Origin of the sequence: Actinospica acidithermotolerans, assembly GCF_018139625.1 — a bacterium.
GTDB classification, from domain to species: Bacteria; Actinomycetota; Actinomycetes; order Streptomycetales; family Catenulisporaceae; genus Actinospica; species Actinospica acidithermotolerans.
Genome location: NZ_JAGSOH010000028.1, coordinates 1 through 57,671 on the forward strand (window position 1 = coordinate 1; position 57,671 = coordinate 57,671).

The following is a 57,671-nucleotide window of genomic DNA, read 5'->3' on the forward strand; positions in this document are numbered from 1 at the left end:
TGAGGCGACCAGGAACCTGCCGGGGGTGCAAGCGGCGGCGGCTAGGGGTGGCGGGTGCTTTTTCGCTGCGCCGCGTGCACCCCCGGCAGAACCCTGGTAGGGCTGCGCCTGCCAGGCGAGGAGAGCACCAAGACCTCGGCGGAGCCGTGCGCCGCGCTTCGCCCGCCCCGGCTTACTTCGCGCTGCGTTCGTCCTGCCGCGCTGCGGCCGCATTGCTTGCTGCGTCCGTCTTACCCGTGCCGCGCCTGCTCGGTGCGGCGTCGTGTCCCTCGTGCTGCCCGGAGCCGTTGCCGCTGCCGTACCCGTGTTCGTTTGCCGTTGCCGGCGGGTTTCCCTGTCAGCTTTCCGATAGCTTCTGGTGTTTATGTTGTTGATGGGTGAGAGCGTGGTGTTCGGCGCAGAGCAGAGTCAGGTTGCGGGTGGTGGTGGGTCCGCCGTTGCTGAAGGGGATCTTGTGGTGGGCGTGTAGTGCGTAGGTGGTCGGCCTTGAGCAGCCGGGGTGGCTGCAGTGCCGGTCGCGGTAGGCGAGTGCTGTGCGTTGGGGCGGTGTGGCGAGTCGGGTGTGCGGGTTGGTGTCGATTCTGACTCCGTCCAGGGCGATGGGGATTCCATCGTCGTCGAGTTCGAGCAGGTGAACCTCGGGACTCTCGACCGCGTCTTGCGGCACGACTGTGCCGTAGACGGTCTCGCTCAGGCCGGCCGGGTCCTTCTTGCGCGGGGAGTAGTACAGCATTGGCGGGGTGAAGCGGGCCTGGCGTAGTTTGGCGGGAGCGTTGTGGAAGATCTCGGCGAGGTGCACGAGTGCCTGGACGTTGATTTGCTCGGTGGTGCGCACGTCGTCGGGCAGGGGGTGGGCCTGGTCGTACTGGGCCTGGCGGAGCCAGTCTGCGGTTTGCAGGTCGATGGCGGATCGCAGGGTGGTGGCGCGGACGGCGTCGAGCAGGATCTCGATGCGGCACATGCCGTTTTCGAGTTCGGCCGTGCGGAGGAAAGAACGGGCGCGTTGGCGGGGGATCATTTCTCGCCCTGTGTCCGGGTGGAGCGTGTGTTCCAGGGCGCGGACCTGCTGCCGGGCGGCGGTCACGCCATGGGTTTCGGCGGTGGTCAGGGCTTGGGTGACGGCGGTCACGGTGTCGATGCCAGTGCCGGTAGCGGCTTTGGCGGTGCGGGTGAGCACGCGTGCGGTGTCAGTGCCTATGCGGCCGGAGGCGAGCGGTTCGGCGAGTTCGGGTATCGCGCCGATGCGGCGGGCCGATTCGGCGATCGCGCGGGCGCGCCCGTCGGTGGCGTCGAGGTGGGTGGCGACCCACGCGGACAGGCCGCCGCGGCTGGCCTTGACCCGGTCGATCTGGGCGAGGGCGAGGATGAGCTGGCCGTGATCGGCCTGCTCGCGGGTGCCGATCACCTCGGCGAGTTTCAGCAGCTGGGCCGCGCCCTCGAGGTCGGCCGCCTCCAGTTCCCGCGCGATCCGCAAGCACGCGCTGATGATCTCGTCCCGGCGCGCGTCCACCTCGGCCAATAGTTCGAGCTGATTCCGCAAGACCTCCGCGACCCCGCCCATTTCTCCCGCCCCATTCCTACGTCATGTGTTCGATCGGATACTTATAGTCTAGATAGGCATGCCGATAAAAGGTGTGTTTCTTGATTAACTCATACAAAAAGACTGATTGGGGGCGGATGGGGCGCGTAATTTTGCGGTGTGGAGGCGATTACGCGGGGAGGGGTGGACTTGATGCATGGGTATCGGCGCAGGGTGCCGTGTTGGATGAGAGTGGACGTAGAGTCCGGACGGAGGTGGCCCGCGTATCTCATACGTCCTGGACGCGCCGACTTCGGGGGATTGGGTGTGTTCTCGGGGTGCGGCGAGTATCAAGGATGTATGACCACCTTCGAGGCCTCGCGCCGATCCCCACTGCCGCATGCCGAGATTCTGGGGCCCGCAGACCCCACTGAGACCGCGCTCGTCACGTTGTTCCTGCGGCGGCGATCGCCGCTGCCGCAGGCGGGGAGCGTAGTGCTCACCCGCGAGGAACTGCGCGAGCGGCACGGGGCGGATCCCGCTGATGTGGCGGCGGTACGGACCGAGGTGGAGCGACTTGGGCTGGACGTCGTCTTCGCTGACGCAGGGTCACGCCGCGTTCAGGTCAGGGGAACCGTCGGGCAACTATCGGACGCCTTCGGGGTTTCGCTGCATCGGGCGCGGCACGAGGCGGGCTCGGTGCACGCGGATGCGGGGGAGTTCCGTTACAGGACCGGGGAAATTTCGCTTCCGGACTCGTTGCGTGACGTGACGGTGGCCGTGCTCGGGCTCGACACCAGGCCTCAGGCGACGGCGCATTTCCGCCGGCACAAGAAGCAGTCTGCCTCGGGCACGTTCACGCCTTTGCAGGTAGGCGCGGCTTACCAGTTCCCTGCTGCGTACGACGGCACCGGCCAAGGGATCGCACTGATCGAGCTCGGTGGCGGGTACGACGCGGCGAACCTCACGCAGTACTTCCAGTCGATCGGAGTCACGCCGCCTCAGGTCACGGCAGTGCCAGTCGATGGTGGGTCGAACGCTCCGACAGGGTCGGCTGACGGACCGGACGGCGAGGTCCAGTTGGACATCGAGGTGGCGGGGGCGCTCGCGCCCGGGTCGCCGATCACGGTGTATTTCTCACCCAACACGGACCAGGGCTTTGCGGACGCGGTGACGGATGCCGCCCACGCCACGCCGACGCCGACCGCCATCTCGATTAGCTGGGGTGGGCCGGAGAACTCGTGGTCGGCACAGTCGCTGCAAGCGCTGGATGCGGCGTGTGCGGATGCAGTGGCGCTCGGGATCACAGTGCTGGCTGCAGCCGGCGACAATGGCTCCACGGACGGAGGGACGGACGGGAAGCAGCACTGCGATTTCCCGGCCTCCAGCCCACACGTCCTGGCCTGTGGCGGCACGACGCTCGCGCTCGACGGCAAGGGCGCCATTGCATCGGAGACGGTGTGGAACGACCAAAACGGTGCGGCGACCGGTGGCGGGGTGAGCGCCGTGTATCCGGTCCCGAGTTGGCAATCGGGCGCGGGAGTGCCGAACAACGTCGACACCGGTGCCGCAGGCCGTGGCGTGCCGGACGTCGCGGGCAATGCAGATCCGGCTAGTGGGTACCAGGTTCTGATCGACGGCACGTCCACGGTCATCGGAGGCACGAGCGCGGTAGCGCCGCTCTGGGCCGCGCTTGTGGCCCGGCTGGCCCAGCAGTCCGGGAAGAAGCTGGGACTGCTGCAGACGGTGCTCTACGCGGGTGTGAAGCCCGGTGTGGCGCAGCCCGGCTTTCAGGATGTGACGTCAGGAAGCAACGGCGCGTATTCGGCGGGGGCGGGCTGGGACGCGTGCACCGGACTGGGAACGCCGGACGGTGCGACGCTGCCGGCGCTGTTCGGCTCGGCTGGGGCCGGGACTGCTGGAACCACCGCTTCCGCCGAGGGCGTCGGGAGCGGCGCGGGCAACTGACGTAGTGGTAGCGCCGGGGTCGACGGCGCCCATGGCGGCGCTGGGAGCGAAGTGAATGCCGACGTTGAGCGTGCTGAATGCACGGCAAGCGTCAGTCGCGCGTCGAGACCCTGGCGCTGCCAACGGCGCTCCGACGACTGAGTTGATTAGGGAGTGCTGCTGTGGCCCTCGGGGAGCACGCCCAATGATCCCTCGCTACTTGGCGGTTTTCGCGTCGCCGTCTCCTGCGACGCGTAGCGCCGTCCGTCTCATTTGCTGGATGGAGGTGGGTGCGCGCCGTGCGTCCTGGCACGCGTAGACCGCGCCGCGGACTGATGCGCAACTTACGGAGCCGCCCGCCACGTCCCCGCTTCCCCGACACACAGAGAACCCGCCCGGCCGCTTCGATGCGGGGCCGGGCGGGGGGTCTGCGGGTCGGTTGCGGTGGCCGGCCACGGCGACGGCAGGTTCACCGCGGCGCAGGTTCGACCGCAGCGCTGCCTCGATCAGTGCGTGACCACGGCCGGCCGCGTCGCGTGTCGGCGGCCGGCGTGCTCGACCAGGGTGATCAGCACCTCCTTGACCGACGCGCGCTCGCGGGCGTCGCAGGAGATGACCGGGGTGCCGGGGTCGAGGTCCAGGGCGGCGGCGACGGAGCCCGGGTCGAAGCGGCGGGCTTCGTCGAAGTTGTTCAGCGCGACGAGGAAGGGCACGCCGCGCCGCTCGAAGTAGTCGACTGCCGGGAAGCAGTCGGCGAGGCGGCGGGTGTCGGCGAGGACGATGGCGCCGAGGGCTCCCTGCGCCAGTTCGTCCCAGAGGAACCAGAAGCGGTCCTGCCCGGGAGTGCCGAACAGGTACAGCGCCAGGTCCTCGCGTAGCGAGATGCGGCCGAAGTCCATTGCGACGGTCGTGGTCGATTTCCCTTCGACCCCCTCGGTGCTGTCCACGCCGACGCCGGCGGTGGTCATCGCCTCCTCCGTGCGCAGCGGCCGGATCTCGCTCACCGCGCCGACCAAAGTCGTCTTGCCGACGCCGAACCCTCCGGCCACCAGGATCTTCAGCGCCACAAAGCTAGAGCGCGCGGAGTCCATCGATCACCTCCTGCAGCAGTCGCTCATCAGGGATGTCCACGGGGCGCACGGGTCTGGTCACCCGGATGTGCCCGTAGTCGAGCAGGTCGGTCAGGATCACCCGAGTCACCCCGAGCGGGAGGTCGAGGTCGGCCGCCAGGTCGGCGACCGAGCGCGGGCGGATCCGGCACAGTGTGAGCACCGCGGCCTGCTCGGGGCTGAGCATCGGGTCGCGCGCCGGGTCGTTCTCGGCGGTGACCAGCGACAGCAGGTCCAGCAGCACCGGCGAGGGCCGGGCCCGGCCGCGGGTGAGCGCGTAGAGCCGCACCAGCGGCCCCGCCTGCTCGTCGTACCAGGAAGGACGGTCGTTCATCCGCATCACGGCGCCTGCGGTTGGCCGTCGCGCGCGGGCACGAACAGGTGCTCGCCCACCTGCTTGACCAGCCGGGCCATCTCGTAGGCGACCAGGCCGATATCGCACTCGGCCTCGGCGAACACCGCGAGGCAGGCGCCCGATCCAGCCGCGACCACGAACAGGAATCCGTCGTCGAACTCGACCATGCTCTGCCGTACCGCGCCCGCGCCGAACTGCCGGGTCGCGCCCTTCGCCAGGCTGTTGAATCCGCTGGAGACGGCCGCCAGGTGCTCGCGGTCCTCCCGGCTCAGATTGCGCGTGGCCGCCATCGCCAGGCCGTCCGTCGACAGGAGCACGGCGTGCCGTATCGCGGGCGTGCGCGTGGTCAGTTCGTCGAGCAGCCAGTTGACCTCGCCGGCCGTGGTTCCGCTCACCGGGTGTCTTCCCCTCTCGCATCTCGCTCGTCCGCCGCCGCGTCGGGCGCGGAGGGCTGGTCGTCGGCGGGGCCCTCGGCCCGGCCGCGGGTGAATCCGCGCTGGAACGCGGACATCGTGGCCCGGTACTGCTCTGGGCTACGCGGCGGCCGCGGGTCGCCGGAGTCCTCGCCGGCCGCGGGTTCGGCCATCGGGTCGTCGGGCTTCGGCGGCGTCGGGGCCGCGCGCAGCTGCGGCGCCAGGTTCGCCTGGCGCACGCGGCGCGGCAGTCCGTCCGGGCCGAGCTCGATGCCGCTGTCCGCGGGCGGCGCGATGCTGTCGCCGAGCCCGTCGAAATTCCGCGGCTTGACCGTCCCCGAGACCCGCGAGTGCCCGTTGGTGTGCGGGACCCGCGCCGATTCGGCAGTCGGCTGCGGCGGAACCAGCGCCGGGGCGGTGGCCGCGGTGATGACCGAGGCCGCGAGGCCGCCGGCCGGGGCGACGCCGCGCGGGCCGCCGATCCGCTGCCCGCCGCCGGGCTCGTCCAGCGCGGTCGGCTGTTCGTCGGACTCACCAGGGCTCTGCATCACACTGCTCGGGATGAGCACCACGGCCGTGATCCCCCCGTACGCCGAGGCGCACAGGCTGACGCGGACCTCGTGCCGACGGGCCAGCCGGGATACCACGAACAGGCCGAGCCGGTCACTGTCGAAGAGATCATCGCCGCTGGACTCGCCGATCCGTCGGTTCGCCTCGCGCAGCGCCTCCGGGCTCATGCCCAGGCCGCGGTCCTCGATCTCGATCGCGAATCCGGAGCCGACCGGCTCGCCGCCGACCACGACGCGGGTGTGCGGAGGCGAGAACGAGGTGGCGTTCTCGATCAGCTCCGCGAGCAGGTGAGTCAGGTCGGCCACGACCGGGCCGAGCACACGCGCCCTCGGCATCCGGCGTACCTCGACGCGCGGGTAGTCCTCGGCCTCGGCCGCTGCGGCGCGCACCACGTCGGTCAGGTCGACCGGGTGCCGCCACGCCCGGCCCGGCGTCGCGCCGGACAGGATGATCAGGCCTTCCGCGTGACGGCGCATGCGCGTCGCCAGGTGGTCGAGGCGGAAAAGATCCTCGAGGTGATCCGGTTCCTCGATCCGACGCTCCATGGCGTCCAGCAGCCCGAGCTGACGGTGCACGAGCACCTGGCTCCGTCGAGCGAGGTTGAGGAAGACCCCGGACACGCCCGAGACGAGCTCCGCGCGTTCCACGGCGGCCTGCATGGCGGCCTGGGACGCGACGGCGAGCGCCTCGGCGACCTCGCCGAGCTCACCGGCCCGCGGATCAAGCGGCGGAGCCTGCTGCTGCGGTACGACGTTCTGCCCGGCGCGCAGCTTCGCCATCGTCTCGGGCAGACGCCGCCCGGCGAGGTCGAGGGCGTAATCGCGCAGCCCGACCAGATCGGTGACCAGCCGTCGTCCGATGCCCACCGAGATCACCAGGCTGACGATGAGGGCGAAAAGGCCGAGCAGGACGCCGAACCCTGAGCCGGTCGTCAGCAGCCTGCTGTAGGGATTCTCGGATGCCGGCGTGGCCGCGGTCCGCGAGGCGGAGTCGAGGTCGGCGAGCACGGTCGGCGCGAGCGAGTCCCAAGCGCGGGCCGGCGCGGCGTTGTCCGCATTCTGGCCCGGACCGGCGACGATCACGGCGTTCTGCAGCGCCGTGAGAGACTGACCGGTGATGGTGGCCGTCGGGTCGGCCACGCTCATCGCGGCCTGACGCAGATACGAGCGCTCCGCGTAGACTGCGCCGACGAACGCCGGGTACGCGGCTCCGCTCAGTGCGCCTGAGTTATGCATGCCGCCGAGCAGTGCATCCTGAAGGGCCAGTTGCTCGCGTGCCTCGGAAAGATTCAGCGCCGCCTGCGCTGTCGATGACGCTCCCGAGATCGTGGCGAGCGTGGCCTGTACGTTGAGCGCGTCGGCGATGGCCGTGGCGTACGCGTTGTCCGCGCTGGATACGGACAGCGAGTGCCCGATGATTCCAGTGCGGATCGCGCTGAGCGCGTCCATGGCCTTCATCGTGGTCGTCAGTCGAATCGGAAGCTGCGGGTCCAGGTCGGCCGCAGCCGCCGCCGATTGGTTCACGCCGAGGCGCAACATCGCCTCCTCGTCGCGGGACGCCGAAATACGCGCGTTGAGCGTCGTCGGGGCGGCGCCGGTCACGGCGAGGTAGGAAACCGCCTCCGAGCGTTCCTCCTGCAACGCTGTGACCGTATTGTCGAGTGGCGCGGCGACTGAGGAGTCCAGCGTCTTCAGCTGCGACTGGTTGTACGCGGCACTGATCGTGTTGACTGCGGCAATTCCCCACAGCGCTGTCAAAGAGACCACGGGAAGCGCGAGCAGGCTGACGATTCGGGCGCGGACGGTTCGCGGGGCAAAGCGGAACCTGCGACGGGGCCGGGACTGGCGGACCGGCGCCTGCGGCGGCTCGACGGGACGGCGGTGCGCGGCGCGGCGCGACCGGCGCTGCTCGACGGGGAAATCCGACGTGGACGGGGTCGTCTGAGTTGTCATCAGCGGCCGGGTCCGTCCATCAGCGGGCGGCGCGAGACCGGACCGGGCGCGGCGGCGGACGGAGCCTGGGCGGCGGCCGCCGGGGCCGGTACCTGGATCGGCGCCGTCGAGCCGGTGTCGGAAAGTCCCACGTAAGCGGCCGTCAGGAACAGGTAGGAACCGAGCCCGACCGTCAGCGGGAAGATGAAGTCCATCGCGGTCGCGCCCGAAGGAGGCGGCCCGCCGGCATCGACGAACACACGCACTGCGGCCATCCCCGTGTAGTGCATCGCGCTCACCGCGATGCCCATCACGAGGCTGGCGCCGAGCGTGGCGAGCGGGTTGTGGATGGTCAGCGATGCCCACAGCGCGGCGGTGGCGGCGACGGTTGCGATGGCGACCGAGGCACCGACCTCCCAGTCCGCGTAGTGGATGACGCCGTCGATGTGGACCGCCGACATGCCGATGTAGTGCATCGCCGCGACACCGAATCCGGTGGCGAGCCCGCCGCCGGCCAGCGAGCGGGGCCGTCCGCCGCCGTGCGCCACGACGAAGACGCCGACGCCGACGACGACGATCGCCACAACGAGGCTCAGCAGCGTGAGCGGCACGTTGTAGCGGACCTGCGAGCCGGTCACGGTGAATCCGAGCATGGCGATGAAGTGCATGGTCCAGATGCCGGTGCCGATCGCGATCGCGGCTGATATCAGCCAGTTGCGGCGGCTTCGGCGGTCCGCCGCGTGCACCGCCCGCAGCGTGGCGCGCAGCCCGAGAGCGCCGCCGACGCAGGCCATCAGGTACGACAGCACCGGGGTCAGCCAGCCGAAGCCCGTCTCGCTGATCATCCCCATCGAGCCCATGGCGCCCCTTCGTGGTCATTTCGTTATTCGTGGCAGACCCCGACGATGGCACGGGTGGTGGGCGGCCCGTGGTTTTTTCCCCGAACTTTTCCCGATCTTGAGCGGAGGGGGAGTGGCCGCAGGGGAGGCTATGGGACAGCCCTGAGTGCCCGGAGCATGACGTTCGGTGAGATTTCGTGACGCTGCCGGGCGGTTTCGAACATTGATACACCGGCCACGTACGGTAGTCGACGCCGGGTAGAGAACCGACAGAGTGTCGGTAAACTTAACGGAGGCCCTGCGCCAGCGGCAGCGTACGGCCGATCGCCACGTGGTGCCGGCGGTCGCAGAACTCCAGCACCGCGCCGCCGCTCTCGGCCGCCGCATGGGCACCCACACGGGCGAGTTCGAGCTCGTTCGCGTCCCGTGCCGAGACGGTGACGAATCCCGCGGCGGAGATCTCCCCTTCGCGGCCGGCCGGGCCGACCACGATCGAGGCCGCGCCCGTCACGCCCGAGGGCAGGAAGGCGGCCGGCGCCGCCAGGTCGATCGCGCCGCCGAGCGTGCGCGGCCACTGCTTGACCCAGCCCGTCGCGTGCCACCAGGTCGCCGCGCGCGGGCCGGAGCCGCCGGTCACTGCGCAGCCGCGCGGGGCCCGGGCGTCCACCTCTTCGGGCTGCCAGGGGGTTTCCGCATGCCGGGGGCCGGGGAGCGGGCCGCGGCCGGGCAGCAGCAGCGAGCCGAGCAGGCCGGTCACCGCCGCGCGGTCCAGCGGCACCAGCGGGCCAAGCCGTCCGCCGGTCGCGTCGTCCCTGCTCAGCTGGGCGAAGACGTTCTGCGCCGCCTTCGTCGCGACGAGCGCCAGGCCACGTTCGCCCTGGCAAAGTTTTGCAGCGCGGCCGATCAGCGCCGGGTGATAGGCGAGGGACAGCACCGCGTACGCGCGAGTACGGCCGGCGGGGCCCGGGACCTGGTAAAGCAGCTGGATACGCCGTACGGTCCCGGCTGCCGGGGGCGTGTTCAGGCATTCGCCGAGCCGGGCCGCGAGGTCGCGCGTGTCGGCGCCCCGCAGCACGCTGGTCGCGATCTCGGCGACGGCCAGCAGCTCAGGCGGCCCGCCGTGCCCGGCGTGCAGGACCAGCGCGGGCTCGAGCGCCCCGGACAGCTGCGGCAGCCAGTGCATGCCGCCCAGGTCGAAAGGCTGCCGGTCACGCGCCGCCGACGCCGGCAATTTTCGCAGCCGCCGCCGCGTGCCCCGCACCCGCAGCCGGCCGAACAGGCCGCCGGCCGGATCGACGTTGCGCGCCGTAGGCTTCGGCCCCGCGGGCTCGGACCCCGGCTGCCGCTGCTGCGGACCCTTCGCCGCAGGCACGGGGACGGGCCCCCGCGGCTTGCGCTGGGGCGCGGGCGGCGGCGGGGACTGGCGGGCCGCCTGTCCCCGGGTCTGCTGCTGGTGCGTGGCCACGTTCGCAGTGTGACACAGCTCTGCCTCCCGCCGGTTCTCCGGCACCGGACCCGACCGCATGTCCACCTCCACAAGCCCGGCGAGCGCTCGAACGCGCCGGATCCGCATCGAGTGATCCCCTCTTCCGACCAGTGGGAACCCTCCGGACCTGACAGTCTCTACCCCCGTGGCGCAACCGTGGCGGGCTCCGATGAGTCAGCAATCTTGTCCGGCAGACGCACCGGATACATCGGACCACGCCTGTTACGCCGTTTTACATATTCCTCACAAATGCGGCATCGTGGACCGGTACCTTTTCGTGCGCGCCTTGAGAGGATCGATGGAATGACGGTGACCGGCCACGCCGAGGGCGCGACCAGGACGCAGTCGCCAAGCAAGCCCGCCACGGTGCCCGCCCCGGCCGCCGCCTTCCACGCGCAGGCGACTCCGTGGTGGCGAGATGCGGTGATCTACCAGGTCTACATCCGATCCTTCGCCGACGGTAACGGCGACGGGATCGGCGACCTGCTGGGCATCCGCACCCGGCTGCCGTACCTCAGGGCGCTCGGCGTGGACGCCGTCTGGATCACCCCGTTCTACGCCTCCCCGATGGCCGACGGCGGCTACGACGTGGCCGAACACCGCGAGGTCGACCCGCTGTTCGGCACCCTCGGAGACGCCGAGGCGCTGATCGACGAGGCCCACCGGCACGGCATCCGGGTCATCCTGGACATCGTGCCGAACCACACCTCGGCCGCGCACCGCTGGTTCCGCGAGGCCCTCGACGCCGCCCCCGGCGACGCCGCGCGCGACCGCTACATCTTCCGCGCCGGCCGCGGCGAGGACGGCGAACTGCCGCCGAACGACTGGGAGTCCGTCTTCGGCGGGCCCGCCTGGACCCGGATCGCCGAGCGGACCGGTGAGCCCGGCGAGTGGTACCTGCACCTTTTCGACCCGGCGCAGCCCGACCTCAACTGGTCGCACCCCGAGGTGCGTGACGAGCACGAGCAGATCCTGCGCTTCTGGCTCGACCGCGGCGTGGACGGCTTCCGGATCGACGTGGCACACGGGATGATCAAGCAGGAGGGCCTGCCGGACGTCGGCTACACCGACCAGATCGAGATGCTCGGCAGCGCCGTGCTGCCGTATTTCGACCAGGACGAGGTACACGACATCCACCGCTCGTGGCGGCGCATCCTCGACGAATACCCAGGTCAGCGCATCGCGGTCGCCGAGGCCTGGGCGCCCTCGCTCGAGCGGCTGGCCGCATACGTCCGCCCGGACGAGCTGCACCAGGCGTTCAACTTCCACTTCCTCGGCACCCCGTGGCAGCGCGACGAGCTGCGCTCGGTGATCGAGGACTCGCTGCGCACGTCGTCGCTGGTCGGAGCCCCGACCACGTGGGTGCTCTCCAACCACGACATCCGCCGCCACGTAACCCGCTACGGCGGTGGCGAGAGCGGTCTGCGCCGCGCACGCGCCGCGGCGCTCATGATGCTGGCGCTGCCCGGCTCCGCGTACCTGTACCAGGGCGAGGAGCTCGGGCTGGAAGAGGTGCTCGACCTGCCGGAGGAACTGCTCCAGGATCCGCAGCGCCTGCGCAGCGAGGACGGCTCCTCGGGCCGCGACGGCTGCCGCGTCCCCCTGCCCTGGGGCGGCAGCGAGTCCCCGTACAACTTCACGCCGCTGAACATCGCCGCAGGATGGCTCCCCGCCCCCGCGCGCTGGCGCGAGAAGACGGTCGAAGCCCAGTGGGACGACGCCGCCTCCACCCTCGGCCTCTACCGCCGCGCACTCAAGCTCCGCCGCGACCTCCCCGCCCTCGGCGACGGCCACCTCGACTGGCCCGAGGACCCCGAGGTCATCGCGGGCGACCCGAACGACCTCCTCGTGTTCCGCCGCGCCCCCGGCTTCGTCTGCACGGTGAACGTCGGCACGACCCCGATAACAATCCGCCGGCCGGGCGTTCTCGAGCTTGCGAGTGTGGACATGGACGAGGCAGCGGCCCAGGTCGCTGACGCCGGGCTTAGCGGTTCGGTCGCCACGGTCGGCCTGCCGCCGGACTCCACGGCATGGTGGACCGACGGCGACCGCAGCAGCCGCTGAGCGGGTTCGACGATCCGCTGAATGCAAATCGCGGCAGCCGTCGCGCGAATTACTTCGCCGCGCCCTTGGCTGATAGTCAGGGGCGCGTAGTCGAGGGCGCGTAGTCAGGGGCGCGTAGTCAGGGGCGCGGCGCTCTCGTCACGGCGGTGGGAGTTTTCGCAGCCGAGATGGTTGTCGGCGGCTGAGCTGTTCGAGTGCGGTACGGCGGAGCGCGGTGTGGCGTGGTGCCGGTGCGGTGCGGCGCGGTGCGGTGCGGTGCGGTGCGGCGTGGCGTGGCGTGGCGTGGTGCGAGGCGTCGCTTCGCTTCGCGGTACTCGTGGGTCAGCGGCGCGGGGATTTTAAGCTGCGCCCCAACCGAGTGCTCAGACGTGGCCGGCCGAGGCGATATCTCGCAGCGCCCTGGCCGAGCGTTGATTGCACGGCGCATTCCCGGAGGCGGCATCGTGGAGGGCTGTTGCTACCGCTGGGCAGTAATTTGCGGTGCCGCTGAGTGCATCCGAGCCCGTCTGATCTGACCGAATGTCAGGAGCGCGACTCCGGGTACCCGACGAAAGACTAGGGACGCGGCCAGTTCACGAGTGCCACGTGTAGGGCGTCAATGACGCGCGCCCAGGAGCCCTCCACGTCGCCGGAATGCACGAACGCGCCCGACATCTCTAGGTTCGCGAAGCCGTGGAACGTGCTGCCGAGAAGGCGCACCGCATGTACGTCCTCGCCTTCCGGCAGCTTGTACTCGCGCAGAATCGACCGCGTGAGTGCGCTGTGCCGCATGGCCGGTGCGGCTGCGAGCGACGACGCGTCAATTCGAAGCCCGGCCGCCGCGTATCGGCCGGGATGCTCCTTGGCGTAATCCCGATACGCGGCCGCGAACGCAACAAGCGCGTCCTTCCCCGCGCGCCCGGCCAGCGCGTCTGCCGCCCGATCCGCGAGTTCGGTCAACGCCAACGCCGCAACGCGCACGCGCAGCTCATCCGCGCTCTTGATGTGCGAGTAGAGGCTCGCGACCGTCACGCCGAAGCGCCGCGCCAACGCCGAGACGGTGACCTGCTCGAACCCGACCTCATCGGCCAGCTCCGCTGCGGCCTGGGCCAAGCCCTCGACACTCACACCTGCGCGCGCCACGTGCGACCTCCATCGAACCTAAAAGCCTTAGGAAGTTGCATAATACCTCTAGGCATGCTTGGCTGCCGACCATGAGACCCGTCACTGAGAGCGAAATCCGCACCTGCTTCGTCAACTGCTCGAAGGGGGAGGCGCTGCGGATGAACCTGCCACGCGACTTCGCCGACGTGCCGTGGGAGGATCTGGACTTCCTCGGCTGGCGCGACCCTGGCGCGCCCGACCGCGGATACCTCGTGGCGGAGCGAGGAGAAAAGGGGTTGGTCGGCGTATCGCTGCGCAGCGCCTCGGGCGGCGGACGTGGATTCACCGCGCGCAGCATCTGCAGCATCTGCAAGACCACCCGCACCGGCGGGGGCGTAGCGCTGCTCAGCGCGCGCAGGGCGGGGGAGTCCGGCCGCAACGGGAACACGGTCGGCCAGTACATCTGCTCCGACCTGGCCTGCTCGCTCTATGTTCGCGGCAAGAAGGTTTCCGCAGGCACGCTGCTCGACGAAACGCTGGAGACGCAGGCGCGCATCGCGCGGGTCGAAAAGGGCCTGGACGCCTTCCTGAACAAGATCACCGCAGGATGATGCAGAATTTCCCCGCCGACGTCCCCGTGGCCGTCTTAGTGTCGAAGGACCTCGGCGTCGTCGTCGGGATCGCCCAACCGCGGTGAGTGCTGTTTATCGTGGGCGACTGATTATGGTGGGCGATGGCCGGAGTGCGACTGCTCGTCCTGACTGGGCCGGTCCGGCCTCGCGCCTACCTGCGCCAGCCCGAATGGCGCGGAAAAATAGCCGCGCGCAAGTGAGATTGGCAAGCACGTGCTCACGAGCACCAGCTGAGGCCATCGTGGCCGGCCCGGATGCAGCAACCTTCGATGGCGCTGCTGCTCGATCACCCGTGCACTGCGAACTTCTTCGATTCAGGGCGCATCAGAGCCCAGGTCGCGAACGTGATGCGCGCGCTGGCTGGGTCCAGGCCGCCGCGAGCTGCCCCCACCGTGCCCTCGCTCCGCGCCCACCCCTTACCCCGAGCGCTACGAGCTGTTTCGCGATTGGGTTGGGGGCGCATCGGGCCCCGGCGCCAGAACGTGAGCGTCTCTATTTCTGGCCCGACTTTAAGCTGGTTCCACCCGTGACCCCGCTCCGTTCCCGTTCCTCATCAGAGCGCACCCTCGTGTGCCGCCTGCTTCCGGAGCTACCACGCCCCGGCACCCGCCGAACCCGACGGTTTCCACGGACCACCACGGCGCGGCCACCATGTGCGCCGCGCAGCCGCGTCTCAGGGCACAGCGATAGATTCGGCCCGGGCTCGTTCAGGACCCGGCGATGAACGGCTCGGCACCTGCCGTTCATCGCCTCGTCTTGCCGCGTTATCCGATGCCTGCGGCGTTTTTGGTTTTTGAGGATGCTTTACTTCGCAGAACCTTTCCAGTTTCTCAACGCAGCGCGGCCACCGCGCGCGGGCGCGGGATGCGGCGGCCGAAGGACGAACCTGTCGCCAGCTCCCGATCGGCCTCGCTCAGCCCGCCCCAGACGCCGAACAGCTCAGGGGTGCCGAGCGCGTGCGCACGGCACTCGCGCAGCACCGGGCACGAGGCGCAGATCTGCTTCGCCTCGCCCTCGCGGGCCTCGCGGTCCCGCGTGCGCTCCTTCTCCGGCCCGAAGAAAAGCCGCGCGTCCGCCCCCTGGCACCGCGCCTGCTCCTGCCAGCCCAGACGCAGATCCGCGATCGCCGGGATCCGCGCCGCGTTGCGCGCCGACCGGCGCTCCGGCAGCAGCGCGAGCCCGCCGCTCACGGAGGCGCCCGCCATGGAAGCAGCGGCCGTTTCCGTTCGAGTCATGTCGTCTTCCCCTCCACTCGACTCGTCTTTCAAGGCGTCAAACGGACGACGCCGAACGGGTGTTCCCGCCGTTCGGCTAAATCTCGATCCGGTCTCGGCCTACTGAATACGACGACTGCGGCGCTCGAACCGTTCCCGATTCGCGCCCCCGATTCGCTCTTTTCCGCCCCCGGCGGCGCGCCACCCCTCTCACCAGGGGGCGCGCGCGTCCTCGCGCACGGCGCACTTTGCGCCCGTGCACTCCCTCGCGGGGGTGGTTTCATGCAATTGCAGCCCGCATATGCGAGCGGATGGCTACCTTCTGTCATATGACAGCACCGCAGCCGGAGGATCGGCGGCACACCCCGGACGGGCAGACCGACGTGGTGACGCTGCGCGAACTGCGCCGACGCCGCTACTGGACCCAGGCCGACCTGGCGCTCGCCTTCGAGGAGCGCTCCCGCCAGGTCGGGCGGGCCCTGTCGCTCTCGGTGCGGCAGGTGCGCCGCTGGGAGGGCGCCGATCCGCCACTGCCGCTGCCCGCGTACCAAGAGGTCCTCGAGTCCCTCTTCGGCTTGCCGATCGAGCGCATGGGCTTCCCGGCCCCGTGGCCGGGCGCTCCGCGGCACGAGCTGGACGAGGAGACAGGACCGCCTCCAGGGGGAGCGAACATCGCCCGGTCGTACCACGACGACCGAGAGAGAGCAGAACCAGTGAAAAGGCGTCAGTTCGTCGCCGGGGCCGTGGCCCTCGGTTCAACCGCGAGCGTATGGGCCGAACAGGACCGGCCGGCCGCGGCGGCGACGCGGACCGAGCGGGCGGGGACCACCGCCCTCGGCACGGCGGCCCGGCGTTCCGCCCTGGACCCGCAGGCCGTTGCGGGGTACGCGGCGATCACCGCGCAGCAGCGCGCGCTGTACTGGACGGTGCCCGCAGAGACAATGATCGATCCGGTCCGCGCGCACGCCGAACTCGGCACCGAGTTGCTGCACGCGACCGGTTCCGGGATGCTGCGCGCCCGGCTGGCCGCGCCGGTGGCCGAGACCGCCCTGCTGGCGGCACGGCTGTCGTTCTTCGACGTGAAACGGGCCGACTGGGCCGCTTCGTTCTTCGACACTGCCCGGCAGGCGGCGCGCGAGGCGGGCGATCCGGCGCTGCTGAGCGCTGTGCTGGCCACGGCGGCGTTCCCGCCCGCCTTCGCCGGCGTGGCCGGGCAGGCGAGGTCGCTGATCCGGCAGGCGCTCGAGGTCGGCCTCCGCGGCGCCGGAGCCGAGCAGCGTTCCTGGCTGTACGCGGTGCAGTCCGAGGTCGAGGCCAGGCTGGGCGACGGCCGTGCCGCCACCGAGGCGATCGCCCGCGCCGAGGCCGAGCTGGGCCGCGGTGGACCGTCCCGTCCGGAGTGGCTGGACTACTACGACGCGTCCCGGCTGACCGGGTTCTCCGGCTTCTGCCAGCTGGCAGCGGGTCGGCCGGGCCGGGCCGCCGAGGCGCTGGAGCACAACCTGCGCGGGTTGACCCCGGCGGCGGGCAAGCAGCGCTCGATCACCCTGGCCGACCTGGCCGGCGCACGGGCCAGGCAGGGCGAGTACGAGGAGGCGGCACGGCTGCTCGAAGCGGCCGTCGACCAGCTCGGTCGCCACTGGTACGCCACAGGCCTAGACCGGGTCGACGCCGTGCACCGGCGGCTCGAGCAGGGCGGCGCGCCGAGCCGCATCCTGGACTCGCTGACCGATGCGAGGCAGGCCCTGGTCGCCGCCTGACCGCGGATCCGCAGACTGCCGCCCTCGGGCGCCGAACCCACGGCGCCCGGGGGCGGTTTCCACTCGCGACGGTAGGCACCTGGGGACGCCCGCAGCCAAGGCGCGCTCGCCGACCGGAACCTCGGCCCGAACCGCTCGACATCCACCAGGCTGTTCGAGACGATGCACCACGCGTCACGGCGTGGCTAAATTCAGCATCAAGTCGGAAGAAAATTCGCAGACCTGCAGCTTTTGCGTGCTGCGGGGCCGGCGTAGTGCGCCGAATCGCTGCGGAAAACTGCACTTGAGCAGCGGTACACCGGCCTGGGCACAGGCACGGCGGCGCAGTCCACCGGCGCCACCTGCCGATGTGGGTGGGAAGATCGAGCTGTGAGTCAACGCGGGAAGCTACGGGTCTACCTGGGCGCCGCCCCTGGCGTCGGGAAAACCTACAAGATGCTCGAGGAGGCGCAGCGTCGCGCCGGGCGCGGCGCCGACGTCGTGATCGGGTTCGTCGAGACGTACGGCCGCGAGCAGACCGCCCGCATGACCGAAGGTCTCGAGGTCGTGCCGCGGCTGACCCGCGTCTATCGAGGCGGCACGTTTGAGGAGATGGACCTCGACGCCGTCCTCGCCCGGCACCCGCAGGTCGCGCTGGTCGACGAACTCGCGCACTCGAACGTGCCCGGCGGCCGGCACGAAAAGCGCTGGCAGGACGTACAGGAGTTGCTCGACGCGGGCATCGAGGTCATCACGACGGTTAATGTCCAGCACCTGGAGACGCTCAACGACGTCGTGCAGCGCATCACCGGCGTCGCCCAGCTCGAGACCGTGCCCGACGAGGTCGTACGCGCCGCGGACCAGATTGAGCTCGTCGACATGTCACCCGAGGCGCTACGCCGTCGCCTCGCGCACGGAAATGTCTACGCCGCTGAAAAAATCGACGCCGCCCTCGGCAACTACTTCCGCCTCGGCAACCTGACCGCGCTACGCGAACTTGCGCTGCTGTGGGTGGCCGACCGCGTCGACGAGGTGCTCCAGCAGTACCGCGAAAAGCATGGCATCGGCCGTGTCTGGGAGGCGCGCGAGCGCGTGGTTGTCGCACTGCCCGGTGGGGCGTCGGGCGACGCGCTGATCCGCCGCGCTGCCAGAATCGCGGCGCGCGCGTCTGGGGGCGAACTCATCGCCGTGCACATCGCCCGCTCGGATGGGCTGTCCGGCGACACGAGCCCGACCGCCCTCGCCGCGCAACGGCACCTGGTCGAGACGCTGGGCGGTACGTATCACACGATCATCGGTGACGACGTGCCCCGCGCGCTGATCGAATTCGCGCAGGCAAAAAACGCAACGCAGCTCGTCCTCGGCACCTCCCGGCGCAGCCGGTTCAACCGCTTCCTGACAGGGCGGGGGATCGGCGAGACCACGACGATGCTCTCTGGGGACATCGACGTACACATGGTCACGCACGCGAATCCCGCGCGGCGGCGGCGCGACTGGGTTCCGCCCAACCCGCTGCGGCAGGCCGCATGGGGTTCCGGCGGACGCTGGCGCGGCATCGCGATCGCGGTCATCGCGCCGCCGATCCTCGCCGCGATCCTGTCGGCGGCCGGTCACTCGCTGAGCCTCGACGTCGCCAGCGATATTTTGCTCTTTCTCACGCTCACGGTCGCGATCGCCCGGCTCGGCGGCATGGTCTCCGCGTTCGTCGCGGCACTGTGGAGCTCGCTGCTGCTCAACTACTACTTCATCCCGCCGACGCATTCGATCACCATCGCGGAGGCGAACAACGCGATCGCGTTGGTCGTGTTCGTCATCGTCGGCCTGACGGTTGCGTCGGTTGTCGACCTGGCGATCAGACAGACGCGCAGTGCGGCCCACGCCTCGGCCGAGGCGGAGACGCTGAACGCCTTCGCCGTGGCCGTGCTCCGTGGCGACGAGGCGATCTCGGCACTGCTGGAGCGATTCCGCGAAACGTTCTCGGTGTCGTCGGTCAGCCTGCTGCAGCGCGCAGAGTCCGACGCACCGCGTCTTCCCGACGAGATCGACGACCCGAGCCGCTGGACGCTCGTGGCCGCGACCGGCGCCGACCCCGCCCTCAGCCCCGGCGGCGCCGACACCGTCATCGACGCCGGCCCGAACGCCGTACTTGCCCTTCGCGGCCGCACCCTACCTGCCGCCGACCAGCGCGTTCTCGCAGCGTTCGCCGCTCAGGCCACCGCGGCTCTGGAGCGCCGTCGACTGGCCCGGGAGGCGGCCTCCGCACAAACTCTCGCCGCCGCTGACAAAATGCGCACGGCACTGCTCGCAGCCGTCTCGCATGACCTGCGCACCCCGCTCGCCGCGGCCAAGGCGTCGATCAGCACGCTGCGCGACCCCGAACTCGAGGTCCCGGCCGAAGACCGCGCTGAACTGCTGGAGGCTGCGGAGGAATCGCTCGACCGCCTCACGCGTCTCGTCGAGAACCTGCTCGACATGTCCCGCCTGCAGGCAGGCGCGCTCAAGCCGAGGCTGGAACCGGTCGCGATCGAGGACATCGTGCCCAGGGCGATCGACGATGTTCCCGACGCGGCCGGCCGCGTGCGCTTCGAACCGCCCGAGCCGGATCTCCCTGCCTCCCTCGTCGACGCCCCACTGGCGGAACGCGTCGTCGCCAACCTGATCGGCAACGCCGTCACTCACACCGCCTCGACAGTCAGCGTCACGGTCTCGGCGCTGGGTGACCAGGTCGAGGTGCGGGTCATCGACCGCGGGCCGGGGATTCCGGAGGCAGACTGGGACCGGGTCTTCCGCCCGTTCCAGCGGCTCGGCGACCGCGACAACACGAGCGGCGTCGGCCTCGGCCTCGCACTCTCACGGGGACTCGCGGAGGCGATGGGCGGCACCCTCGTGCCCGAAGACACCCCCGGTGGCGGCGTGACGATGGTGCTTTCAGTCCCCGCCGCACCCCCACACCAGCCGCATCCTGCCGCAAGGGACGGCGAAGCGGGAGAGGGTGCCGGTAGCAGGGCGAATATCGCGTCACTCAGCGGCGTTACTGGCGCTACCAGCGGTACTAGCAGTGCCAGTGATGAAACGGGCGGTGGTGCCGACGGCAGCGGCGTTTCCCCCACCAGCACCGGAACGAGCGCGAATACCGGCACAAGTGCCACGTCGAACACGAATGACGTACGGGAGGCAACCCGATGATGCGGGTTCTGGTGGTGGACGACGAGCCGCAGTTGCTCCGCGCCCTGCGGATCAACCTGTCGGCACGCCGCTACGAGGTCGTCGTCGCCGTCGACGGCGCGTCCGCACTGGAAGCCGCCGCCCGCCACCTGCCCGACCTCGTCGTCCTCGACCTCGGCCTGCCCGACATGGACGGCGCCGACGTCATCGCCGGCCTACGCGGCTGGACCAAGGTCCCGATCCTCGTGCTCTCCGGCCGAGCCGACGCCTCCGACAAGGTCGACGCCCTCGACGCCGGCGCGGACGACTACGTCACTAAGCCCTTCTCGATGGAAGAGCTGATGGCCCGCCTTCGCGCCCTTCAACGCCGCGTCGAATCCGAAGCCGGCGCCGACGAGCCGGTCGTACAAATCGGCCACTTCAGCGTCGACCTGAGTGCGAAGACCGTCACCAAAAGCGCCGCTGCCCCGGCCGGTACTCCGGACGCCGTTCACCTCACGAAGACCGAGTGGGCTGTCCTGGAGGTCCTGGTTCGCAACCCCGGCAGGCTCGTATCCGGCAAGCAGTTACTCCAGCAGGTCTGGGGCCCCGCGTACGAGTCGGAGACCAACTACCTGCGCTTCTACCTCGCCAAGCTGCGCCAGAAGCTCGAACCCGAGCCGTCGCACCCGCGTCAGTTGCTGACCGAACCCGGGATGGGCTACCGCTTCCAGCCATAGGGCAGACGACACGATGGGCTGTACCCCGTGGTGTGGACACCTGAATACTTGGGCCTTGCATGGCCTGTAGGAAGGGGTCCCGATGGGACAGCGAGGGCGTCCATCCCTGCGTACCGAGGAGTTCCGGCGTGACGCGGTCGAGCTGGTGCGCTCGTCCGGTAGGCCGATCGCGCAGATCGCCGACGAGTTGGGGGTCAACCGGGAGACGCTGCGTTCTTGGGTGCGCCGGGCCGAGAAGGACCAGGCGCTTGCGCAGGCCGGGGTCGGCCGCGATGAGCTCGAGGAGCTCGCCCGGCTGCGGCGGGAGAACGCCGAGTTGAAGATCGAGCGCGAGATCCTGCGCAAGGCGGCGCAGTATTTCGCGCGGGAGATGGGTCGATGACCTGCCGCTACCGGTTCATCTCCGAACATGCGAAGCCGTACACGGTCAAGCGGCTGTGTCGTGTGCTGGGCGTGCACCGCTCCGGCTACACCCGGTGGGCTGCCGGCGCCCAGGCGCGTGCGGCGAAGGCCGCCGCGGACGCCGAGTTGGCCGAGGAGATCCGGCAGGTGCACGCGGATTCGCGCGGTACCTACGGGGTGCGGCGGATCGATGCCGAGATCACCGCGCGGCGCGAGGCGGCCGGGTGCGGCCCGGTCAACCGCAAGCGGATCGAGCGGGTGATGCGCGAGAGGCGGATCCAGGGCCGGCGTCGGCGGCGACGGGTGGCGACAACGGTCCAGGACCCTGCCGCCGCAGGCCTGCCCGACCTGGTCGGCAGGGAGTTCACCGCCGTGGGCCCGGATGAGAAGTGGTGTGGCGACATCACCTACGTCCCGGTCGGCACGTCGGGTTTCGTCTACTTCGCCACGGTGATCGACTTGTTCTCCGGGCGCCTGCTCGGGTGGTCGATCGCCACCCACATGCGCGCCGAACTCGTGCGCGACGCGCTGGCGGCCGCGGTCGCCGCGCGCGGAGGCGATGTATCAGGGGTCATATTCCACAGCGACCGCGGGTCGCAGTACACGTCGTTCCTGGTCGCCGAGTACTGCCGCGACCAGGGCATACGCAGGTCCATGGGACGGCGCGGGGTGTGCTGGGACAACGCCGCAGCCGAAAGCTTCTTCAGCAACTTCAAGCTCGAGACCTTATACGAGCTGGAGACCCGGCGGTTCGACGACGAGGGCCACGCCCGCCGAGAGATCTTCCGCTGGATCGCCTGGTACAACCACCGCAGACGCCACTCCCGCGCCGACTACCTCTCACCCGCCGACTACGAAAGCCGATACCGGCAGCAGTTCGACCACGCCAACCATAGTGCTACACTGATAACCATAGCCGCATGAAACCCGGTGACCACATCCCGGGGGACGGCCCACGACCCTGGAGCGTTACGTGCGGTAGTCTTGTATCTGACGTTCAGTCACCAAGGTGGGGTGTGGGCACAGACCTGTGCGCATGAACGTCAGCGGACCGGCACCAGCGTGCGACGCGGCGGGATTTTTTGCATCGGACTGCCAGGCCGCGATGCGCGGGGCAAAATTTCACATCGAGGCAGTGGTCCAGCGCAGCGGAAGCAAGGAACTGCATCAACAGGGGCAGGGGCGGCAGGGGCAGGGAAGCACCGTGGGACAGTGGACGCGTGACGGTGCCGTACGTCGCCGCATTGGCGAGGCGGTGGCGTAGGGCCGTATCAACGGCGTCATGTTGCCGGTCGACGGCGGGCGCGCCGTGTCTGGCCGCGACCCTGGAGAGAGCGGCGGTTGATCCAGGTCGCGATCCAGGTTTGAAGGCGGCGGCTTCGGTAGCGTGCGCTCCATGGAGAACATCGAGACGCACCGGCTCGTCTTGCGTCGTCCCGTGCTTGAGGACGCGCGTCCGCTGGCGGATATCAATGCCGATCCCGAGGTCATGAAGTACATCGGCAACGGCAAGGTGCGCACCGCCGAGGAGACGGCCGCGGGACTCGAAAACGCGATCGCCGCATGGAACGTGCACAGCTACGGTCAGTTTTCGATGATTCTGCGGGACACGGGGGAGTACCTCGGATGGGTGACCCTGGCCGAGCCGGCGTTCCTGCCCGAGGTGTTGCCTGCCGTGGAAATCGGCTGGCGTCTCGGCCGCAGCTACTGGGGACACGGCTACGCGACCGAGGGTGCGGAGGAAGTCCTGAGGTTCGGCTTCGAGTCGTGCGGACTCGATGAGATCGTCAGCATCCGGCATATGGAAAACGACGCGTCACGCCGCGTGATGGAGAAGCTGGGTCTGCACTTCGACTTCGAGACCACGGTCCCGGCGTACCGCCAGCCGGTCGCCGTGCACTCGATCTCCCGCGCGCAGTACGGCAGATTGCGGCGCGCGTAGGGCGGGCGCCGCACGTGGGGCGCCTTGCGCGGCGTCCCGGACGGCGCCGGAAGTACGTCAGGGGCCTGCTATGTACTGACGTACGTTGGGCGGGTGAAAAGACGCATACCTTCCGCGACCGTGGAGACGATCACCGTCACGGACGTTCGAGTAGTGCTGCCGTCGATCCTGGCCCGGCTCAAGCTGGGAGGACGGGATGCGACGCCGGTCCTGATCGGCCGGCACCGCGAGCCGATGGCCGTGCTCATTTCGATCGAGCAGTTCTACGAGTATTGCTCGCTGGTCGTCGCGGCGCTGAATGTCGCCGAGGCCGGGCGGCCCGGGAACGATACTGGACCCGGGGCCGACCCTAGGCCTCGGTCTGGTCCTAAGCCGGCGCCCGGTCCTGGATCTGGTCCCGGCTCTCGGCCAGGCCCTGGCCCTGGCGCTAGACCTGGGTCTGGTCCTAAACCGGCGCCCGGTCCTCCGCCTGGTCCCGGCGCTCGGCCCGGCCCTGGCCCTGGCGCTAGGCTTGGCCCCGGTCCTAAACCGGCGCCTGGTCCTAGACCTGGCCCCGGTCCTCGGCCTGGCCCCAGCCCTAAACCTAGCCCTGGGCCCGGTTCTCGGCCTGGCCCGGGTCCTAGACCTGGCCTCGGTCCCCGGCCTGGCCCTGGACCTCGGCCTGGCCCAGGGCCTGGGCCTGCCTGAGACTGGAATGGGACGCGGCCCGGGGAAAAGGGGCGCGGGCGTTGAGGCGCTGCTGGCTCGCATGGCGGTGTGGGCAACCCAACGTGGCGCTCGCACGGCGGTGTGGGCAACCCAACGTGGCGCTCGGGCGGCGGTGGGGGGCGGCCCGGCGTGGCGCTCGTGTGGCGCTTGCGTGGGACTCCCTAGATCGTGGGGGCGAGGCGCGAGCACCTAGGATCATGGCGTGATTACTGCTGCGCCGCAGGCGCTGGTGTTCGACTTCGACGGGCTGATCCTGGACACGGAGACTCCCGAGTTCCGCGCGTGGCAGGAGCTGTTTTCCAGGTACGGTGGGACATTGACCACGGCCGACTGGGCCCACGTGATCGGGTCGCTGGACTCGGGCTGGAATCCAGCGGTCGAGCTCGGGCGGCAGACGGGGCGGACGTTCGACGAGGCGGCGCTGCGGGCCGAGTGGAAACCGCGGCAGGTCGAGCTGTTGGCCGAGGAGACGATCCGGCCGGGCGTGCTTGAGCTGCTCAAGGAGGCCAGGCTGCGCGGCATCCGGCTCGCGGTGGCGTCGAGCTCGAAGCGGTGGTGGGTGCAGGGGCACCTGGAGCGGCTGGGTATATACGAGTCCTTTGACGCGGTGGCGACGGGGGACGAGGTCCCGCGGACGAAGCCCGATCCGGCGGTGTACCTGCTCGCGCTTCAGCGGATCGACGTCCTGGGCAACGCGGCGATCGCGCTCGAGGACTCGCCGAACGGGGTGCGAGCGGCTCAGGCAGCCGGGATGAGGTGCGTGGCTGTGCCGAACGACGTCAGCAGGCATCTCGACCTCTCGGCGGCGGATGGGATCCTCGACAGCCTCGGCGAGTTTGACCTGGAGAGCTGGATCTAGGCCGTGGGCTGTTGCTGCCGCGCCCGCGCCGATGCCCCTGCTCTGCGCAAGGATGTGGTCGCCCGGATGGTCACAGAGGGCTGAGAAATGAGTGGCGCCTGAAGCGGATAGGGCTTCGGAGGGCCGAAGGTTGGAGATCCGAAGGCTCGAGGCGTGCGCAGTGGAGTGGAAGGCTCGAGGCGTGCGCAGTGAAGTGGAAGGCTCGAGGTTGCGCAGTGAAGCGGAAGGCTCGAGGCGTGCGCAGTGAAGTGGAAGGCTCAAGGCGTACGCGCTGAAGTGAAGGACGGCGAGGTCGGAGTCGCCGAAAGGGCCCCCGGCACGTCGGACTTAGGACGCGGCGGCGGGGGCCCTCCGGAGCTACCGTGCCGCTCACCCGGCGACGGCAATCACCCGGCGCGGCAGCTCTCGGGGTGGAGCGGCTGTTGCGGACTTCTGCGCGGCAGCTCTTGGGGTGGAGCGGCTATTGCGGAAGGTTGTTGCGGGCTTTCGCGCGGCAGCTCTTGGGGTGGAGCGGCTGTTGCGGAAGGTTGTTGCGGGCATCCGCGCCGCCGCTCCGGGGTGGAGCGGCGGCTGTTGCGGACATTTGCCGCGAACGGTTGCTGTGCTGCGTAGACCTGCTACGACAGGCTGTTTCCCAGGGCGTTGATCAGGGTGCCCGAGGAGTCGTCGCCTTCCAGGGAGTAGGCGAACATGCCGCCGAGCCCGTTGGCCGTGATGTACGAGGCCTTGGTGGTGATCGACTGCGTGGTGTCGCCGGTATAGAAGCTGTTGGTCGACGGGTTGTAGATCCAGGCGGCGTCGGTCGTGCCGTCCCAGTGTTCGTCGCCGGTCAGGCCTGCGGCCTCGAGTTCCTTGTAGAAGGCCGTGCCTGCTGTCGCGCTCGTGCCGAACGCGGCGCTCGCGCCGGTCGCGGCTTGGTAGAGGCCGTAGTCGCTGCCTGCTGAGACGCCCGTCCAGCCGCGCCAGTAGAAGGGGACGCCGAGGACGAGTTTGGACGCCGGGAAGCCGCCTGGGATCGCGTAGGCGGACAGGCCCGTGGTGTACGCGGTCACCGCGGTCTGCACGCTGTAGTCGAGGGTTCCGGGGGCTACCGGGGTGGACGGGTCGTTCGCGGCCTGGGTCATCGGGTCCTGGAAGTTGGTCGGGCCGGTGGTCTCCCAGGAGCCGTGCATGTCGTAGGCCATCAGGCTGCCGTAGTCCAGGTACTGGCCGATCTTGTCGGTCTGGATCAGGCTGATCTTGTCCTGGCCGGCCGGCAGCGTCGCGGTCAGCTCGTAGTGCTTGCCGATGGTCGCGCCGTAGGCGTCGAGCTCGCCGCGGAACTCGGCGAGCAGGGCGGTGAAGTTCGCGGTGTCGGCGGAGGAGTAGATGTTGCCGGTGTGGCCGCCGGAGCTGGCCGGGTACTCCCAGTCGATGTCGATGCCGTCGAACAGGCCCGCGGCCGACGCGGTGCCGCCGGAGGGGTCGCCGGAGATGCCGGTGGTCAGGTTGCCCTTGATGAACATGTCGATGCAGGACGAGACGAAGGCCTGCCGCGAGGCCGCGGTCGCCGCGGCGTCGGAGAAGTACTTCGAGTACGTCCAGCCGCCGATGGACACCATGATCTTGATGTTCGGGTACTTGGCCTTGAGCTCGCGCAGCTGGTTGAAGTTGCCCTTGATCGGCTGCGAGTAGACGTCGCTGCTGCCGTCCACGCTGGTGCCGGACGAGTATTCCTTCTGGTAGTCGGCGAACGCGTCACCTGCTCCGTCGCCCGCGCTCGCGTCGCTCTCGTTGGTGTCGGCCGCCTTGATCGACTCGAAGCACTCGTACGGAGCGGCGTCCGAGATGTTCTCGAAGGCGTAGTCGATCGTGGTCAGCTTGCTCGCCGCGCCGGAGTTGGCGAGGGTGCTCGGGTAGTAGGAGTTCCCGTAGATGCCCCACTGGTCGAAGTACGCGGACTTCACCGGCGGCGTCGTGGCCGGCGCGGCCGAGGTCGTCGCGGTCACGGACGACGAGGTCGCCGACTGATGGCCGCCCACGTCGTAGCCCGAGACCGTGAACGTGTACGACGTGCTCGCCTCCAGCGAGCTGACGGTCACGCTGGTGCCCATCGACGTCGCGACGACGCTGCCGCCCTCGTACACGTAGTACGCGGGGACGTCGCCGGTCTGGGAGTTGTCCGTGGACCCGGTCCAGGACAGCGTGATGGTGTTGCTCGTGCTTCCCGTGACCTTCAGGCCCGTCGGCGTGGTCACGAGGCCGTCGCCGGTCGGCGGGGTGCCGCTGCCGGGGGCGGTGGAGGTGCCCGTCGCGGTCGCCGTGGGGGAGGCGGACGCGGAGGTCGCGGTGGCGCTCGGGGTCGCGGACGCGGTCGGCGACGAAGAGGCGGTCGACGACGAGGACGCGGTCGGGGAGGAGGACGCGCTCGCCGACGTGGAAGGGGAGGCGGAAGCGGACGCGGAGGACGACGCTGACGGCGACGCGGAAGCCGAGGCTGAGGCCGTCGAGCCGCTGCCGGCTGGGCCGGTCAGCGAGAGGTCGTCGGCGTAGTACGTGCCCTGGGCGTACCAGCCGTGCGTGTAGATTTGGATCGAGGTCTGCGAGGACGTGGTGGTGAACGTCGTCGTGAGCTGCTGCCAGCTGGTCGCGGACGGGGTCCAGCTGTTCGTGCCGCCGGTGACGCCGAGGTAGACGTACGCGCCCTCGAAGTAGCCGGAGAGGGTGTAGCTCGTGCTCGGCTGGACCGTGACGGTCTGCGTGCACTGCGCGTCGTCCGAGTTCGTGGCCGCTCCGGCGAGCGCGTACGTGCCGGAGTGCACGGGGCTGGTGACGATCGAGCCGGTGCCCGCGTCGCACGTCCAGCCGGTCAGGCTTCCTGCCTCGAAGCCGGGATTGCTCAGCAGATTCGTCGCGTCGGCCTGGGCGCTGGCGGTCAGCACCGTCAGCCCGGCCGCGACCAGGGCGCAGGTCGCGGCGACGGCGGCCGCGGCCCTTCTTCGTTCCCGGATACGCACTCTCTCACCTGTCTCTTCGTCGAGCCCGTGCGGTGGATTTCGCATAATGGACTAGACCTCTGTGGGTCGAGTCCAATGATTGGTGTAGACCAGTAGGCCGTCAAGGTGTCATGGGGTTAAGGATTCTTATGCTGCACGCCTGTGCAGATGTGCAGGTGGGCTTGACACGTTCGTCCGGGAACTGGGAGACTTGCCTCGGCCTTTAAGGGGTCTTTAAGCGGCCCCGGTCTTTTTGGGGGCCTTCAGGAAGTCCGCGAGGGGCGCGACGGCGCCACGGCCGAGGGGAGGCGAACGATGGAACCGAGTAGTCCCGGCCATGATACGGGCCACCCGAAACTCCGGCCCGCACGCGTTCGCAAGCCCCTGACCCGCCCCGCGGCCTGAACCCCCGGTAGCGGCCGGCCCCGGCAACGACCGGCACCGGCCCTCGGGTTCGCTTCCCCGGGCATCACCCGTTTGCGGCGTGCGCGCGACCGTGTCCAGGTCCCGTCGCCACGGCACCCGATTTTTCTCCTCACGGGCAACAGCCCCGGCACCCTCATGCACGGCGTCCCGACGTAGGGACCGCCGCCCCGACCGTGCCCGGATCCGGCTGCTGCTCCGGCGTGCCCGCGCTCGGCCCGGCCGCGGTAGCTCCATGCCGCCTGTTCGCACCCGTACGTTCGATCATGCCAGAGCGTCCTGGCGTGGTCGTGCGCGCGGCGTGAGGAGAGGACACCTCATGACCGACCTGATCACCGCCCCGGTTCGTTCCACCGCAGTGCTCGACGACGCGCACGTCGGCGACATCAAGGGCGCCTTCGGCACCATCAAGCTCGGCGACGCCGCGCCCCGCGCCGGCCTGAGCCGCAAGCTCAAGACCCTGCTGGCCGTCGTCGGCCCCGGCCTCATCGTGATGTGCGGGGACAACGACGCCGGCGCGTTCTCCACGTACGGCCAGACCGGGCAGGACTACGGCACCTCGCTGCTGTGGGTGCTGCTGCTGCTCGTGCCCGTGCTCTACGTCAACCAGGAGATGGTCGTCCGGCTCGGCGCCGTCACCGGCGTCGGGCACGGCAAGCTCATCATCGAGCGCTTCGGGAAGTTCTGGGGCGCCTTCAGCGTCATCGACCTCTTCCTGCTCAACGCCCTGACGCTCGTCACGGAGTTCATCGGCATCACGCTCGCCGTCGGCTACCTCGGCCTGCCGAAGGCGCCCTCGATCCTGGCCGCCGCGGCCGTCGTCATCGGCGCCGCGTCGACCGGCTCCTTCCGCCGCTTCGAGCGCGTCGCGATGCTGCTGTGCTTCGGCAGCCTGATCCTCATCCCGATCGCGCTGATGCTGCACCCGAGCGCGGGCAGCATGGCCTCCGGCTTCCTGATCCCGTCGATGCCCGGCGGCGCCTCGCAGCTGTCCACGGTGATGCTGCTGGTCATCGGGCTCGTCGGCACGACCGTCGCGCCCTGGCAGCTGTTCTTCCAGCAGAGCTACGTCATCGACAAGCGCATCACCACCCGCTTCCTCAAGTACGAGAAGGCGGACCTGTGGATCGGCATCGTCATCGTGCTCGTCGGCGCCGCCGCGATCATCGGCTTCGCCAGCGCCGCCACGGCGGGCACCGCGGCCCACGGCGGCTTCACCGACGCTTCCGGCCTGGCCTCCGCTATCGCGGCCAAGGGCGGGCACGTGCTCGGCATCATGTTCGCGATCGCGCTGCTGGACGCCTCGATCATCGGCGCCTTCGCCGTGTCGCTGTCCACCGCGTACGCGATCGGCGACGTGTTCGGCGTGAACCACTCGCTGCACCGCGGGGTCAAGCAGGCCAAGGGTTTCTACGGGGTGTACGTGGGCGTGATCGGCCTCGCCGCGGCCATCGTGCTGATCCCGAACGCGCCGCTCGGCCTGATCACCAACGGCGTGCAGGCGATGGCCGGCGTGCTGCTGCCCTCGGCGTCGGTCTTCCTGCTGCTGCTGTGCAACGACAAGGAAGTGCTCGGGCCCTGGGTCAACGGCCGGCGCACGAACCTGTTCACCTCGGCCGTGCTCGGTGTCCTGGTGATGCTCTCGGTGATTCTCACCGCGTCGGTGCTCTTCCCGGCCATCACGGCCCGACAGATCGTCGGCATCATGGTGGGCTGCGCGGTGGTGGGACTGGTCCTTGGCGGGTACGCGGTGACGCACCGCGGACCGGTTCGGGCGATCGACCGCACCGGCGCCGAGGACTGGCGGATGCCGCCGCTGTCCCAGCTCGGGAAGGCGGAGCTGTCCAGTGGCACCCGCGTCGGGATGGGCGCGCTGCGCGGCTACCTCGTGGTCTCCGCGCTGCTCGTCATCGTGAAGGTGATTGAACTCACGCTGGCCTCACACTGAACAACCGTCACCTGTCTAACGGGCAGGTGAGGTGACGCCCCGTCAGGTCCCGGTACGCCGCGCGCGTGCCGGGACGCCGCTTTCCGGCCGTCTTCCGGGGGCGCACACCAGCGCGAAGGCCTGGCAATGCGCGCGCCCCCTCTATAAGGTCGCCCCGGGCGGCGGGTGCCTCCCCGTCCGCCCGGCGCAAAGGATTATCACCCGTTCGGGAAAGCGCCGTACAGCGGGCCGCTCCGGTGGTTACGCTGGCAGCGGCTCTTCGGCACGTGCGTTTGCACGTGCACGGTCGGAAGGAGACCACCACCGTGAATCCCACACACGACCCCGGTAGGCGGCAGGCGCCCCCGCGCTCGCGCACCGTCGAGGCCGTGGTCTTCGACGTCGGGGAGACCCTCGTCGACGAGAGCATCGAGTACCACGGCTGGGCCGACTGGCTCGGCGTGCCCCGGCACACCTTCTCCGCCGTCTTCGGCGGCGTGGTCGGCGCCGGACGCGACCACCTGGAAGCCTTCGAGTACTTCAAGCCGGGCTTCGACCTGGAGCGCGAGCGGCTGGCCCGCGCCGAGGCCGGACGTCCCGAGGGCTACAGCGAGCGCGACTTCTACCCGGACGCGCGCCCCACCCTCGCCGCCCTTCACGAGGCCGGGTACCTGGTGCTGATCGCCGCGAACCAGACCAGGCAGTCGCACCGCAGGCTCGAGTCGATGAACCTGCCGGTCGACCTGGTCACCACCTCGGACACCTGGGGCATCAGCAAGCCGGACCCGCGCTTCTTCGCGAAGGTCGTCGAGGTCTGCCGCGGCCTGCGCCCGGGCATCGAGGCCGGGCAGATCTGCTACGTCGGCGACCGCCTGGACAACGACATGCGCCCCGCGTGGGAGGCCGGACTGCGCACCGCTCACATCCGCCGCGGCCCCTGGGGCCACCTGCACGGCGAGGACCCGGATCTGGTCGCCAAGGCCGACTTCCGGCTCGCAAGCCTCAGCGAGCTTCCGGAACTGCTGTCCGAGCAGTAGGAACGGGGCCGGAAACCCGCCCTGCACGCCGTGCCGCGGCTAGAGTGTCCACCGAGTGAATCGCATTCATACGGTGGGGGCTTGCAGTGGCGATGGCGACGGCGCGGCGGATACGGACGGCAGGTGCGCCCCCCGGGCGGGGCACCCGCCTCGACACTCCCACCCGGCTGTGGCTGCTGCTGACGACGGCCGTGGCGGCGGTCCTCACGGTCGGACTGGTCGCCGGCTTCAGCCTCGCCGGGCGGGAGTCCTCCGCCTCGCACACCGCGCATGACACCGAGGTGCTCTACACCGAGGTGCAGAACCTCTCCTACAGCCTCGCCGACGCGAACGCGACGGCGGCCACCGGCCTGCTGATCGGCCCGCAGACGCCCGGCCAGTTCACGTCGCGCTACGACGCCGACATCGCCCAGGCCGAGGACCTGCTCGCCGCCGCCTCGCAGCGGGTGACCGGCGACGCGTACGCCTCCGCGCAGCTCAAGGCCGTCGCCGAGCAGCTCCCGCAGTACACCGGCATGATCGGCCAGGCGCTCGCCGAGAACCGGCTCGGCTACCCCGTCGCGGGCGCGTACCTGCGGCAGGCCTCCGAGCTGCTGACCGGCTCGATGCTCACCGAGACGTGGCACGTCGTGAAGGAGCAGCAGGACGCGACCAGCGGCGGGCTCGGCTCCTCGACCGCGTTCCCCTGGTGGGAGTTCGGCGTCGGGGTGCTCGCGCTCCTCGTGCTGTGGCGGGTCTCGCGTCGCGTCGCGGGCGTCTCCCGGCGGCGGTTCAACCCGGGCCTGCTCGGCGCCGTGCTGGCGGTGGCGGTGCTGCTCGTCTGGAGCGTGTACGCCGCCGGCGCCGTCAGCCTCGAGGGCGGCAGCGCGCGCACCGACTACATCGGCCTGGCCGCGGCGCAGACGCAGATCTCAGAGCTCTCCCTCACGGAGGCGTACGTCGCGCTGCAGCAGATCGACCGCGGCGAGGACCAGGGGGCGGACGCCGCCGCCGCGAACACGGCTCTGAAGGCCGCGAACCCCGACCCCGGCTCGACCGGGCCGTCCGACTACCGCGCGGTTTCCGGATGCGTGACCCAGGCGATCGGGCTCGCCGCCGGCGGGAGGTACCAGGCCGCGATCGACGCGACCGTCGGCAGCGGCAAGACGGCCGGCGAGGGCGGCTGCGAGCCGGCCGTCGGCACCCTGCGCGCGGATCTGCAGAAGACCGCGGCGGCCGAGCAGGCGAAGTTCGGCCGGGACATGAGCAGCGTCGGCTCCGAGTACGCGGGCGCCGCGGCGTTCGCGCTGGCGCTGGTGATCGGGCTGCTGGGCGCGGCGTCCGCGGCCTACGGCCTCAACCGGCGGCTGGCGGAGTTCCGGTGAGCGCGACGAAGGGGGCGGGAGCTGCCATGAGGGGGAGAAGGATGCGGCGGATATCGAAGGTCCTCGGGGTCGCGATCGCGGCCGCGGCCGCGGCGAGCGCGTGCTCCAGCCCGGGAGCGGGGTTCGCCTCCGCGCAGCCGAGCGCTCCCGCGGCCGTCTTCGCCGCCACGGCCCCGGCCGCGACGCAGTCCGCGAGCAGCGGGAACTGCGACGTGTACGCGTCGTCCGCGGCGCCCTCCGCGAGCGACGCGGCGGGGCCCGACGTCGCCTTGATCAAGAGCCGCGGGCACGTGACCGTGGGCGTCGCGGCGGACCAGTACCTGACCGGCTACCTGGGGGCGGACGGCAGCGAGCAGGGCTTCGACATCGACCTCGCGCACGCGATCTCGCAATCGCTGTTCGGCGATCCGGACAAGGTCGTCTTCGATGTGATCAGCACCGACGAGCGCATTCCCGACCTCCAGGCGCACAAGGTCGACCTGGTGATCGACACGATGACGATCACCTGCGACCGGCTCGCGAAGGTCGGTTTCTCCGCCGTCTACTACGAGGCGAGCCAGAAACTGCTGGTGGAGAAGTCCTCCGGCTACACGGGCCTGAACGACCTCGGCGGCCGGAAGGTGTGCGCGCAGACCGGCTCCACCTCGATCTCGCTCATCCAGCACGCCGCCGCCAAGCCGGTCGCGGTCGAGGTCACCGACATCAGCGACTGCCTGGTGCTGCTGGAGGAGAACAAGGTCTCCGGGATCTCCACCGACGACACCATCCTCGCCGGGCTCGCGCAGCAGGACCCCAACCTCGAGGTGCTGCCGGCCCAGCTGGAGACGGAGCCGTACGGCATCGCCGTCGCGCACGGCGCCACCGACCTCGAGGGGTACGTGAACGGCGTGCTCGCGCGGTACGAGTCGGACGGCGGCTGGGCCGCGTCCTACGCCCGCTGGTTCAAGGGCAGCCTGGGCCCCGCGAGCCCGCCGGTTGCGCAATACTCGAACCAGTAGCGTCGATCCGCACCAGCACGAGCCCGAGGACGCATGCCGCCGTACGGAGAAATGAGCCCGCCCGCCCCGCTCACCCGGGACAACGTGGACGCGGAACTCGCCCGGCTCGACGCCGACGCCGGGCGGGTCTCCGACGCCCTCGTCGAGCTGACCGAGTACAACTCCTACAAGCTGCTGGAGAGCGCGCCGCTGTCCGGCACGACCGCGCAGCGCTGGCAGCGGGTCAGCGCGAAGATCGCGGCGCTCTGGGACGACTACACCGCCTACCAGGACGTGCTCAACCGGGCGCGGGAGATCCGCGGCCGCCGGGTCAAGCCGCGCCCCGAGGACCTGGCCGCGATCACGAAGCTGCTGCGCGGCCCGTCGATCACGCTCTCCACGAAGTCCGTCGCGCTCTCCGAGCGCACCCTGCTGGGGCCATCGGCGATCTCGGAGACCGCGACGCTGGCCCAGACGCTGCACCGGATGGACACCGAGTACCAGCTCGCCGCCGACTTCGTCGCGCAGACCGAGGAGGCCTGGAACCGGCTGTTCGCCGCGGCCGACCCGGTGCAGGAGCGGCTCAAGCGGCTCGGCGCGACGGCCAGGGACATCGGCGACCGCTCGGTGGGCACGGCCGTCGCCGGGCTGATCGACGGCTACGCGGCGCTGCGCCGGGAGATCTTCGCCGACCCGCTCGGGCTGACCGCCCCGGGCTCCGCCTTCCCGGGCCGGCTCGCCGAGATCGACCGGCAGATCGGCGTCGTGGCCGAGGCCGCCGCGCACCAGGCCGACCTGCGCGCCGACTACGAGCGCGGCACCGAGCACCTGCGCCAGCTGGTGGAGCGCATCGACCAGGTCGAGGCCGGGCAGCGCAGCGTCGCGCGGACCGTGCGCGACAAAATCCTGATAGAGAAACTCCCGGCGTTCACCACCCAGGCGCCCGCGCTGCGCGCCCGCCTCGGCGCGCTGGACGCCCTGCGCGACCAGGGGCAATGGGCCAGGCTCGCCTCCGAGGCGGCGATCCTCGGCGACGCGCTCGACGCGGCGCTGGCCGAGGCCGCCAGGGTCGAGAAGCTCATGTCCGGACTCCTGGAACGGCGCGAGGAGCTGCGCGGCAGGCTGCAGGCCTACCGGGTCCGCGCGGCCCGGATGGGAGCAGCCGAAAGCCAGCCCCTTGAGGCCTACTACCAGGCCGCCCGCGAGCTGCTGTGGACCAGGCCCTGCGACCTCGCGGCCGCGACCCGCGCGCTCAGCGTGTACCAGAAGGCCGTGCTGGCGCTGGATCAGGGCCGATCCTGATCCCGGGCCTGGAGCAGCGCCGCGGGCCGGCGCCATTGGGAAGACACAGCCTAGACGGGGGAGTGATGCGATGATGGCTGACATGCGGTGTACCCGGCCCGGTTGCGGCGGAACGATCATGGACGGCTACTGCGACACCTGCGGCCTCGCGGCCAAGACCGCGGCCCCGGCAGCCACCTTCGGCGCGCCGTCCGCCCCCTCCGCGGGGGCCGCTTCCGGCCCCGCCGCGGACCGCTGCGCCCGGCCGGGCTGCGGCGGAACGGTCATGGACGGCTACTGCGACACCTGCGGACTGGCCGCGAAGAACACTGCCGGGCACGTGCCCGCGCAGGGCGCCGGCCGGGAGACCTCGGCCCGCACCTCCTCGTCCCTGTCCGCCCGCTCCTCCTCGCGCACCTCCACCGGCCGCACCCGCGGCTCCGCCCTCTCCGCCCGCGCCACCAGCCGCGGAGCCGGCTCCACCCGCGGCTCGCGCAGCACCGGCCGCGGCGGCCTGGGCCTGGGCATCGTGGAGATCCCCAGCATCGAGTACCGCGACCCGAGCGAGGCCGTGCTCGCGAACCCCGAGGTGCCCGAGCACAAGCGCTACTGCTCGCACTGCGGCAAGCAGGTCGGCCGCGGCAAGAACGGCCACCCGGGGCGCACCAAGGGCTTCTGCGCCCAGTGCCGCAACGGCTACGACTTCGAGCCGAAGCTCGTCGCCGGCGACATCGTGGCCGGGCAGTACGAGGTGCTCGGCTGCCTCGCGCACGGCGGCCTCGGCTGGATCTACCTGGCCAGGGACAACAACGTCTCCGGCCGCTGGGTCGCGCTCAAGGGCCTGCTCGACACCGGGGACGAGGCCGCGCTGGCCGCCGCCGTGGCCGAGCGGCAGTTCCTCGCCGAGGTCGAGCACCCGAACATCGTCAAGATCTACAACTTCGTGCAGCACGACACCGGCGACTACATCGTCATGGAGTACGTCGGCGGCAAGTCGCTCAAGCAGATCGCCCTCGACTACAAGGACCTCAACGCCGGCCAGTCCCTGCCGCTGGCCCAGGTGCTCGCCTTCGCCATCGAGATCCTGCCCGCCTTCGGCTACCTGCACTCGATCGGCCTGCTCTACAACGACTTCAAGCCGGACAACATCATCCAGTCCGAGGAGCAGCTCAAGCTGATCGACCTCGGCGCCGTGATGGCCTTCGACGACGAGGAGTCGGACATCTACAGCACCGAGGGCTACAAGGCCCCGGAGCTGGAGAACGACGGCCCGAGCGTCGAATCGGACCTCTACACCGTCGGCCGGATGCTGGCCGTGCTGGCCTTCGACTTCAAGGGCTACCAGCGCGACTTCGCCTACAAGCTGCCCAACCGCGAGTCGGTCCCGGTGCTCACCCGCTTCGAGTCCTTCGACCGGGCACTGCGCCGGGCCACCCACGCGCGGCGGGAGCGGCGCTTCTCCTCGGCCGCCGAGATGGCCGTGCAGCTCACCGGCGTGCTGCGCGAGGTCGTCGCCCTGGAGCGCGGCGAGCAGCAGCCCGCGGTCTCCTCGCTGTTCACCACCGAGCGGTACTCGGCCGGCACCGAGGGCGTGACCGCGGCCGACGCCCCGACCAGCGCCCAGTTGGCCGCCGCGCTGCCGCTGCCGCTGCCGGACCCGGCCGACCCCAACTTCGGGTATCTCAACACCCTGGGCGGCCGCGCGGACCAGATCATCCGGGTGCTCGGCGAGCTGCGCAACCCGACACCCGAGGTGCATTACCGCGTCGTGCGCGCCGCGATCGAGATCGGCAGTTTCGACGAGGCGCGCCGCCGGCTCGACAAGATCGCCGCGGTGGACGCCTTCGACTGGCGGGTCGGCTGGTACCGCGGCCTGGTCGCGCTGTGCCAGGGCGACGCGCTGGAGGCGCGCGCGAAGTTCGAGGAGGTCTACGCGGAGCTGCCCGGCGAGCTCGCGCCCAAGCTGGGCATCGCGGTGGCCGCCGAGCAGGCCGCGCAGCTGTCCGACGCGCTGCGCTACTACCAGCTCGTGTGGAGCGTGGACCGCTCCTACGTGACCGCCGCGTTCGCGCTGGCCCGGCTGCGGATCGGCGCCAAGGACCACGCCGGCGCCGTCGAGGTGCTCGGCCAGATCCCGGAGATCGCCATCCAGCGCACCGCGGCCGAGATCGCGGCCGTGCGCGCCCGGCTGGACTCCCCGGGCTTCGCCGACTGGGCCGGCCCGGCCGAGCTGGCCAGGCTCGGCGAGCGCGTCGACGCGCTCGGCCTGGACGGCGAGGCGCACGAGTCGCTGGTCTGCGAGGTGCTCGGCGGCGCGCTCGCCTGGCGGCTGCACGACCCGGCCGCCCCCGCCGACCGCACCCTGTTCGGCGCCGCCCTCACCGAGGACGGCCTGCGCGGCGCGCTGGAGCGCTCGTACCGGGCCAGGGCGCGGATGGCGCAGAGCCGGGCGGCCCGGATCGCGATGGTCGACTGCGCGAACCAGGTGCGTCCGCGGACGTGGGTCTGACGGTGGACGGCGTGAACCGCTCCGCGCGCTTGCGGACCGTGTGACGGAGCACAGACCAGGGATGAGGACGGGGACGTGACAGAGCCCGAACAGCCGGACGCCGCGGCAGGCGGACTGGACGAGACGCTCGGCGAGACGCTCGAGACGCCGATCGCCCGGCCGGCGGCCGCCTGGCCGAGCTGCCCGGCCTGCGGGGCCGAGGTCGCGCCCGAGGACGGCTACTGCGAGGAGTGCGGCGCCGACCTGCTGGTGCGCCGCTCCGAGCCCGCGCTGCCGTCCGGCGGCCCGTGCCGCTCGGCGGACTGCGCGGGAGAGTCGTTCACCGACGGGTACTGCGACGTGTGCGGATCCCCGGAGCCGGACCCGCGCGACCACTACGAGCGCGACCTCGGCCCGGTCGCCGGGGTCACCGACCGCGGCCTGCGGCACTCGCGCAACGAGGACGACATGTCCCTCGCCGTGCTCGGCGCCTCGGGCGGCGCGCCGATCGCCGTCGCGGTGGTCTGCGACGGGGTGTCCACCTCGTACAAGCCGGAGACCGCCTCGGCCGCCGCCGCGCTCACCGCCCGCGAGCACCTGGTGCTGGCGCTGCGCCGCGGCGAGGACCCGCACTCGGCCACCCTGGGCGCCTTCGAGCAGGCGAACAAGGCCGTGGTCGCGCTGCCCGCCGACCCCGTCGACGAGGGCAACGGCCGGGCCAGCACCATGGTCACCGCGATCGTCGCCGAGGACGGCGTCACCGTCGGCTGGGTCGGCGACGCGCGCGTCTACTGGCTGGATTCGAACCCCGAGGACTCCCTCGCGCTGACCCTCGACGACTCCTGGGCCGGGCGGATGATCGCGGACGGCACGCTCACCGAGGAGGAGGCGTTCAAGTCCCCGCTCGCGCACACCATCCTGCGCTGGCTCGGCCCCGGCGCCCCCGAGGAGCCGGCCAACCTGCGGGTCTTCCTGCCGGACGGCCCCGGCCTCGTGCTCGCCTGCAGCGACGGGCTGTGGAACTACGTCCCCGACGCCGCCGACCTGGCCAGGCTCGCCGCGGGCGGCTTCGGCGGCCTGCAGGCCGCCGCCAACGCGATGGCGTCCGTCGCGATCGAGGGCGGCGGCCACGACAACATCACCGCGGTGCTCGTGCCCTGGCCGCCGCGCCGGCCGGAGCAGGGCGGGGAGCCGACGAGCGAGATCCAGGCAGTCAACGAGCCAGTCGAGGGGAACGAGCAGTGAGCAACCAGCCCCAGTTCACGGTCAACGTCTACCAGAACGAGTATCTGGCCGAGGGCGCCTCCGAGGTCAACGCCATCGTCTCGGTGCAGTCCGCGGCGGCCTTCGGCGGGGCGACGAACAGCCGCGCCGCCCAGGTGATCATGGTCGACTGCTCGGGCTCGATGGACTACCCACCGACCAAGATGGCCGCCGCCCGGCAGGCCACCGAGGCGGCGATCGACGCGATCCGCGACGGCGTGCCCTTCGCGGTCGTCGCCGGAACGCACGTGGCCCGGATGGTCTTCCCCGGCACCGAATACCTGGTGCCCGCCGACGCCTCCTCGCGCGCCGCGGCCAAGGCGGCCGTGGCCCGGCTGACGGCCGGCGGCGGCACCGCGATGGGCCAGTGGCTGGCGATGGCCGACCGGCTGTTCACCGGGCACGAGCAGGCGATCCGGCACGCGATCCTGCTGACCGACGGCAAGGACGAGCACGAGGACCCCGCCGACCTGGCCGCGGCCCTGTCCCGCTGCGAGGGCCGGTTCACCTGCGACTGCCGCGGCATCGGCACCGACTGGGTGGTGGCCGAGCTGCGCAAGGTCTCGACCGCGCTGCTCGGCACCGTGGACATCGTGGCCGACCCGGGCCGGCTGTCCGCGGACTTCCAGCAGATCATCGAGCACGCGATGGGCAAGGCCGTCGGCGACGTGCGGCTGCGGGTGTGGGCCCCGCAGGGCGCGCAGGTGAAGTTCGTCAAGCAGGTCGCGCCGCAGATCGTGGACCTCACCGGCCGCCGCGCGCCCGGGCCGAACCCGCTGACCGGCGACTACCCGACCGGCGCGTGGGGCGCCGAGTCGCGCGACTACCAGGTCTGCGTCCAGGTGCGGCCCGGCTCGGTCGGCGACGAGATGCTCGCCGCGCGGATAGGCCTGGTCGCGGTGGACGGCGCCGGCCAGGCCGCCGTGCTCGGCCAGGGCCTGGTGAAGGCGATCTGGTCGGACGACATCGCGCAGACCGGCCGGATCGACCGCACCGTGGCCGACTACACCGGCCAGACCGAGCTGGCCGACGCGATCCGGGAGGGCCTCGAGGCGCGCAAGAACGGCGACCTGGACACGGCCACGGCCCGGCTCGGCCGGGCGGTGAAGCTGGCCGCCGAGTCCGGCAACGACGAGACCGCGCTGCTGCTGTCGAAGGTCGTGGACGTGGACGACCCGGCCACCGGCACCGTGCGGCTCAAGCAGCGCGTCTCCGACGCCGACGAGATGACCCTGGACACCCGCTCGACCCGCACCGCGCGGGTCGGCAAGAACCGCAACAACCACAGCTGAGCGCCAGCTCGAGGGAGTGTTTGCCATGGCGAGATGTCCGGCGGGGCACGAGTCAGAGGCCAGCGACTACTGCGACACCTGCGGGCTGGTGATCGGGGCGCAGCCGGCCGGGACCGGCGCGTCCGCGGCCGCCCCGACGCTCGTCGCCCCGGCGGCGCCGGCGACCACGGCCGGCGGTCAGGCGGGTGGCGGTCAGGCGGGCGGCGGCGCGGGCGGCGCGTGCCCGGTCTGCCAGGCCGAGCGCAACGGCCGCTTCTGCGAGGAGTGCGGATACGACTTCGAACTCGCCGAGGCGATGCCCCAGGTCACCATGACCCCGGGCGTCCCCCCGGCCGAACCGGAGGCGGAGCCCGAGCCGGCGAACGGGTCCGCATCCGGCTCCGGCGGCCGGGGCCTCGACCTGGAGGCCGAGCTGGCGCGCGCCGAAGCCGAAGCGGAGGCAGAGCGGCAGTCCGCCGCGTCCGCTGCGTCCGGTGCGTCGGCCGCGCCTGCTGAGACCTCCGAGCCCCAGGCCGAGGCCGAGCCGTCCGCCCACCCGGAGTCATCGGCCCCCGAGTCTTCGACGCCTGAGTCCTCGACCCCTGAATCCTCGGCCCCTGACTCCGCCGTCCCGGAGCCCCTGTCGCCCGAGGCGGAGGCCGCGCTCAACCTCGCCTCCGTGCTCACGCCGGCCTCCGCGTTCGGCTCCGAGCTGACCCTCGTCGTGAACGCGGACCGCGACTACTACAAGGCGCAGATCGAGCGCGGCGACATCATCGAGTCCGAATTCCCGTTCCCGAAGTACCCGCACGAGCGCCGCTTCACCTTCACCGACAGCCCGATCCGCATCGGCCGTGCCTCGGCCAGCCGCGGCCTGGCCCCCGAGATCGACCTCACCGGCCCGCCCCTCGACCCCGCCGTCTCGCATCTGCACGCGCAGCTGCTCCGGCACGACGAGGGCTGGGTCGTCGTCGACCTCGACTCGGCCAACGGCACCCGCCTCAACGACGCCGAGGAGCCCCTCGCGGCGGAGACCGAGATCCCGGTCAACCGCGGCGACCGCATCCACCTCGGCGTCTGGACGACGATCACCCTCCAGTAGCCGCAACCCGGCGCGGCGGGCCACGCCCTACGTCGGCGGCAGATCCCGCCGCGCCGCCGAAACCGGCCCCGGCCCGGCCGCCCGCCGGCGTCAGGAACGAAGGGTGCGCAGGCCGGCGCGGATCTCGTCGACCAGGATCCCTGGCTGTTCCAGGGCGGCGAAGTGGCCGCCCTTGTCGGCTTCGCCGTAGTGGATCAGGTTGCTGTAGGTGTCTTCGATCCAGCTTCGCGGCAGGCGCGGGATGTCCTTCGGGAACACGGTCACCGCGACCGGAAGCGTCAGCTTCGGGCCGGCGAAGGTGAGCGACCTGTTCTCCCAGTAGATGCGGCCGGAGGACGCCGCGCTGTTGGTGAACCAGTAGAGCGATATCGCATCGAGTATGTCGTCGATGCCGAGGACGTCCTCGGCGAGCCCGTTGTTGTCGGTCTTGGACTGGAACTTCTCGTAGATCCAGGCCGCCTGGCCGGCGGGCGAGTCGGCCAGAGCGATTCCGACGGTCTCCGGCTTCGTGCCCTGAAGGTGGTTCGACCCGCCGAGCACGCCGGTGTAGAGGCCGAGCGTCTCCACGGCGTGGCGCTGTTCGGGCGTGAGCGTCTCGGGTATCAGGGCGGGAAAGGCGTACTGGGTGTTCAGATGGATCCCCAGCAGCCCCTCAGGCCGCATGGCCCCGAGCTCGGTGGTGACGACGGCGCCCCAATCGCCGCCCTGCGCGGCCCATCGCGTGTAGCCGAGGCGCTTCATCAGCTCCACCCACGCGCTCGCGATGCGCGACACGGTCCACCCGGTCTCCGTGGGCTTCTGGGAGAACCCGAATCCGGGGAGCGACGGGATGACGACGTCGAACGAGTCGGCGGCGTCTCCTCCGTACGCGACCGGATCGGTCAGCGGGCCGATCAGCTTCAGGAACTCGACGATCGAGCCCGGCCATCCGTGCGTGAGGATCAGCGGCATCGCGCCGGGGTTCTTGGACCTGACGTGGATGAAGTGGATGTCCAGCCCGTCGATCTCGGTCAGGAACTGGGGGTGGCGGTTGAGCTCGGATTCGAAGCGCCGCCAGTCGTAGCCGCGCCCCCAGTGCTCGACCAGCGATCTGGCGTTCTCCACCCGGACCCCCTGCGACCAGTCGCCCACCGTTTCCGGATCCGGCCAGCGGGTTCCGGCCAGCCGCCGCTTCAGGTCGTCGATCTCGGATTCCGGGATCGAGACGGTGAACGGCCGGACGCGGGACGAGGCCGGCGACGTCGGTGCGGTCATTTGCCTTCTCCTCTTCTGAGCTTCGAGGCGCGGCGCAACCTTCCGTTGCACACTGGTGTGCAGCCTATCTCATTGCACAGCCGTGTGCAGTGTGGCCTATTGCACAGTGGTGTGCAAAAATGGCGCCGTGCCTACCGAGTCCTCCCGCGCGCGCTCGATGAACGAGACACGCGATCGCATCCTCGACGTCGCCCTCGCCGTGCTGGGCGAGAACCCCGACGCCGGAATGGGCGAGATCGCCTCCGCCGCCGGTGTCGTGCGCCGCACGGTCTACGGCCATTTCCCCTCGCGCCTCGACTTGATCCGGACGCTCACGGAAAGGGCCGTCGGCGAGATGACGGCAGTGCTGACCGAAGCCGACGCCTCCGACGCGCGGGCGGGCGCGGCATGGGCCGAATTCATCGCCCGCCTGTGGCCGGTCGCGCACCGCTACCGGGTGCTGCTGGCGCTGCGCCGCGGCGAGTACGGCGAGGCGATCCACGCCCTGCTCGGGCCGCTCGACGAACTCCTCGCGGGCCTCGTGAAGCGGGGCCAGGACGGCGGCGTGTTCGCGAAGCACCTCCCGGCGGACCTGCTGAGCCAGATCGCCTACGGCGCCGTGTTCGCCATCGCCGACAGCGACCGGTCGAACGGCACGCTCGGCGCCCGGGCGGCGACCATCACAAGCCTGCTCATGCTGGGAGTTCCCGAGGCCCGCGCAACCGCCCTCGCGGGCGACCTTCCCTGACCCGCGGGGAGGCAGGGCTGCGGGGGGACGGAGGCCGGCCCTGGGCCACCTCAGAGGCTCGCACCGCGGCGACCATCACTAGCCTCCTGATGCTGGGAGTTCCCGAGGCCCGGCAACAACCGCCCTCGCGGGCGACCGGCCCGGCCCCGCGGGGAGACAGGGCTGCGAGGTACGGAAGCTGACCCTAGGCCACCAGATCCCGCCGAGTCTCGGAGGCTCGCACCGGGCCCAGTGCCCGGGCAGCGACCATCCCTAGCCTGCTGAGGCCCCTGCCTAGGCCACCAGGTCCCGCCGTGTCTCCGAGCCTCGCACCGGGCCCAGCGCTGTGCGCGCGGCCACGAGCCGCCGCACGGCCTCGCGGAGCACCTCGGGCGTCTGCGAGTAGGGCACCCGCAGGAAGCGCTCGTACGTCCCCGGGTCCGGCCCGAAGCGCGGGCCGCTCTGCAGGACCAGGCCGTGCGTGCCCGCGCGGTAGACGAGCTGCGTGGACTCCTCGCCCTCCGCGAGCTGCACCCACAGGCTCAGGCCGCCCGGAGGCGTGTGCCACGTCCAGTCCGGCATCGACTCGCGCAGTGCCGCCTCCAGGACGGCGCGGCCCGCGCGCGACTCGGCGCGGCGGTCGTCCTCGACGCCCATGCCCTCGCGCAATACGGCGACGCCGATCAGCTGGTCGATCACCGGCGACGCGAGGTCCAGCGAGGCGCGGGCGGCGGCGAGTTCGTGCACGATGCGGCTCGGCGCGCGCAGCCAGCCGACGCGGATGCCGCCCCAGAAGGACTTGCCGAGCGATCCGCACACCAGCAGACGTTCCGCGTCAGCGGGGGAGACCCCGGTGGCGAACGGCGGCGGCACCGGGACGTCCAGCGCGATGTCGGTGATCGTCTCGTCGGCCAGCAGCCAGGCGCCCGCCCTTCGCGCCGCGCGGGCGATCCGGCCCGCCTGCTCCGGCGGCATCAGCATCCCGGTCGGGTTGTGGAAGTGCGGGATCGTGTAGACCAGCCGCGGGGAGAGCCGGGAGGCCGCCTGCTGCAGCGGCATCTGGCCGGTGGCGCCGTCGAGCCAGCCGCTCGTCTCGTCCAGCGGCACCGGGTAGAGCCGAGCGCGCGAGGCGGTGAACGAGTCGATCACGTTCGCGAAGGTGGGCCCCTCCAGCAGCACCCGATCGCCCTGGCGCACCAGCAGCCTGGCCACCAGGCTGATCGCGCCCTGCGCCCCGGAGGTCACCAGGATCTGGTCGGGCGAGGTCGGCAGGCCGCGCGCGGTGTACCGCTCCGCGATCGCCTCGCGCATCTCCGGCAGGCCGTAGGGCCGGAAGGAGTTGCCGGCCGCGAGCAGCGGCAGCCGTTCCGCCGCCCACGCGGTGGCCGCGCGCAGTTCGGCCGTCGGGGCCGCGGGCCCGGCGCAGCTCAGGTCGAGCAGGTCGGGGTCGCCGTAGTCGTGGAAGCCACCCGTCGGCCGCGCGAAGAGCCGCTCGGGCAGCGCCGTGAAGGTGCCGGACCCGCGGCGCGCCACCGCGTACCCCTGCTCCACCAGCAGCGTGTACGCCGCGGTGATCGTGGTCCGGCTGACCTGCAGCGCCTCGCTCAGCGGCCGTTCCGCGGGCAGCCGCGCGCCGACCGCGATCCGGCCGTCGAGGATCAGCGACCTGATCCGCTCGGCCAGCGCCTGCCTGGCCGGGTGCGCCCCGGACTCGCCGACCACCCGCCACGGCCCGAGCAGCCGGGCCAGTTGCGCGGGTCCCAACGCGGATGCGGCCCCGTCCATCAGTCCACTCCCCTTGGATTGGCTATCGCTGAGCAGTCCACTTCTCCGTCAGCATGGCAGAGTCAGCCCGAGCAGACAAGGACGGCAGCCGACCGATGTCCATAGTGAACGCGACCCGCCCCACCGGTCCCACCGCCGCGAGAGCCATAGACGGCGCCGCCGTGTACGCCGCGACCGCCATCGATAGCGCCCCCGCGAGCGCCGAGACCGCCGTCGACGGTGCCGCCGCGCTCACCGCCCCACACGCCGCCTCGACCGCCGCGCACGCCATCGGGGGCACCGCCCCGCACGCCGCCGCGCACGCAGCCCCGCACGCCCCCGCGAGCGCCGAGAACGCCGTCGACGGTGCCGCCGCGCTCACCGCCCCACACGCCGCCTCGACCGCCGCGCACGCCATCGGGGGCGCCGCCGCGCACGCCGCCGTAGGCGCCGTCGAGATCTGGCCGCGCGAACGCGCTGTGGCCCGGCTCACCCAGCTCACGCTCGGCCTGCTGCTCTACGGCGTCAGCGAGGCGATGATGCTCGCGCCGGGCGTCGGGGTGGATCCGTGGGACGTCTTCCACACCGGCCTGTCCCGGATCACCGGCGTCGCCGTCGGCACGGTGCTGATCGTCGTCGGTGCGCTGGTGCTGCTGCTCTGGATCCCGTTCCGTCAGCGGCCCGGCATCGGCACGGTCGCCAACGTGGTCCTGATCGGGGCCGTCGTGGACCTCATCCTGCCGGCGGTCCCCGTCCCGCACGCGCTCGTGCTGCGCTGGGCGCTGTTCGTGTCAGGGGTCGTGCTCAACGCCGTCGCCACCGGCATGTACATCGGAGCCGGCCTCGGCCCCGGCCCGCGCGACGGCCTGACCACCGCGCTCGCCGCCCGCGGCCGCTCGATCCGCGTCGTGCGCACCGGCATCGAACTCTCGGTGCTCGCCGTCGGCTGGCTGCTCGGCGGCAACGTCGGGATCGGCACCGTCGTCTACGCCGTCGCCATCGGGCCCCTGGTCCACGTGACGATTCCGCGGTTCCGTCTGCCCGTCGCGAAAAAGGCCTGACTACGAACCCTTAAGACGGCCCCGGAAGCGCAACGGGTTTCCGGGGCACCTTATTCTCGGCTACGCTCGCGTTCATAACTAGTTGCGGCCGTAACTAGTTTCGATCGAACTAGTTGCGCTGCATCAATGCTGGTAGGAGTCATGTAGCCGCAGCGTTTCAAAAGGGGCACCGAAAGGCGTCGGATCGGCGAAGGCCGTCACTCTTCTGCATTAAAGCGGCGGGGCGAAGCCGAAAATCAGCCCATAACTTTCTCCGCGTGACTACGCGACCACTCCCGCGAACCCCGAATCTGCCCCTCCGTCGCGCGCGGCAGTCGATGCGGCTGAGCCAGGCTCAGTTCGCCGAGGCGATCCGCGCCGCCGGCAATGCGATCGGGGCGCCGAACCACTGCACCAAGCGGCTCGTGCAGAAGTGGGAGACCGGTGAACACGCCGCCTGCAGGCCCGATTACCTCAGGGTCCTGCAGGCGGTCACCGGGCTCTCGGCGCGTGAACTGGGCTTCCGCGTCCTGCCCGACGAAGCCGGACTGGCCGCGCTGGCCGCGCCCGGCTCGGTCGCCGCGACGGTCGCGGACGGCTCCGCGAACCACCTCGCCGCCACCAGGGTCGGCGCGATGTTCGCGATGTCCGGGCTCACCGAGTATTCGGCGAACGGCTCGATCGAGAGCTCCATGGACCGGTTGCGGTACGCGCTCGACCACCCCTCCACCGTCGACGCGCGCACCGCCGAACTCGTCGAGGCCTCCACCTCGAGACTCTTCGACCTGCAGCACCACAGCCCGTCCCGGCTGCTCGCCCCGACCGTGGACCGGCACATCGGGACCGTGACCTCGCTGCTCACCGCGGCTCGGCACGAGTCCGTGCGCCGCCGGCTGATGCTGAGCGCCGGACGCAGCGCGCTGCTGGCCGGCTGGCTGGCCTTCGACCGCGCGGACACCGCGTCCGCGCACCGGTACTGGGACACCGCGATCGGCGCGGCCGAGGGCACCGTCGACGCGCAGCTGCTCGCCGCGAGCCTGACGTGCCTGTCGTACTCGGCGGCCAGGCGCGGCGACCCGGCCACCGCCTGGCAGCTCTCTCACACGGCCGCTCAGCACGCTCTGGCCGACCGCCGCGCCGCCGCGTGGGCCACGTCCCGCGCCGCGCTCCACGCCGCCGCGCTCGGCGAATTCGACGCCGCCCGCGCCGCCATGGACCGGGCCCAAGAGTTGGGCGCCGACCTGCCGAGCCCGCGCCCGGGCGACGGCGGCTCGCCGTGGACGCGCTTCTTCGGCCGCGCCCGGCTGCTCTCCAGCACAGCGCACGTCGCCGCTCTCACCGGCGACAAGTACGCCGCCGAGTACGCAGTCCAGGCCGTCGACGCCCTCGGCCCCGCCCGGGTCAAGGGCCGCGCCGTCGTCCTCGCCGAGTGCGCCCTGGTAGCCGCCGTGACCGGCGAACTCGAGCGCTGCCTCGACCACGGCGCCGCCGCCGCTGCCCTGACCCGCGAGATGGACGTCAGCCTGGCCGCCGACCTGCTCTACGCGGTCGTCCCGCTGGTCCTGCCGTACTCCGACACGCGCGCCATCCGCGAACTGCTCCCGCACCTCACGCGCCTGATCCGCCCGATCGACCGGGAGGACATCGATCGGAAGGACGTGACTGCGCCGGAGGAGGGGGAGGGTTGATCGGTGTGGTCGGCTTGGCACGACCACGAAGAAGGACACGGTCAACGCCGCTCTCCGCGAAGTGGCCAATCGCTCTCAGCGCATGGCGGCGTTCCGTCGACTCGCGGCCCGCTCGACCGATGAGCAGGATGCGGCGGACTACTTCGCGCGGCGCAAGGCGGCAAAGGGCGTCCGGTGACCGCGACGTTCCTGCTCGACGCATCCGCGAAACCGAGATCAGATGGGTCCCGCGGGGGCTGACGGTGCTTCACGACGATCGCGACTATGAGGCGGTCGCGCGGGTGCTGCCCGAGGCCGGACAGCACCGCATCACGTCCGTCGGCTGACGCTCGGCCGGTCAGCCGCCGTAGCCGGTCAGCCGCCTCAGTCGCGCAGCGAGCCCATCCACTGCTCGATGCCGGCGACGGTGCGCGGCAGCGCGGCCGAGAGGTTCTCGTTGCCGTCCGCGGTGACCAGGATGTCGTCCTCGATCCGCACGCCCACGCCGCGATACTCCTCCGGCACCGTCAGGTCGTCGAGCTGGAAGTACAGGCCCGGCTCGACGGTCAGGATCATGCCGGGCACGAGCTGCGCGTCGACGTAGTCCTCGGTGCGGGCGTCGGCGCAGTCGTGCACGTCGAGGCCGAGCATGTGGCCGGTGCCGTGCAGCGTGTAGCGGCGCTGCAGGCCCAGCTCGATGACGCGCTCCGCCGGGCCTTCGAGCAGGCCCCACTCGACGAGCCGCTCGGCCAGCACGCGCTGCGAAGCCTCGTGGAAGTCGCGGAAGCGGGCGCCCGGGCGGACGGCCGCGATGCCGGCCTCCTGCGCGTCGTACACGGCCTCGTAGATCTTCTTCTGCAGCTCGGAGAACCGGCCGTCGATCGGCAGCGTGCGGGTGACGTCGGCCGTGTACAGCGTGTCCGTCTCCACGCCGGCGTCCAGCAGCAGCAGCTCGCCCGGGCGGACGGCGCCGTCGTTGCGCACCCAGTGCAGGGTGGTCGCGTGCGGGCCGGCCGCGCAGATCGAGCCGTAGCCGACATCGTTGCCCTCGACCCGGGCACGACGGTAGAACGTGCCCTCGATCCAGCGCTCCGAGGTCGCGATCGCCTGGCCCAGCTCGCGCACCACGTCGGTGAAGCCGGTGGCGGTCGCGGCGCACGCGCGGCGCATCTGCTCGATCTCCCACTCGTCCTTCACCAGGCGCATGCCGTGGAGGAAGACCTTCAGCTCCTCGTCGAGCTCGGCCGCGGCCCGCTCGTCCCGGCCGGAGGCCAGGTCCACCACGGCGTCGAGCTGCTCGTCGTGGCCGCGCAGGATGCGGGTGACGACGCCCTGGTCGGCGACGATCGCCTCGGCCAGCTGCTCGGCCGCCTGCCGCGAGTCGCGGGTGGCCAGGCCCAGGATCGCCGCGGCCTCCGTCAGGGAATTGCGACGGCCCACCCACAGCTCGCCGTAGCCGCTGAGCCAGAACTCGCCGTCCTCGCGGTTCGAGCGCGGCAGCAGGTAGATCGCCGCCTCGTGCCCGCCGTCTGCCTTCGGCTCCAGGATCAGCACGCTGTTCTCGGTCTGATCGCCGGTCAGGTAGACGTAGTCGCAGCTGGCGCGGAACGGGTAGTCGGTGTCGTTCGAGCGGACCTTCAGGTTGCCGGACGGGATGACCAGCCGGTCGCCCGGGAACGCCGCGGACAGCGCCTTGCGCCGCTTCGCCGCATACGGCGACTGAGCCGACGGCTCGAGCCCGTCCCGCTCGGTGTCGGCCCAGCCGGAGCGCATGCTCGCGCCCAGCTCCTCGCTGATCTCCCCGTACAGGCCGTTCTTGCGCCCGGAACGGACCGGCTGCTCGCGGTCCCCCGTCTCCGCCGCCGTCTCCGCTGCCGCCGCCGTCTCCGCCGTCTGCTCGACCCGCTCTGTCACTACCCACGCCCTTCCTCGACCGTTACGGGGCACAGCGTAGCCGCTCCCGGACGCGCCCGATAGACCGGCCGTCCGGTGGGCCTTACAGCGGGCCGAACAGCCAGTTCCCGACGTCCGCCGGGTCGTTCGACGCGTAGAAGGCCTGCGCGGCGGCGGCCACCTCCGGACGGCTGAGCACCCCGTCGTCGTCCGAGTCGAGCAGGTCGAAGGCCTCGACCGTGTCCTGCGCGCCGACGCCGTACGAATGCATCCACTTGGTGAACTCGCTCAGGTCGATCACGCCGTTGCCGTCGGCGTCCACCATCTCGAAGATGAGCTCCACCGGGTCGTGCGCGGGCGGCAGCGGCTGCTCGCGCATCAGCCGCTCGCAGCCGTCCATGAACTGGCTGAGCGAGATCCGGCCCTCGCCGTCCGAGTCCATCAGGCCCCGCAGCTGCTCCCACAGCTCGAGGTAGGCGTGGTGGACCCGTTCGTACTCCGGCGTGCCAGGAAGGTGCCCGAACGCCGCGCACAGCCGCAAGGTGACGAGGTCGTAGTCCCGTTGCGAGAGGTACCCGTTGCCGTCGGTGTCGAGCAGCGCGAACCGCAGCTGGAGCTTGCGGCGCTGGAGTGCGGTGAGCATGCGTCCATTGCAACGCGCCGGGCCCCGGGGCGCATCCCGAGGCCCGGCGGGCTTGAAAAGTGGTGAATGCGCTCCTCACCCGGTGTACGCGTCGAAGATCTTCGTGAAGTCGAGCGCGCTCTGCGAGATCTCCGAGCAGGACGGCAGCCCGGAGGCCGAGCCGCCGCACGGCTGGTCCCGGTCCACCGACCAGAAGGCGAGCCGGCCGAGGTGCGCCGAATCCGCCCAGGTGACCAGCGTTTGCGCGTCGGCCTCCGAGAAGACCTCGGCCGAGTTGTCGTTCTGGCCGATCATCGGGGTGACGCCGATGTTCGCGTAGGTGTCGCCCGGCCAGTCCGCCTGCACCTGGGTCAGCGTGCTCTCGGCGGCCTCGACGGCCTCCTGGCCCATGTCGCCGGTGAACGACGAGCCGTAGTCCATCGCCATCACGTTGACCAGGTCGATGCGGACGTTGTCCTGCTTGGCCAGCGCGAGGAAGGCCACGCCGTCCGCCGCCAGGCCGGTCGGCAGCACGGGCAGCGTCACCGACACGACGAGGTTCGGATTCGCCGCCTCGAGCGCGGCGATCGCCTGGAAGCGCAGGTTGTTGTCCGCCGTGTAGTCGAGCGGGGCGCCTTCGATGTCGAAGTCGATGTGCGTCACACCCAGGTGGGTGATCACGGACTGGTACGCCGCCTGGAGGGCGGACTCGGTCGTGCACGCCATCGCGAGCTCGGTGCCGCCCGCGCCGCCGAACGACACGATCGGCGTCGCGCCGTCCGCCTTCGCGGTGGCGATCTCCTGGTCCATCGCCGGGTCGTCGGTGACCGGGAGCGTGTCGCCCCAGATCGGCGAGCACCCGGAGGAGATCACGAAGGCCGCCGTGTACGAGGTGAGCCCCGCCTTGGCGGCGGAATTCAGCATCGGCTCCTGGTTGTTCGACATGTCCACGTACGGTGCGACCTTGCCGACCGGGCCGCCGCCCGCCGTGCCGGTCCCGGTGGCCGTCGCGCTCGCGGACGCGGACGCGGACGCGGTGGCGGTGGACGTGGCGGTCGCCGTACCCGTCGACGACGTGCTCGGGCTGCCGGTCGAGGTGGTACCGGCAGTCAGCGAGAAGTCGTCGGCGTAGTACTCGGGCTGCGCGTACCAGCCGTGGATGTAGACCGTCAGCGAGGTCTGCGACGCCCCCGTCGTGATCGACATCGAGAGCTGCTGCCAGCTCGTCGCCGACGGCGTCCACGTGTCGCTGCCGCCGGTGTCGCCGAGGTAGACGTAGGAACCCTCGACGTACGCCGAGAGCGTGTACGTCGTGTTCGCCTGGACGGTGACCGTCTGCGTGCACTGAGCGTCGTCGGACGAGGTGGGTGTTCCGGCGAGCGCGTACGAGCCGGAGTGCGCGGGACTGCCGACGACGCTCGCCGTCCCCGGATCGCACGTCCAGCCCGACAGGCTCCCCGACTCGAAGCCGGCGTTGCTCAGCAGATTGGCGGCGGCCGCGGACGCGGCGCCGGTGGACAGGTACAGAGCCGCCGGAACGACGAGCGCCGCGGCGGCGGCCCCCACCCCCAGCCGCACAGACCGCCGGGGGCGCTGCCGGTCGGTGGTGCGGGTGCGGGTGTGAGCGTAAGTGTGGGTGTGGGTGTGGTCGGGGGCGGTGTGAATGCGCGGGTGCCTGTTCCGAGCGGACGTGCGTGTCCATCTCTGCATGCTGCTGATCGCACTCCTTCGTGCCGGATCGTGCAGGTGGGTGTGCAAGGGATCGCGCGGGTGCGCGAGCGCGCGGTGCCGAGGGCCGTGGGTGGTCTAGTCCTCTGCATATGGTCTAGTCCAATCTGCCGACGCTGGCAAGATGCCGCGCGCGTCCGGATTGCGATCTTCGGCCGGGGATGTTGACCTTGACTGGGACCCGGCAGGGAAGGGATGCGGATGACCGAGTCGGACGCGGACGAGGTGAGCACCGGCGAGTTCGCCAGGCTCAGCCGGCTCTCGCCCAAGGCGCTGCGCCTGTACGACCACGCCGGCGTGCTCGAACCGAGCCGGGTGGACCCGGTGACCGGCGCCCGCCACTACCTGCGCGGCCAGCTCGAGCGCGCGTACCTCGTCTCGTCGCTGCGCCAGGTGGGTATCCCGCTCACCGAGATCAAGACCGCCCTCGACGAGGAGGGCTCGCTCGGCGCCGACCGCATCGCAGCCTTCTGGGCCGAGGCCGAGGCAGAGCACGCCGCCCGCCGACGCCTCGTCGGCTCACTCACCGAGCGCCTGCGCGGCAACGTGTCCGCCGCCACCTCCATGGCCTACGCGGTCTCCACCCGGTCGCTCCCGGACCGCAGCGTCCTGGCGCAGACGAGGCACCTGCACATCGACGAGCAGACCGCCGTGCGCGAGGAGTTCGTCGGCAACCTCCGCCACGCCGGAATCAAGCCCCTGCCCGGCGTGGCCGGCGCGCCCTTCATCATCTACTACGGCGACGTCAGCGCCGACAGCGATGGGCCGATCGAGTGGTGCTGGCCCGTCCCCGAAGACCGCGCGCCCGAACTCGCCAAGCGCTTCCCCGACCTCACCCTGCGCACCGACCCGGCGCATCAGGAAGCGTACGTCCACTACGGAGCCACCACGCTCCTGCACGCCGCCCGCATCGTCCTCGCGGCCCAAAGCCTCCTCGCGTGGTCCCGCGACCAGGACCGCCAGACCGTCGGCCCGCTCCGCCTCGTCTACCTCGAGTCGCAGGGGGAGGGGTCGGTCCCGGACTGCGACGTGGCGGTGCCGTTGAGGTAGGGGAGAGGGCCGCTCTGCCGGCCCCGCACCGGATCTCGCGCTACGGCAGCGCCAACTCGAACCAGACGCTCTTCCCGCCGCTCGTCCGCCGCGTTCCCCAGCGCTGCGACAGGGCCTTGACGAGGTGGAGCCCGCGGCCGCCGTCGTCGTCCTGGTCCGCGGCGCGCAGCTGCGGGGTCTCGTCGGAGGTGTCGTAGACCTCGCAGAGCAGCGCGTTGTCGCGCAGGAGACGGACGCTGATCGGGCCGTTGGTGTAGAGCAGCGCGTTCGTGACCAGCTCGCTTGCGAGCAGCTCCGCGGTCTCCTCGAGCTGGCTCAGCCCCCAGCCGTGGAGGGTGCTGCGGACGTTCTTGCGGGCGCGGGCGACGGCCGGGAGCTCGGGCTCCACGGTCCACTGGGCTGTGGCGGTGGACGGGATGCCGCGGACTCTCGCGATGACGAGCGCTGCGTCGTCCATGGTGCGGTCGCCGCGCAGGCCGGAGATGACCGTGTCGGCGATGGCCTCCAGCGGCAGGGTCGCGTCCTTGATCTCGCGGACGAGGTCCTGCATGCCGTCGTCGATGTCGCGGCCCGGCGCCCTGCTCTCGACGAGGCCGTCGGTGCACAGGACGAGCAGGCTCTCGTCCTCGAACTCGATGTCCTTGCTCTCGAACGTGTGCCCGCCGACGCCGAGCGGGACGCCCGGCGGCAGGTCGATGATGGTGGTCTCGCCGTCGGGGGTGACCATGAGGGGCGGGATGTGGCCAGCGCGCGCTATGCGGCAGATGCGGGTCGCCGGGTCGTAGACCGCCACGAGGCACGTCGCGAACAGTATCTCGCCGTCGCCGAGGCCGTCGGCGAGCTCGTCGAGGTTGCGGAGCACCTCGGCGGGCTGCAGGTCCAGCGCCGCGAGCGTCCGGGTCGCGGTGCGCAGCTGGCCCATGACGGCGGCGGCGCGGATTCCGTGGCCCATGACGTCGCCCACGACCATGGCGACGCGGCCGCCGCGCAGGCCGATGACGTCGTACCAGTCGCCGCCGACGCCGGTCAGGTCGCTGGCGGGAAGGTAGCGGTGCGCCACGTCGACGCCGGTGTGGTCGCCGGAGTCGGCCGGCAGCAGCGCTCGCTGCAGCATCAGGGCCGTGTTGCGCTCGTGGCTGTAGAGCCGCGCGTTGTCCACGCACAGGGCCGCGCGGGCGGCGAACTCCTCGCCGAGCACGGCCTCGCCGCCGGAGAACGGCCTGCGGTCCGAGCCGCGGGCGAACATCGCGATGCCGAGGACGGCGCCGCGCGCGACGAGCGGGACCACGAGCATGCAGTTGCCCACGAGGTGCGGGGCGGGGGACGGGTCCATCCCGGGCCACAGCTTCTGCGCCGCGGCGAGGTCCAGCGAGCTGAGGGTGCGCGGCCTGCCGGTGCGCAGCACCTGGCCGAACACCGTGTTCGGCGCGTGCAGCACGGTCGCGTCCTCGGGCAGCATCGCCTCGAGCGCGGGGTCCTGCGCCTTCACGGCGACCCGGCGCACCCGGATCTCGTCGCCCTCCAGCCACGGCGGCGGCAGCTCGAACTCGTCGACGACCGACTCCATCAGCACCACGGACGCCGTGTCGGCGAAGCGCGGGACGGCGACGTTCAGCAGCTCCTGCGCGGTGTGCGCCATGTCCAGCGTGGTGCCGATCATGGTGTTCGCCTCGGTGAGCAGCTGCACCCGGCGCATCATCGCGACCGAGGCCGCGTGCTCCTGGAACTGGCCGATGGCGGCGAGCGCGGCCTCGGCGGTGCCGAGCGGCGCGGGGCGCGCGGCCGGCACGGACTGGCCGACCCGGTCGGTCACCACGATCAGCGCGCCGGGACGGCCGCGCCGGTCCTGGATCGGCTGCCAGCCGCACTCGACCGGGTGAACGAGCCCGTCGGCGTCCAGCAGCGGCAGCGAGCCCGACCAGCTGCGCCCGGCCAGCACGGTGCCGAGCAGCTCGTCCAGCGACGCGCGGTCTTCGGGCCGCACCATCAGGGTACGCATACGGCGGCCGCAGGCCCGGCCGGCCGAGAGCCCGAACAGCGCCTGCGCGCCCCGGCTCCAGCTGGTGATCCTGCCGTCCGTGCCGACGGTCAGGGTCGCCGGCCACGGCCGCTGCGGCGCGGCGGGGGTCTGTTCACCCCCGAACGCCCTGCTCCAGGGTGTTGCCCCCATCTCGAGCTCGCTCTCGTTCGTCCAGGTGGGCGGTCGGAAGTATATCGTCCTGTCAGGGCCGTGAATCAAGACAGGGCGCGGAAATAGCGCTCGGCCGCACACGCCGGGTGACGATCTGGGTCACTTCCTCGCCCTACCCGTTCCCCACACTCCCCACCCGTACCCGCCGGGGGCGCACGGGAGCGAACAGGGGTGCTATCGAACGGAGAAACGATCGTCCCCGCGCCGCCGAACCGGGCGGGCGGGGACGAATCGGCGGATTCCGCTGCCGGGCAACGGGATCCGGCGCGGCCCGGGAGTGGACCCGCGCCGGATCCGCTGTGGTCCCGGAGCCGTTTTCCAGGTCAGCTTTCGGCCGCGGGGACCTCGGCCTCGGCGACCGGTTCCGCCGCGTGCGCCGCCGGCGCGGCCGCGCCGGCGAGGGCCGGTTCACTCACTGATGTGCTGAGCGTGTCACTCGGGTACACGACCTCGTCGTGGATCGCGAGGTCGCCGGTCTCGAGTTGCTCGTCGGTCAGCCGCAGCTTGACGAACAGGCCGACGAACTTGAGGATCAGGAAGGTGCACAGCGCGGTCCAGCCGATGACCGTGAGGGCCGCGCCCGCCTGCACCTCGAGCTGGTGCCAGGTGTGCGAGCCGTAGAGCAGCCCGGTGACCGAGACCGCCGAGGACTTCGAGTCGCCGGCCAGGTAGACCAGCACGTTCGGGTCGGCGAAGATCCCCACCAGAAGACCGCCGCAGAGCCCTGCGATGCCGTGCGTGTAGACGACGCCCAGGGTGTCGTCCACCTTGGCGAAGAACCACTTCTTGGACAGCTTGTACCAGCTCAGCCACACGACCACCGAGGTGATCGCGCCCACCGCGATCGCGCCGAGGCCGTTGAGGTAGCCGGCGGACGGGGTGATGGTGACCAGGCCGACGATCATGCCGTTGATCGCGCCGAGCAGCGTCGGCTTCTTGGCGGGGCTGAAGAACAGGTCCATCAGCAGCCAGGTCATCAGCGCCACCGCGGTGGCCAGGTTCGTGTTGACCACGGCCAGGGCCGCGTCCGCGCCGGCGAAGTACGGGTCGCCGCCGTTGAACCCGTTCCAGCCCAGCCACAGGATGCCCGCGCCGGTCGCGCACAGCAGCAGGTTGTTCGGGGCGCCGTGCTCGCGGTCCTTCTTCAGCCGCGGCCCGATCACCGCCGCCGCCACGAAGCCCGCGGTGCCCGCCGACAGGTGGATGACGTACCCGCCGGAGTAGTCCACCGCGCCCATGCCGGCCCAGAAGCCGCCGCCCCACAGCATGAAGGCGTCGACCGTGTAGACGATCGTGGTCCACAGCGGCACCACGATGAGCCAGGCCTTGAAGCTCATCCGCCCGATCACCGAGCCGAGCCACAGCAGCGGGGTGATGGCGGCGAAGACGAACTGGAAGTAGAACAGCGCCGATTCGGAGAAGTTGAAGGGCGGCATCAGCCCGGACAGCAGCGGAATCGAGGCCTGCGATTCCTGTCCGGCGCCGAGCGAGGTTCTCGGCACGCCCACGAAACCGCTGCCGGAGCCGGCCACCGTGGTCTTGATCCACGGGCTGCCGAAGCCCATGTTGAACGCCCACAGCGCCCAGACGATCAACACCAGCGAGAACGCGCTGAAGGCCATCAACATGGTGTTGACGGCCCATTTCTTCTGGACCAGCCCGCCGTAGAGCACCGCCAGGCCGGGCAGGCTCATCAACCCGACCAGGGTGGCCGCGGTCAGCTGCCAGGCGGCGTCCCCCGAGGAGTACCCGGTGGTCGGATAGGGGATGTAAGTCAGGTGCACTGTGCGCTCCGTTCGTCAATGCTGCGTGAACGTGCAAGGTGCGGTTGATCGCGCGGAATACCCCTGTGCGGCAATGGATTACGGGATATTGCGCGCACCTTGACAGTGCGCCGTGACACGGCGATAGCGGATCTGTTTCGCGAATGCTACGAACGGCGCATGGCTACAGGTGGACGCCCACGGCCTGGGAACCGCCCGGCGACCGCGCCGGAATATCAGCCCTCGGATTCGGCCTGCGCGTAGAGCGCGCCGACCCAGTCGCCGAAGTAGACGGAGTAGGACACGTCCGGGACGTCGCCGCCGGCCTCGTAGCCGCCGATCACCCCGACGACCGTGCCGAGGTCCGTGGTCGAGTCCACGTCCTGCAGGAACGGGCCGCCGCTGGTGCCGCCGGGGTAGTCGTCGCAGTCGAACTGCAGCTGCGGGGTGGTCAGCGAGGGGTCGCTGAACTCCGAGGTGTAGTTCGTGCAGTCCACCGGCTCCTCGGTGGACTCCGGGTAGCCGATGACCCGGGTCAGGCCCGTGTAGCCGGGGCTCAGGCCGAGGTCGTCGCCGCCGACCACGTCCTGGATCTTGGTCTCCGAGCCCTCCTGGTGCACGACCAGGAACGCCACGTCGTAGTTCGGGTCGCTGGTGGCCGCCCACTGCGGCGGCACGATGACCGCCGACGGGATCCACACGCCGTACGGGTCCTCGCCGTCGTGGTAGCCGGGCACGAAGGCGATGTCGGTGTAGACGCCGGAGGAGTCGTACACGCAGTGCGCCGCCGTCACGACGATGTCGCCCTCGGGGCTGTTGACCACGCTGCCGGTGCAGTAGTGGCCCTGGCCGGAGATCGAGCCGTCCGAGGTGCTGAACATCGCCCCCACCTGTGGCAAGCCGCCGAAGGCGACGCCGGCGAGCGGGCTGGAGACCGTCATCGGGGTGCCGGCGGCCGCGCTGTAGGCCTCCTTGGCCGCCGCGCTGCCCGACCCGGACCCGGTCGCGTTCGCGGTCGGGTTCGGCACGGCGCTGCCGGAGCCGAGCGCGCCGGCCGCGGCGCCGGAGCCGCGCGGGGCGGTCGCGGAGGCGGAGTTCAGCCGGGAGGTCCAGTAGGAGCCCGCGGCGGACGCGTCGGAGGACGGGATCGGGATGACGCCGCCGTTCGCGTACGCGGTGTTCCGGTGGC

40 protein-coding genes (1 of these 40 running past the window's edge) are annotated in these 57,671 nt (G+C 71.0%); 22 read left to right on the plus strand and 18 right to left on the minus strand.

Annotated elements, in window-relative coordinates:
• Positions 1–337: 337 nt before the first annotated feature.
• The gene (locus tag KDK95_RS12265; protein WP_307844325.1) at positions 338–1,510 is read right to left on the minus strand and encodes an HNH endonuclease signature motif containing protein; all 1,173 of its coding nucleotides are present in this window, start codon (positions 1,508–1,510) and stop codon (positions 338–340) included.
• Positions 1,511–1,879: 369 nt separating this feature from the next.
• Here KDK95_RS12265 and KDK95_RS12270 point away from each other — a divergent pair, with 369 nt between their 5' ends.
• Entirely contained in the window at positions 1,880–3,487 is a 1,608-nt protein-coding gene (locus KDK95_RS12270) for a S53 family peptidase (protein WP_212518235.1), read from the plus strand.
• Positions 3,488–3,972: 485 nt separating this feature from the next.
• On the opposite strand, the gene KDK95_RS12275 is transcribed toward KDK95_RS12270, so the two are convergent.
• From KDK95_RS12275 to KDK95_RS12300, 6 genes are all read right to left on the minus strand, one after another.
• On the minus strand, positions 3,973–4,557 hold the full coding sequence (locus KDK95_RS12275; RefSeq protein WP_212518236.1) for a GTP-binding protein: 585 nt from the start codon (positions 4,555–4,557) through the stop codon (positions 3,973–3,975).
• A complete protein-coding gene (locus KDK95_RS12280) occupies positions 4,538–4,909 on the minus strand; it encodes a DUF742 domain-containing protein (RefSeq protein WP_212518237.1) in 372 nt (123 codons plus the stop codon). Before KDK95_RS12280 ends, KDK95_RS12275 begins: the two co-directional genes overlap by 20 nt.
• Positions 4,910–4,914: 5 nt before the next feature.
• Positions 4,915–5,325: a roadblock/LC7 domain-containing protein gene (locus tag KDK95_RS12285; RefSeq protein WP_307844323.1), complete on the minus strand. Its 411-nt coding sequence runs from the start codon at positions 5,323–5,325 to the stop codon at positions 4,915–4,917.
• A complete protein-coding gene (locus KDK95_RS12290) occupies positions 5,322–7,865 on the minus strand; it encodes a sensor histidine kinase (RefSeq protein ID WP_212518238.1) in 2,544 nt (847 codons plus the stop codon). Before KDK95_RS12290 ends, KDK95_RS12285 begins: the two co-directional genes overlap by 4 nt.
• Positions 7,865–8,695 carry an MHYT domain-containing protein gene (locus KDK95_RS12295; protein ID WP_372463315.1) on the minus strand — a complete coding sequence of 277 codons (831 nt, stop codon included), beginning with the start codon at positions 8,693–8,695 and terminating at the stop codon, positions 7,865–7,867. Before KDK95_RS12295 ends, KDK95_RS12290 begins: the two co-directional genes overlap by 1 nt.
• 274 nt (positions 8,696–8,969) lie before the next feature.
• Positions 8,970–10,148: a hypothetical protein gene (locus tag KDK95_RS12300; RefSeq protein ID WP_212518240.1), complete on the minus strand. Its 1,179-nt coding sequence runs from the start codon at positions 10,146–10,148 to the stop codon at positions 8,970–8,972.
• A 324-nt stretch (positions 10,149–10,472) separates the two neighbouring features.
• Between KDK95_RS12300 and KDK95_RS12305 the strand changes: the two genes are divergently transcribed.
• Positions 10,473–12,233, plus strand: a complete 1,761-nt coding sequence (locus KDK95_RS12305) for a glycoside hydrolase family 13 protein (protein WP_212518241.1) — start codon at positions 10,473–10,475, stop codon at positions 12,231–12,233.
• Between the two features lie 555 nt (positions 12,234–12,788).
• On the opposite strand, the gene KDK95_RS12310 is transcribed toward KDK95_RS12305, so the two are convergent.
• Entirely contained in the window at positions 12,789–13,355 is a 567-nt protein-coding gene (locus tag KDK95_RS12310) for a TetR/AcrR family transcriptional regulator (protein ID WP_212518242.1), read from the minus strand.
• A 71-nt stretch (positions 13,356–13,426) separates the two neighbouring features.
• Here KDK95_RS12310 and KDK95_RS12315 point away from each other — a divergent pair, with 71 nt between their 5' ends.
• Positions 13,427–13,927 (plus strand): FBP domain-containing protein, encoded by a 501-nt coding sequence (locus KDK95_RS12315; protein ID WP_212518243.1) that lies wholly within the window; start codon positions 13,427–13,429, stop codon positions 13,925–13,927.
• Positions 13,928–14,778: 851 nt separating this feature from the next.
• Here the strand turns inward: KDK95_RS12315 and KDK95_RS12320 are convergent.
• The gene (locus KDK95_RS12320) at positions 14,779–15,183 is read right to left on the minus strand and encodes a WhiB family transcriptional regulator (RefSeq protein WP_212518244.1); all 405 of its coding nucleotides are present in this window, start codon (positions 15,181–15,183) and stop codon (positions 14,779–14,781) included.
• A gap of 308 nt (positions 15,184–15,491) precedes the next feature.
• Between KDK95_RS12320 and KDK95_RS12325 the strand changes: the two genes are divergently transcribed.
• The 6 genes from KDK95_RS12325 to KDK95_RS12350 all read left to right on the plus strand — a co-directional run bounded on the left by KDK95_RS12325 (position 15,492) and on the right by KDK95_RS12350 (position 24,696).
• Positions 15,492–16,922 carry an NsdA family TPR-like regulatory protein gene (locus KDK95_RS12325; protein WP_212518245.1) on the plus strand — a complete coding sequence of 477 codons (1,431 nt, stop codon included), beginning with the start codon at positions 15,492–15,494 and terminating at the stop codon, positions 16,920–16,922.
• A 369-nt stretch (positions 16,923–17,291) separates the two neighbouring features.
• The gene (locus KDK95_RS12330; protein ID WP_212518246.1) at positions 17,292–20,087 is read left to right on the plus strand and encodes an ATP-binding protein; all 2,796 of its coding nucleotides are present in this window, start codon (positions 17,292–17,294) and stop codon (positions 20,085–20,087) included.
• Entirely contained in the window at positions 20,084–20,785 is a 702-nt protein-coding gene (locus KDK95_RS12335; protein WP_212518247.1) for a response regulator, read from the plus strand. The genes KDK95_RS12330 and KDK95_RS12335 overlap by 4 nt, the downstream gene beginning before the upstream one ends.
• A gap of 82 nt (positions 20,786–20,867) precedes the next feature.
• A protein-coding gene (locus tag KDK95_RS12340; protein ID WP_372463314.1) for an IS3 family transposase occupies positions 20,868–22,111 on the plus strand; the annotation gives its coding sequence in 2 pieces (ribosomal slippage) (positions 20,868–21,146 and positions 21,149–22,111; 1,242 coding nt in all).
• 472 nt (positions 22,112–22,583) lie between these two features.
• Positions 22,584–23,129, plus strand: coding sequence for a GNAT family N-acetyltransferase (locus tag KDK95_RS12345; RefSeq protein WP_212518248.1), 546 nt, complete (start codon positions 22,584–22,586; stop codon positions 23,127–23,129).
• A 910-nt stretch (positions 23,130–24,039) separates the two neighbouring features.
• On the plus strand, positions 24,040–24,696 hold the full coding sequence (locus KDK95_RS12350; protein ID WP_212518249.1) for an HAD family hydrolase: 657 nt from the start codon (positions 24,040–24,042) through the stop codon (positions 24,694–24,696).
• Between the two features lie 617 nt (positions 24,697–25,313).
• On the opposite strand, the gene KDK95_RS12355 is transcribed toward KDK95_RS12350, so the two are convergent.
• Entirely contained in the window at positions 25,314–27,692 is a 2,379-nt protein-coding gene (locus tag KDK95_RS12355) for a glycosyl hydrolase family 18 protein (RefSeq protein WP_212518250.1), read from the minus strand.
• 721 nt (positions 27,693–28,413) lie between these two features.
• Here KDK95_RS12355 and KDK95_RS12360 point away from each other — a divergent pair.
• The 9 genes from KDK95_RS12360 to KDK95_RS12400 all read left to right on the plus strand — a co-directional run bounded on the left by KDK95_RS12360 (position 28,414) and on the right by KDK95_RS12400 (position 40,804).
• Entirely contained in the window at positions 28,414–30,042 is a 1,629-nt protein-coding gene (locus tag KDK95_RS12360) for an NRAMP family divalent metal transporter (protein ID WP_212518251.1), read from the plus strand.
• 305 nt (positions 30,043–30,347) lie between these two features.
• Positions 30,348–31,058, plus strand: a complete 711-nt coding sequence (locus tag KDK95_RS12365; protein ID WP_212518252.1) for an HAD family hydrolase — start codon at positions 30,348–30,350, stop codon at positions 31,056–31,058.
• Positions 31,059–31,150: 92 nt separating this feature from the next.
• Positions 31,151–32,422: a GlnX family signal transduction membrane protein gene (locus KDK95_RS12370; RefSeq protein ID WP_504798072.1), complete on the plus strand. Its 1,272-nt coding sequence runs from the start codon at positions 31,151–31,153 to the stop codon at positions 32,420–32,422.
• 41 nt (positions 32,423–32,463) lie between these two features.
• The gene (locus KDK95_RS12375) at positions 32,464–33,420 is read left to right on the plus strand and encodes a glutamate ABC transporter substrate-binding protein (RefSeq protein WP_212518254.1); all 957 of its coding nucleotides are present in this window, start codon (positions 32,464–32,466) and stop codon (positions 33,418–33,420) included.
• Between the two features lie 51 nt (positions 33,421–33,471).
• On the plus strand, positions 33,472–34,701 hold the full coding sequence (locus KDK95_RS12380; RefSeq protein WP_212518255.1) for a hypothetical protein: 1,230 nt from the start codon (positions 33,472–33,474) through the stop codon (positions 34,699–34,701).
• Between the two features lie 82 nt (positions 34,702–34,783).
• Entirely contained in the window at positions 34,784–37,189 is a 2,406-nt protein-coding gene (locus KDK95_RS12385) for a serine/threonine-protein kinase (RefSeq protein WP_212518256.1), read from the plus strand.
• A gap of 75 nt (positions 37,190–37,264) precedes the next feature.
• Positions 37,265–38,413 (plus strand): PP2C family protein-serine/threonine phosphatase, encoded by a 1,149-nt coding sequence (locus KDK95_RS12390; protein ID WP_212518257.1) that lies wholly within the window; start codon positions 37,265–37,267, stop codon positions 38,411–38,413.
• Positions 38,410–39,723, plus strand: coding sequence for a vWA domain-containing protein (locus KDK95_RS12395; RefSeq protein ID WP_212518258.1), 1,314 nt, complete (start codon positions 38,410–38,412; stop codon positions 39,721–39,723). The genes KDK95_RS12390 and KDK95_RS12395 overlap by 4 nt, the downstream gene beginning before the upstream one ends.
• A 25-nt stretch (positions 39,724–39,748) precedes the next feature.
• Positions 39,749–40,804, plus strand: a complete 1,056-nt coding sequence (locus KDK95_RS12400; RefSeq protein WP_212518259.1) for an FHA domain-containing protein — start codon at positions 39,749–39,751, stop codon at positions 40,802–40,804.
• Between the two features lie 90 nt (positions 40,805–40,894).
• Here the strand turns inward: KDK95_RS12400 and KDK95_RS12405 are convergent, their stop codons facing one another.
• Entirely contained in the window at positions 40,895–42,058 is a 1,164-nt protein-coding gene (locus tag KDK95_RS12405; RefSeq protein ID WP_212518260.1) for an epoxide hydrolase family protein, read from the minus strand.
• Between the two features lie 127 nt (positions 42,059–42,185).
• Between KDK95_RS12405 and KDK95_RS12410 the strand changes: the two genes are divergently transcribed.
• On the plus strand, positions 42,186–42,785 hold the full coding sequence (locus tag KDK95_RS12410; protein ID WP_212518261.1) for a TetR/AcrR family transcriptional regulator: 600 nt from the start codon (positions 42,186–42,188) through the stop codon (positions 42,783–42,785).
• Positions 42,786–43,058: 273 nt separating this feature from the next.
• Here the strand turns inward: KDK95_RS12410 and yczR are convergent, their stop codons facing one another.
• Positions 43,059–44,549 (minus strand): MocR-like transcription factor YczR, encoded by a 1,491-nt coding sequence (gene yczR / locus KDK95_RS12415; protein ID WP_212518262.1) that lies wholly within the window; start codon positions 44,547–44,549, stop codon positions 43,059–43,061.
• 437 nt (positions 44,550–44,986) lie between these two features.
• Between yczR and yczE the strand changes: the two genes are divergently transcribed.
• Positions 44,987–45,589 (plus strand): membrane protein YczE, encoded by a 603-nt coding sequence (gene yczE / locus KDK95_RS38205; protein ID WP_443612920.1) that lies wholly within the window; start codon positions 44,987–44,989, stop codon positions 45,587–45,589.
• 257 nt (positions 45,590–45,846) lie between these two features.
• Entirely contained in the window at positions 45,847–47,256 is a 1,410-nt protein-coding gene (locus tag KDK95_RS12425) for a helix-turn-helix domain-containing protein (RefSeq protein ID WP_212518264.1), read from the plus strand.
• A gap of 363 nt (positions 47,257–47,619) precedes the next feature.
• On the opposite strand, the gene KDK95_RS12430 is transcribed toward KDK95_RS12425, so the two are convergent.
• From KDK95_RS12430 to KDK95_RS12440, 3 genes are all read right to left on the minus strand, one after another.
• Entirely contained in the window at positions 47,620–49,149 is a 1,530-nt protein-coding gene (locus KDK95_RS12430; RefSeq protein WP_307844324.1) for an aminopeptidase P family protein, read from the minus strand.
• Positions 49,150–49,231: 82 nt separating this feature from the next.
• Complete coding sequence (locus tag KDK95_RS12435; protein ID WP_212518265.1) at positions 49,232–49,771, minus strand: EF-hand domain-containing protein; 540 nt, start codon at positions 49,769–49,771, stop codon at positions 49,232–49,234.
• A gap of 75 nt (positions 49,772–49,846) precedes the next feature.
• Positions 49,847–51,316, minus strand: a complete 1,470-nt coding sequence (locus KDK95_RS12440) for a carbohydrate binding domain-containing protein (protein ID WP_212518266.1) — start codon at positions 51,314–51,316, stop codon at positions 49,847–49,849.
• Positions 51,317–51,679: 363 nt separating this feature from the next.
• Here KDK95_RS12440 and KDK95_RS12445 point away from each other — a divergent pair, with 363 nt between their 5' ends.
• Positions 51,680–52,528: a MerR family transcriptional regulator gene (locus tag KDK95_RS12445; RefSeq protein WP_212518267.1), complete on the plus strand. Its 849-nt coding sequence runs from the start codon at positions 51,680–51,682 to the stop codon at positions 52,526–52,528.
• A gap of 40 nt (positions 52,529–52,568) precedes the next feature.
• Here KDK95_RS12445 and KDK95_RS12450 read toward each other — a convergent pair whose 3' ends face one another.
• The 3 genes from KDK95_RS12450 to KDK95_RS12460 all read right to left on the minus strand — a co-directional run.
• Positions 52,569–54,698, minus strand: a complete 2,130-nt coding sequence (locus KDK95_RS12450; RefSeq protein ID WP_212518268.1) for an ATP-binding SpoIIE family protein phosphatase — start codon at positions 54,696–54,698, stop codon at positions 52,569–52,571.
• Between the two features lie 344 nt (positions 54,699–55,042).
• Positions 55,043–56,503 (minus strand): ammonium transporter, encoded by a 1,461-nt coding sequence (locus KDK95_RS12455; RefSeq protein ID WP_212518269.1) that lies wholly within the window; start codon positions 56,501–56,503, stop codon positions 55,043–55,045.
• Positions 56,504–56,718: 215 nt separating this feature from the next.
• On the minus strand, positions 56,719–57,671 hold the 3' portion of the coding sequence (locus KDK95_RS12460) for a trypsin-like serine peptidase (RefSeq protein ID WP_212518270.1). Its footprint extends 109 nt past the window's final position; the window shows 953 of its 1,062 coding nt (coding positions 110–1,062); its start codon lies off the right edge, out of view; its stop codon occupies positions 56,719–56,721.

Excerpts from the sequence above, each read along its gene's own strand:
- KDK95_RS12370 (WP_504798072.1), top strand. The coding sequence starts at position 31,151 with ATGGCGACGGCGCGGCGGATACGGACGGCAGGTGCGCCCCCCGGGCGG.
- KDK95_RS12385 (WP_212518256.1), top strand. The coding sequence starts at position 34,784 with ATGCGGTGTACCCGGCCCGGTTGCGGCGGAACGATCATGGACGGCTAC.
- KDK95_RS12295 (WP_372463315.1), bottom strand. The coding sequence starts at position 8,695 with ATGGGGATGATCAGCGAGACGGGCTTCGGCTGGCTGACCCCGGTGCTG.
- KDK95_RS12360 (WP_212518251.1), top strand. The coding sequence starts at position 28,414 with ATGACCGACCTGATCACCGCCCCGGTTCGTTCCACCGCAGTGCTCGAC.
- yczR (WP_212518262.1), bottom strand. The coding sequence starts at position 44,549 with ATGGACGGGGCCGCATCCGCGTTGGGACCCGCGCAACTGGCCCGGCTG.
- KDK95_RS12290 (WP_212518238.1), bottom strand. The coding sequence starts at position 7,865 with ATGACAACTCAGACGACCCCGTCCACGTCGGATTTCCCCGTCGAGCAG.
- KDK95_RS12450 (WP_212518268.1), bottom strand. The coding sequence starts at position 54,698 with ATGGGGGCAACACCCTGGAGCAGGGCGTTCGGGGGTGAACAGACCCCC.
- KDK95_RS12380 (WP_212518255.1), top strand. The coding sequence starts at position 33,472 with ATGAGCCCGCCCGCCCCGCTCACCCGGGACAACGTGGACGCGGAACTC.
- KDK95_RS12405 (WP_212518260.1), bottom strand. The coding sequence starts at position 42,058 with ATGACCGCACCGACGTCGCCGGCCTCGTCCCGCGTCCGGCCGTTCACC.
- KDK95_RS12445 (WP_212518267.1), top strand. The coding sequence starts at position 51,680 with ATGACCGAGTCGGACGCGGACGAGGTGAGCACCGGCGAGTTCGCCAGG.
- KDK95_RS12315 (WP_212518243.1), top strand. The coding sequence starts at position 13,427 with ATGAGACCCGTCACTGAGAGCGAAATCCGCACCTGCTTCGTCAACTGC.
- KDK95_RS12275 (WP_212518236.1), bottom strand. The coding sequence starts at position 4,557 with ATGGACTCCGCGCGCTCTAGCTTTGTGGCGCTGAAGATCCTGGTGGCC.
- KDK95_RS12345 (WP_212518248.1), top strand. The coding sequence starts at position 22,584 with ATGGAGAACATCGAGACGCACCGGCTCGTCTTGCGTCGTCCCGTGCTT.
- KDK95_RS12270 (WP_212518235.1), top strand. The coding sequence starts at position 1,880 with ATGACCACCTTCGAGGCCTCGCGCCGATCCCCACTGCCGCATGCCGAG.
- KDK95_RS12435 (WP_212518265.1), bottom strand. The coding sequence starts at position 49,771 with ATGCTCACCGCACTCCAGCGCCGCAAGCTCCAGCTGCGGTTCGCGCTG.
- KDK95_RS12305 (WP_212518241.1), top strand. The coding sequence starts at position 10,473 with ATGACGGTGACCGGCCACGCCGAGGGCGCGACCAGGACGCAGTCGCCA.
- KDK95_RS12335 (WP_212518247.1), top strand. The coding sequence starts at position 20,084 with ATGATGCGGGTTCTGGTGGTGGACGACGAGCCGCAGTTGCTCCGCGCC.
- KDK95_RS12280 (WP_212518237.1), bottom strand. The coding sequence starts at position 4,909 with ATGAACGACCGTCCTTCCTGGTACGACGAGCAGGCGGGGCCGCTGGTG.
- KDK95_RS12320 (WP_212518244.1), bottom strand. The coding sequence starts at position 15,183 with ATGACTCGAACGGAAACGGCCGCTGCTTCCATGGCGGGCGCCTCCGTG.
- KDK95_RS12400 (WP_212518259.1), top strand. The coding sequence starts at position 39,749 with ATGGCGAGATGTCCGGCGGGGCACGAGTCAGAGGCCAGCGACTACTGC.
- KDK95_RS12325 (WP_212518245.1), top strand. The coding sequence starts at position 15,492 with ATGACAGCACCGCAGCCGGAGGATCGGCGGCACACCCCGGACGGGCAG.
- KDK95_RS12375 (WP_212518254.1), top strand. The coding sequence starts at position 32,464 with ATGCGGCGGATATCGAAGGTCCTCGGGGTCGCGATCGCGGCCGCGGCC.